This is a genomic window from Pseudomonas sp. Bc-h, assembly GCF_002080045.1.
Lineage (GTDB): Bacteria > Pseudomonadota > Gammaproteobacteria > Pseudomonadales > Pseudomonadaceae > Aquipseudomonas.
Genome location: NZ_MUIN01000005.1, coordinates 172223 through 229893, shown reverse-complemented (window position 1 = coordinate 229893; position 57671 = coordinate 172223). Strand labels below are relative to the sequence as shown.

General features: G+C 58.6%; 49 protein-coding genes and 1 pseudogene (2 of these 50 running past the window's edge). 24 read left to right on the top strand and 26 right to left on the bottom strand.

Features of this window, described 5'->3' with window-relative positions; translation table 11 throughout:
- Positions 1–1143 carry the 3' portion of a TonB-dependent receptor gene (locus BWR59_RS09845; protein WP_081565589.1) on the top strand. Its footprint begins 1200 nt before the window's first position, so 1143 of the gene's 2343 nt are visible here — the last part of the coding sequence; its start codon lies beyond the left edge, outside the window; its stop codon occupies positions 1141–1143.
- A 132-nt stretch (positions 1144–1275) separates the two neighbouring features.
- Here the strand turns inward: BWR59_RS09845 and BWR59_RS09840 are convergent, their stop codons facing one another.
- Entirely contained in the window at positions 1276–2148 is an 873-nt protein-coding gene (locus BWR59_RS09840; RefSeq protein WP_081565448.1) for an AraC family transcriptional regulator, read from the bottom strand.
- Between the two features lie 244 nt (positions 2149–2392).
- On the opposite strand from BWR59_RS09840, the gene BWR59_RS09835 reads away from it, so the two are divergent.
- Complete coding sequence (locus BWR59_RS09835; RefSeq protein WP_081565447.1) at positions 2393–3292, top strand: DMT family transporter; 900 nt, start codon at positions 2393–2395, stop codon at positions 3290–3292.
- A 204-nt stretch (positions 3293–3496) separates the two neighbouring features.
- Here the strand turns inward: BWR59_RS09835 and BWR59_RS09830 are convergent, their stop codons facing one another.
- A complete protein-coding gene (locus BWR59_RS09830) occupies positions 3497–4471 on the bottom strand; it encodes a D-glycerate dehydrogenase (protein WP_081565446.1) in 975 nt (324 codons plus the stop codon).
- A 184-nt stretch (positions 4472–4655) separates the two neighbouring features.
- Positions 4656–5603, bottom strand: coding sequence for a LysR family transcriptional regulator (locus tag BWR59_RS09825; RefSeq protein WP_074753667.1), 948 nt, complete (start codon positions 5601–5603; stop codon positions 4656–4658).
- Between the two features lie 181 nt (positions 5604–5784).
- Here BWR59_RS09825 and BWR59_RS09820 point away from each other — a divergent pair, with 181 nt between their 5' ends.
- Genes BWR59_RS09820 through BWR59_RS09805 form a run of 4 tightly spaced genes read left to right on the top strand, consistent with a single transcriptional unit; the run spans position 5785 to position 10578 of the window.
- Positions 5785–7299 (top strand): efflux transporter outer membrane subunit, encoded by a 1515-nt coding sequence (locus BWR59_RS09820; protein ID WP_081565445.1) that lies wholly within the window; start codon positions 5785–5787, stop codon positions 7297–7299.
- Positions 7296–9494 (top strand): FUSC family protein, encoded by a 2199-nt coding sequence (locus tag BWR59_RS09815; protein WP_081565444.1) that lies wholly within the window; start codon positions 7296–7298, stop codon positions 9492–9494. Before BWR59_RS09820 ends, BWR59_RS09815 begins: the two co-directional genes overlap by 4 nt.
- Positions 9484–9684 (top strand): DUF1656 domain-containing protein, encoded by a 201-nt coding sequence (locus tag BWR59_RS09810; protein ID WP_081565443.1) that lies wholly within the window; start codon positions 9484–9486, stop codon positions 9682–9684. The genes BWR59_RS09815 and BWR59_RS09810 overlap by 11 nt, the downstream gene beginning before the upstream one ends.
- A 39-nt stretch (positions 9685–9723) precedes the next feature.
- Positions 9724–10578: an HlyD family secretion protein gene (locus BWR59_RS09805; RefSeq protein WP_081565442.1), complete on the top strand. Its 855-nt coding sequence runs from the start codon at positions 9724–9726 to the stop codon at positions 10576–10578.
- Positions 10579–10650: 72 nt separating this feature from the next.
- Here the strand turns inward: BWR59_RS09805 and BWR59_RS09800 are convergent, their stop codons facing one another.
- The 3 genes from BWR59_RS09800 to BWR59_RS09790 all read right to left on the bottom strand — a co-directional run bounded on the left by BWR59_RS09800 (position 10651) and on the right by BWR59_RS09790 (position 13603).
- Positions 10651–12090 carry a hypothetical protein gene (locus BWR59_RS09800; protein WP_081565441.1) on the bottom strand — a complete coding sequence of 480 codons (1440 nt, stop codon included), beginning with the start codon at positions 12088–12090 and terminating at the stop codon, positions 10651–10653.
- 192 nt (positions 12091–12282) lie between these two features.
- Entirely contained in the window at positions 12283–13107 is an 825-nt protein-coding gene (locus tag BWR59_RS09795; protein ID WP_081565440.1) for an SDR family oxidoreductase, read from the bottom strand.
- Between the two features lie 31 nt (positions 13108–13138).
- Entirely contained in the window at positions 13139–13603 is a 465-nt protein-coding gene (locus BWR59_RS09790; RefSeq protein WP_081565439.1) for a multidrug transporter, read from the bottom strand.
- Positions 13604–13764: 161 nt separating this feature from the next.
- Here BWR59_RS09790 and BWR59_RS09785 point away from each other — a divergent pair, with 161 nt between their 5' ends.
- Positions 13765–16509, top strand: coding sequence for an RHS repeat-associated core domain-containing protein (locus BWR59_RS09785; protein WP_081565438.1), 2745 nt, complete (start codon positions 13765–13767; stop codon positions 16507–16509).
- An 89-nt stretch (positions 16510–16598) separates the two neighbouring features.
- Here BWR59_RS09785 and BWR59_RS09780 read toward each other — a convergent pair whose 3' ends face one another.
- From BWR59_RS09780 to yaaA, 13 genes are all read right to left on the bottom strand, one after another.
- Complete coding sequence (locus BWR59_RS09780) at positions 16599–18053, bottom strand: mannose-1-phosphate guanylyltransferase/mannose-6-phosphate isomerase (protein WP_081565437.1); 1455 nt, start codon at positions 18051–18053, stop codon at positions 16599–16601.
- 143 nt (positions 18054–18196) lie between these two features.
- Complete coding sequence (locus tag BWR59_RS09775) at positions 18197–18853, bottom strand: alginate O-acetyltransferase AlgF (RefSeq protein ID WP_081565588.1); 657 nt, start codon at positions 18851–18853, stop codon at positions 18197–18199.
- A gap of 37 nt (positions 18854–18890) precedes the next feature.
- Positions 18891–20072 (bottom strand): alginate O-acetyltransferase, encoded by a 1182-nt coding sequence (locus BWR59_RS09770; RefSeq protein WP_081565436.1) that lies wholly within the window; start codon positions 20070–20072, stop codon positions 18891–18893.
- A 10-nt stretch (positions 20073–20082) separates the two neighbouring features.
- Positions 20083–21651 (bottom strand): MBOAT family protein, encoded by a 1569-nt coding sequence (locus BWR59_RS09765; RefSeq protein WP_081565435.1) that lies wholly within the window; start codon positions 21649–21651, stop codon positions 20083–20085.
- Positions 21652–21792: 141 nt separating this feature from the next.
- Positions 21793–22929: a mannuronate-specific alginate lyase gene (locus tag BWR59_RS09760; protein ID WP_081565587.1), complete on the bottom strand. Its 1137-nt coding sequence runs from the start codon at positions 22927–22929 to the stop codon at positions 21793–21795.
- A gap of 7 nt (positions 22930–22936) precedes the next feature.
- The gene (locus BWR59_RS09755; protein ID WP_081565434.1) at positions 22937–24376 is read right to left on the bottom strand and encodes an alginate O-acetyltransferase; all 1440 of its coding nucleotides are present in this window, start codon (positions 24374–24376) and stop codon (positions 22937–22939) included.
- 13 nt (positions 24377–24389) lie between these two features.
- Positions 24390–26033, bottom strand: a complete 1644-nt coding sequence (algG, locus tag BWR59_RS09750; protein WP_081565433.1) for a mannuronan 5-epimerase AlgG — start codon at positions 26031–26033, stop codon at positions 24390–24392.
- Positions 26034–26060: 27 nt separating this feature from the next.
- Positions 26061–27566, bottom strand: a complete 1506-nt coding sequence (locus tag BWR59_RS09745; protein WP_081565432.1) for an alginate export family protein — start codon at positions 27564–27566, stop codon at positions 26061–26063.
- Positions 27563–28975: an alginate biosynthesis TPR repeat lipoprotein AlgK gene (gene algK / locus BWR59_RS09740; protein WP_081565431.1), complete on the bottom strand. Its 1413-nt coding sequence runs from the start codon at positions 28973–28975 to the stop codon at positions 27563–27565. The genes BWR59_RS09745 and algK overlap by 4 nt, the downstream gene beginning before the upstream one ends.
- Positions 28976–28977: 2 nt before the next feature.
- Complete coding sequence (locus BWR59_RS09735) at positions 28978–30150, bottom strand: PilZ domain-containing protein (RefSeq protein WP_081565430.1); 1173 nt, start codon at positions 30148–30150, stop codon at positions 28978–28980.
- Between the two features lie 52 nt (positions 30151–30202).
- Positions 30203–31687 carry a mannuronan synthase gene (alg8, locus tag BWR59_RS09725; protein WP_178111223.1) on the bottom strand — a complete coding sequence of 495 codons (1485 nt, stop codon included), beginning with the start codon at positions 31685–31687 and terminating at the stop codon, positions 30203–30205.
- A gap of 128 nt (positions 31688–31815) precedes the next feature.
- On the bottom strand, positions 31816–33132 hold the full coding sequence (locus BWR59_RS09720; protein ID WP_081565428.1) for a nucleotide sugar dehydrogenase: 1317 nt from the start codon (positions 33130–33132) through the stop codon (positions 31816–31818).
- A 920-nt stretch (positions 33133–34052) separates the two neighbouring features.
- The gene (yaaA, locus tag BWR59_RS09715; protein ID WP_081565427.1) at positions 34053–34832 is read right to left on the bottom strand and encodes a peroxide stress protein YaaA; all 780 of its coding nucleotides are present in this window, start codon (positions 34830–34832) and stop codon (positions 34053–34055) included.
- Positions 34833–35004: 172 nt separating this feature from the next.
- Between yaaA and BWR59_RS09710 the strand changes: the two are divergent.
- The 5 genes and pseudogenes from BWR59_RS09710 to moaE all read left to right on the top strand — a co-directional run.
- Positions 35005–36105, top strand: a pseudogene (locus BWR59_RS09710) (polysaccharide deacetylase family protein); the annotation flags it as partial.
- 484 nt (positions 36106–36589) lie between these two features.
- Positions 36590–37984: a PhoH family protein gene (locus BWR59_RS09705; protein WP_081565425.1), complete on the top strand. Its 1395-nt coding sequence runs from the start codon at positions 36590–36592 to the stop codon at positions 37982–37984.
- Positions 37985–38186: 202 nt separating this feature from the next.
- Positions 38187–38672: a cyclic pyranopterin monophosphate synthase MoaC gene (gene moaC, locus BWR59_RS09700; RefSeq protein ID WP_081565424.1), complete on the top strand. Its 486-nt coding sequence runs from the start codon at positions 38187–38189 to the stop codon at positions 38670–38672.
- A gap of 2 nt (positions 38673–38674) precedes the next feature.
- Positions 38675–38920: a MoaD/ThiS family protein gene (locus tag BWR59_RS09695; RefSeq protein WP_143490809.1), complete on the top strand. Its 246-nt coding sequence runs from the start codon at positions 38675–38677 to the stop codon at positions 38918–38920.
- A gap of 2 nt (positions 38921–38922) precedes the next feature.
- Complete coding sequence (moaE, locus tag BWR59_RS09690) at positions 38923–39375, top strand: molybdopterin synthase catalytic subunit MoaE (protein ID WP_081565422.1); 453 nt, start codon at positions 38923–38925, stop codon at positions 39373–39375.
- A 66-nt stretch (positions 39376–39441) separates the two neighbouring features.
- Here moaE and rhlB read toward each other — a convergent pair whose 3' ends face one another.
- Both rhlB and BWR59_RS09680 read right to left on the bottom strand, forming a co-directional pair.
- Positions 39442–40905 (bottom strand): ATP-dependent RNA helicase RhlB, encoded by a 1464-nt coding sequence (gene rhlB / locus BWR59_RS09685; protein WP_081565421.1) that lies wholly within the window; start codon positions 40903–40905, stop codon positions 39442–39444.
- A 107-nt stretch (positions 40906–41012) separates the two neighbouring features.
- Complete coding sequence (locus tag BWR59_RS09680) at positions 41013–41669, bottom strand: alpha/beta fold hydrolase (RefSeq protein ID WP_081565420.1); 657 nt, start codon at positions 41667–41669, stop codon at positions 41013–41015.
- Positions 41670–42156: 487 nt separating this feature from the next.
- Between BWR59_RS09680 and BWR59_RS09675 the strand changes: the two genes are divergently transcribed.
- From BWR59_RS09675 to BWR59_RS09630, 10 genes are all read left to right on the top strand, one after another.
- A complete protein-coding gene (locus tag BWR59_RS09675; protein ID WP_081565419.1) occupies positions 42157–43188 on the top strand; it encodes an amino acid ABC transporter substrate-binding protein in 1032 nt (343 codons plus the stop codon).
- Positions 43189–43253: 65 nt separating this feature from the next.
- Positions 43254–44435 carry an amino acid ABC transporter permease gene (locus BWR59_RS09670; RefSeq protein ID WP_081565418.1) on the top strand — a complete coding sequence of 394 codons (1182 nt, stop codon included), beginning with the start codon at positions 43254–43256 and terminating at the stop codon, positions 44433–44435.
- A gap of 10 nt (positions 44436–44445) precedes the next feature.
- Positions 44446–45543 (top strand): amino acid ABC transporter permease, encoded by a 1098-nt coding sequence (locus BWR59_RS09665; protein ID WP_081565417.1) that lies wholly within the window; start codon positions 44446–44448, stop codon positions 45541–45543.
- Positions 45544–45553: 10 nt separating this feature from the next.
- Entirely contained in the window at positions 45554–46318 is a 765-nt protein-coding gene (locus tag BWR59_RS09660) for an amino acid ABC transporter ATP-binding protein (RefSeq protein ID WP_081565416.1), read from the top strand.
- 252 nt (positions 46319–46570) lie between these two features.
- Complete coding sequence (locus tag BWR59_RS09655) at positions 46571–47866, top strand: MFS transporter (protein ID WP_081565415.1); 1296 nt, start codon at positions 46571–46573, stop codon at positions 47864–47866.
- A gap of 87 nt (positions 47867–47953) precedes the next feature.
- Positions 47954–48439, top strand: a complete 486-nt coding sequence (locus tag BWR59_RS09650) for a nuclear transport factor 2 family protein (RefSeq protein ID WP_081565414.1) — start codon at positions 47954–47956, stop codon at positions 48437–48439.
- Between the two features lie 47 nt (positions 48440–48486).
- The gene (locus tag BWR59_RS09645; RefSeq protein ID WP_081565413.1) at positions 48487–48819 is read left to right on the top strand and encodes a GIY-YIG nuclease family protein; all 333 of its coding nucleotides are present in this window, start codon (positions 48487–48489) and stop codon (positions 48817–48819) included.
- Positions 48820–48949: 130 nt separating this feature from the next.
- A complete protein-coding gene (locus tag BWR59_RS09640) occupies positions 48950–49357 on the top strand; it encodes an antitoxin Xre-like helix-turn-helix domain-containing protein (protein ID WP_081565412.1) in 408 nt (135 codons plus the stop codon).
- The gene (locus BWR59_RS09635; protein ID WP_081565411.1) at positions 49357–50037 is read left to right on the top strand and encodes an RES family NAD+ phosphorylase; all 681 of its coding nucleotides are present in this window, start codon (positions 49357–49359) and stop codon (positions 50035–50037) included. Before BWR59_RS09640 ends, BWR59_RS09635 begins: the two co-directional genes overlap by 1 nt.
- A 156-nt stretch (positions 50038–50193) precedes the next feature.
- Positions 50194–51126 (top strand): glutathione S-transferase family protein, encoded by a 933-nt coding sequence (locus tag BWR59_RS09630; RefSeq protein WP_081565410.1) that lies wholly within the window; start codon positions 50194–50196, stop codon positions 51124–51126.
- Positions 51127–51260: 134 nt separating this feature from the next.
- Here BWR59_RS09630 and BWR59_RS09625 read toward each other — a convergent pair whose 3' ends face one another.
- Both BWR59_RS09625 and BWR59_RS09620 read right to left on the bottom strand, forming a co-directional pair.
- Positions 51261–52505 (bottom strand): DUF2599 domain-containing protein, encoded by a 1245-nt coding sequence (locus BWR59_RS09625; RefSeq protein ID WP_081565409.1) that lies wholly within the window; start codon positions 52503–52505, stop codon positions 51261–51263.
- 48 nt (positions 52506–52553) lie between these two features.
- On the bottom strand, positions 52554–53855 hold the full coding sequence (locus BWR59_RS09620; RefSeq protein ID WP_081565408.1) for a DUF2599 domain-containing protein: 1302 nt from the start codon (positions 53853–53855) through the stop codon (positions 52554–52556).
- 343 nt (positions 53856–54198) lie between these two features.
- Here BWR59_RS09620 and BWR59_RS09615 point away from each other — a divergent pair, with 343 nt between their 5' ends.
- A complete protein-coding gene (locus BWR59_RS09615; protein WP_168184471.1) occupies positions 54199–55416 on the top strand; it encodes a DUF2599 domain-containing protein in 1218 nt (405 codons plus the stop codon).
- A gap of 50 nt (positions 55417–55466) precedes the next feature.
- Here the strand turns inward: BWR59_RS09615 and BWR59_RS09610 are convergent, their stop codons facing one another.
- Positions 55467–55829, bottom strand: coding sequence for a glutaredoxin family protein (locus tag BWR59_RS09610; protein WP_081565406.1), 363 nt, complete (start codon positions 55827–55829; stop codon positions 55467–55469).
- A gap of 5 nt (positions 55830–55834) precedes the next feature.
- Entirely contained in the window at positions 55835–56836 is a 1002-nt protein-coding gene (yejK, locus tag BWR59_RS09605; protein ID WP_081565405.1) for a nucleoid-associated protein YejK, read from the bottom strand.
- A gap of 351 nt (positions 56837–57187) precedes the next feature.
- Here yejK and BWR59_RS09600 point away from each other — a divergent pair, with 351 nt between their 5' ends.
- Entirely contained in the window at positions 57188–57469 is a 282-nt protein-coding gene (locus BWR59_RS09600; RefSeq protein WP_003221909.1) for an HU family DNA-binding protein, read from the top strand.
- A gap of 105 nt (positions 57470–57574) precedes the next feature.
- Here BWR59_RS09600 and rlmF read toward each other — a convergent pair whose 3' ends face one another.
- Positions 57575–57671, bottom strand: partial view of a 23S rRNA (adenine(1618)-N(6))-methyltransferase RlmF gene (gene rlmF, locus BWR59_RS09595; RefSeq protein ID WP_081565404.1) — the final stretch only. 914 nt of this gene lie beyond the right edge of the window; the window shows 97 of its 1011 coding nt (coding positions 915–1011); the start codon falls outside the window, past its right edge; it ends in the stop codon at positions 57575–57577.

Below are 57671 nucleotides of genomic sequence, written 5' to 3'. Positions count from 1 at the left end.
CGCTCGATGGACGGCACCGGCAATTCGCTGAGTACCGATCGCTTCACCACCCTGACCCTCAATGGCAGCATCGACATGGCCGGGATGCAGCACGACGTGCTGTTCGGCTTCGATGACGAGTACCGCAAGATTTATCGCGGCGAGCTGATCCGGCAGAAAAGCCTGACGACGTTCAGCTACGTCGATCCGGTTTATGGTCAGGAAGCCGAGGGCACGCAGGTCAGTGCGCCGGACAGCAATCAGCAGGACATCCTGCGCACCGATTCGCTGTTCTTTCAGGATTCGATTCACCTGACCGAGCAATGGATTTTCGTCGCCGGCGCCCGGTATCAGTTGTTCGATCAACAGGCTGGCAAGGGCATTCCGTTTACCCGCAACACCGATCTCAACGGTCAGAAATGGATTCCCCGCGCCGGGTTGGTGTACCGCTACACCGATGAGTTGTCGTTCTATGGCAGCTATACCGAGGCATTCAAACCCAACTCCAGTATCGCCGCGCTGGCAGGGGGCACGGTGCTGGATTCGGCGACCCTGCCCGAGGAATCGAAAGCCTGGGAGCTGGGCGCCAAATGGAATGTGGATAAGCGCATCAGCGGCACCCTGGCGTTGTTCGACATCAAGAAACGCAACGTGCTGGTCGCCAACTTCGATTCGCTCACGGCCAACACGGTCTATACCACGGCTGGCGAAGTACGCTCCCGAGGTGTCGAGCTGGACCTGAGCGGGCAGCTGAACGAACGGTGGAGCCTGATCGGGGGCTACGCGTTTACCGATGCCTGGGTGGTGGAAGATCCGGCCTTGAAGGGCAATCGCCTGCAAAACGTGCCGCAACACAGCGGCTCGTTGTCGGCGGTGTATGACTTCGGCGCTGTATTGGGGGCGGACCGTTTGCGGGCGGGGGCGGGCGCGCACTATGTCGGCGAGCGCGCAGGAGATCCGGAGAACGACTTCGACCTGCCGGGCTACACCGTCGCCGATGCGTTCGCCACCTACGAAACGAAGCTGGACGGGCAAAAAGTGAAGTTTCAGCTCAACGTGAAGAACCTGTTCGATCGCACCTATTACAGCTCGGCGGTGAGCCGCTATTTCGTGTCGATGGGGGATTCGCGACAGGTGAGCGTGGCGACGACGCTGGAGTTTTGAGAGGCGAATGCTTACGCGAAATCTCTTGTGGGAAGGAGCTTGCTCGCGAAGAGGTTTGCACACCCAGCAAGATAGTTGCGGGTGTAACTCCGCCTTCGCGTGCAAGCTCCCTCTCACAGAGTTCTGCGTCGTTCAGGAAAACACCATCCGATATTCCCCAGCCGTCGCCCCCATTACCTGCTTGAAGCGATTGCTGAAATGGCTGGCGCTGGCGAATCCGCATTCCAGGGCAATCTCGCCGAATGGCATGCGGGTGCCGCGCAGCAACTCCCGCGCGCGATTCATGCGCCGGGCCAGCAGGTACTGGTGGGGCGGCAGCCCGAAGCTCTCGCGGAACATGCGCGCGAAGTGGTACTCCGACAACGCACACATCCCCGCCAATTGGCCCAGGCTCAGCGGCTCTGCCAGATTCTGCTCGATGAACTCGACCAGGTGCCGACGCAGGTGCGGCGCCAGCCCGCCCTTTAGACGCAGACCGTCGCGCAAACCCACCTGGCTCAGGATCATGTGATCGAGCAGTTCATGGGCCACGCTGCTGGTCAGCAAACGCTCGCCGGGCTCGTTCCAGTTCATGCCGATCAGCCGGTGGAAGCGTTCGGCTTGCAGCGGGTCCTCGATGAAGGTGTTTTCTCGCAGCATCATTTCCCGTGGCTCGCGGTCGAGCAGAGTGACGCAGTTGAGGGAAAACTGTTCCGGGCTGATGTAGAGGTGGGCCAGGCGTATGTCGCCGTTGACGACCCAGGATGACTGATGCCCGGCCGGCAGCACGCAGAGCTTGTCCGGCGCGCCTTTTTTGTCGGGCTGATCGCGACGATAGGTTTGGGTGCCGCCCGAGATGTAGCAGGACAGGGTGTGATGGCTTGGCCCGTGATACTCCTGAGCGTCGTGGCGGTTGTTCCACAACGCCGCGACCACACCGTCTCCCAGGGATGCACTCTGCTCCAGCTGCGCATGGGGCGAACTGTTCAGGGATTGGAAGACTTGAAGGGTGTCCAGTGACGACATTTCGGTTCTCGTGGAACAACGATCATTGGTTCTGTAGCAGCACGGCTTGCCGGCGGCAGCGGTCTTGCGGACGTCACCGCCGGCAAGCCGGACTGCGACAGGGGCTGTGCATGTTCGGGTTCTGAGCCTCGCATCCTACTCGGTAGACGCTGTGCTGCCATCGGGCCACCGATCAAATGCGCAAGTTTTTGCAAGTGACGACCACAGGTGACGCGCAGACTCAGGCCTCAATGAGGAGCCTGACATGAACATCTCGCTGTATCTGCTGACCGTCCTGATCTGGGGCACCACCTGGATCGCCCTGAAACTGCAACTGGGCGAGGTGGCGATTCCGGTGTCCATCGTTTACCGCTTTGGTCTCGCCGCGTTGATCCTGTTCGCCATGCTGCTGATCAGCGGCAAGCTGCAGAAGGTCAATCGTCGCGGGCAATTGATCTGTCTGGCGCAGGGCTTGTGCCTGTTCTGCGTCAACTTCATGTGCTTCCTGCACGCCAGCCAATGGATTCCCAGCGGCCTGGTCGCCGTGGTGTTTTCGACCTCGACCTTGTGGAACGCGCTGAATGCCAGAGTGTTCTTCAAACAGAAGATCGCCCGCAATGTGCTGATGGGTGGCGCGCTGGGGCTCGCAGGGCTGGGCTGCCTGTTCTGGCCGGAGCTGTCCGGGCACAGCGCAAGTCATGAAACCCTGATCGGTCTCGGCCTGGCGCTGCTCGGCACGCTGTGCTTTTCGGCGGGCAACATGCTGTCCAGCCTGCAACAGAAAGCCGGCCTGCGCCCGTTAACCACCAACGCCTACGGCATGTTGTACGGCGCGGCGATGCTCAGCGTTTACTGCCTGGTCAGCGGTACGCCGTTCGGTTTTGAATGGAATACGCGTTACATCGGCTCGCTGCTGTACCTGGTGATTCCGGGCTCGGTGATCGGCTTCACCGCCTACCTGACGCTGGTCGGACGCATGGGACCGGAGCGCGCGGCGTATTGCACGGTGCTGTTCCCGGTGGTGGCATTGAATGTATCGGCGTTCGCCGAAGGCTACCAATGGACCGCACCCGCGTTGATGGGGCTGGTGCTGGTGATGGTGGGGAATGTGCTGGTGTTCAGAAAACCGAAGGTGGTGGTGCCGGTCGCGGTGAAGCTGGCTTGATCGCTTAGCCCCGGTGCCTGAGGAGCATGATGATCGTGCCCACGCTCTGCGTGGGCATGCATGCACTGACGCTCTGCGTCAGCCTGACCGCCGCTGGACGCAGAGCATCCCCGGCGGCATTCCCTCGGGGACCGTGGGAACGATCATCATCACCTGTAGCAGCACGGCTTGCCGGCGGTTCGGTTTGTCAGACGCTGAAAATCTTCAGCCCTTCCACACCTGCTGATTCACCAGATCCTGCGGCTTCTCACCCAGCAGTGCGGCACGTAGGTTGTCGAAGGCACGGTCTGCCATGGCCTGACGGGTTTCGTGGGTGGCAGAACCGATGTGCGGCAGGGTCACGGCATTGCTGAGCTTGAACAGCGGCGACTCAGGCAGCGGCTCTTTCTCGTAAACGTCCAGACCTGCGCCGCGAATGGTGCCGCTCTGCAGCGCTTCGATCAGGGCCGGTTCGTCGACGATCGGGCCGCGAGCGATGTTCACCAGAATCGCGCTCTTCTTCATCAGCCCCAGTTCGCGGGTGCTGATCAGGTGCTTGGTCTTTTCGCTGAGTGGCACCACCAGGCAGACGAAATCAGCCTCGGCCAGCAGTTGATCCAGCGTGCGGAATTGCGCGCCCAATTCCTGCTCGATGGCGGTCTTGCGGCTGTTGCCGCTGTACAGGATCGGCATGTTGAAACCCAGACGGCCACGACGCGCAACCGCCGCGCCGATATTGCCCATGCCGACGATGCCCAGCGTCTTACCGTACACGTCAGTGCCGAAATGCGGCGCTTCGATGCTGCGCTTCCAGTTTCCGGCCTTGGTGTAGGCGTCCAGCTCGGCAACGCGACGGGCGCTGCTCATGATCAGCGAGAAACCCAGGTCGGCAGTGCTTTCGGTCAGCACGTCCGGGGTGTTGGTCAGCATGATGCCGCGCTCGGACAAGTAACCCACATCGTAGTTGTCGTAACCGACCGAGATGCTCGATACCACTTCCAGCTGTTTCGCGCTTTCCAACTGCTCGCGGCCCAGCTTGCGACCGGCGCCGATCATGCCGTGAGTGTGGGGCAGGGCTTCGTTGAACTGCTCGTTCAGATCACCCTTTTTCGGGTCCGGGATGATCACGTTGAAGTCTTGCTGCAGGCGCTCGGCCATTTCCGGGGACACGCGGCTGAAGGCAAGGACGGTCTTTTTCATCGGATAGCTTCTCTCGGGCGGTTCAGATGGGAAGTGCATAGCACGCTAACATTCTTGTTGTTTGATTGGCGAGGGAACAGCGCAAACCGATCACTTGTAGCCGCCAGGCTTGCCGGCGGTGGCGTCCATGAAACCGCCGCTACCACCGGCAAGCCGTGCTGCTACAAAACGCGGTGCGGGGCGATCACACCGTTTCCGGCAATACATGAGTCTGCAAATCCGCCTCATGCGCCGCCATGATCTCCGGCAAGGAGCCGCGCAGATACTCGACCCAGGTCTTGATTTTGGCATCCAGATACTGCCGCGACGGGTAGATCGCGTACAGGTTCAGCTCGTGGGAACGGTATTGCGGCAGCACGCGGACCAGCGAGCCGTTACGCAGGCCTTCGATCGCCGAATAGATCGGCAGAATCCCGATGCCCATGCCGCTGCTGATCGCCGCTTTCATGGCGTCGGCCGAGTTCACCAGAAATGGCGAGCTGGCGATGGTCACGGTTTCCTGGCCTTCAGGGCCGTCGAACGCCCATTTCTCCAGCGGGAACACCGGGCTGACCAGGCGAAGACACGCGTGATTCAGCAAGTCCGCCGGTTTGTATGCCATGCCGAACGCCTTGATGTAGGCAGGTGACGCACAGACGATGCTGTAGGTAATGCCCAGACGCTGGGAGACGAATCCCGAGTCCGGCAACTCGCTGGCCAGCACGATCGATACGTCGTAACCCTCTTCAAGCAGATCGGGCACGCGGTTGGTCATGGTCAGGTCGAACGACACGTCCGGGTGATTGCGACGATAGCGGGCGATGGCATCGATCACGTAATGCTGGCCGACCCCTGTCATCGAATGCACTTTCAGCTGCCCGGCCGGACGCGCATGGGCGTCGCTGGCTTCCGCTTCGGCTTCTTCGACATACCCCAGAATCTGCTCGCAACGCAGCAGATAACGCTTGCCGGCTTCGGTCAGCGCGATGCGGCGGGTCGTGCGGTTGAGGAGACGGGTTTGCAGATGCGCTTCCAGATTGGAAACAGCGCGCGAAACGTTGGCGGTGGTGGTGTCCAGCTGAGCCGCGGCAGCGGTGAAGCTGCCTGCCTGTGCGACGCAACTGAAGGCGCGCATGTTTTGCAGAGTGTCCATTGGCCGTTCTCTGGTGAGATGGCAAATTGTGACATGAAGTTGCTGACCCATGTCAGCCATACCAAAGGATTATCTTCCGTTCGGTAACAAAGATTCACAGAAGTCCCCGCTTATCGCCGTATCAGACGCATTCTAGAATCGCGGCTCGTTCCATTCCCTCCTCATTCAGGTAATTGCAGCTGTGCCGCGTCGCATCGTCAGGGGGCTCAAACCCCTCAGTGTCTGGGCTTTAACGTTACTCATCAGCGGCTGCATCGGAACCGGCGGAATCGCCCCTCAAGGCACCTCGTTGTCCCCGGACAGCCTGGCGACCGACGACGCTATCAATGAAGCCGCAAAAGACGCCCACTGGCCGGACGGTCAGTGGTGGCGCGCTTATGGCGACGAGCAACTGAATCACTGGATCGAACTCGCGGCGCTCGGCAGTCCGAGCCTGGCGATTGCCGCCGCGCGGGTGCGACAAGCCAAGGCCATGGCGGGCATCGCAGAGTCCGCAGAGTCCCTGCACATCAATGGCGATAGCACGCTCAAGCGCCACAACTGGCCGACCGATCAGTTCTATGGCCCCGGCGAGCTGTCGAACACCAGCACCTGGGACAACAACGCGTCCATCGGCCTGAGCTATTCCCTCGATCTGTGGGGCAAGGAAAGCAACAACACCGAGCAGGCGCTGGACATGGCGCACATGAGCGCTGCCGAAGAGCGTCAGGCCCAGCTGGAATTGCAGGACAACATCGTCCGCGCGTACATCCAGTTGTCGCTGAACTACGCCCAGCGGGATATTGCCGAAGCGACTCTGGCTCAACAGCAGCAGATTCTTGACCTGGCGCAACGTCGCCTGAAAGGCGGGATCGGCACGCATTTCGAAGTCAGCCAGGCAGAAACACCCCTGCCTGAAACTCACCGCCAGATCGATGCGTTCGACGAAGCCATCGCCCTGAGCCGTAATCAGATTGCCGCGCTGGCGGGCAAGGGGCCGGGGGAGGGCGCGAGCTTGAAACGTCCGACCCTGTCACTCAGCAACGCGTTGAAGCTGCCGTCGGCATTACCTGCCCAGTTGCTCGGTCAACGTCCCGACGTGGTCGCCAGTCGTTGGCGCGTGGCCGCACAGGCCCGCGGCATCGATGTCGCGCATGCCGGTTTCTATCCCAACGTCGATTTGATGGGCAGCCTGGGTTACATGGCGACGGGTGGCGGCATGCTGGAATTCCTCACCGGCAAGAAATTCAATTACAGCGTCGGGCCGGCGATCAGTCTGCCGATATTTGATGGCGGTCGTCTGCGCTCAGAACTCGGTGTGGCTTCCGCGGGTTACGACGCCGCAGTCGCACAGTACAACCAGACGCTGGTAACGGCGCTCAAGAGCATTTCCGATCAACTGATTCGTCGAGAGTCGATGAACAAGCAGCAAGTGTTTGCCGATCAATCGGTGGCCGCTGCACAAAAAACCTATGACATTGCGTTGATCGCCTTTCAGCGCGGACTGACCGACTACCTCAACGTGCTGAACGCACAGACGCTGTTGTTCCATCAAGAGCAGGTCCAGCAGCAGGTTCAGGCCTCGCGTCTGACCGTACATGCCGAATTGGTAGTGGCATTGGGCGGCGGTTTGATGGCGGGCAACGACTCGCCTGCGGCCGACAAGACCGCCGCGCCGAAGACCCCGGCGTCGCTGGCAGTGTTCGACAGCCAATGAACACAGCCCTGCACTGGTTCAGATCGCTGGAATGGCGCCGCGAGTTCAATGGCTGGGCGCGCAGCGATGGAGTGACCTGGATCTACATTTTCAAGGTGCTGATCGCGGCATTTCTGACCTATTGGGTGGCGATGCGTCTTGAGTTGCCGCAACCGCGCACGGCGATGATTACGGTATTCATCGTCATGCAGCCGCAGAGCGGGCACGTGTTCGCCAAGAGCTTCTATCGTTTGCTCGGCACCCTCGCGGGCTCGGTGGTGATGGTGACGCTGATGGCTCTGTTCGCTCAGAACAGCGAACTGTTTCTTGGCAGCCTGGCGATCTGGGTCGGTTTTTGCTGTGCCGGTGCTGCGCGCTATCGCAATTTCCGCGCTTACGGTTTCGTGCTCGCCGGTTACACCGCCGCCATGACCGGCCTGCCAGCGCTGGCGCATCCGGACACCTCGTTCATGGCGGCAGTCTGGCGGGTGCTGGAAATCTCGCTGGGTATCATCTGCTCCACGCTGGTGACGGCGGCGATCCTGCCACAGAGCTCGGGCGCCGCCATGCGCAATGCCCTGTATCAGCGCTTTGGCGTGTTCGCTCAGTTCGTCAGCAATGGCCTGCGCGGTGACAGCGATCCGGCTGCGTTCGAAGCCAGCAACGTGCGCTTCATCGCCGATGCCGTGGGGTTGGAAGGCTTGCGCGCCGTGACGGTATTCGAAGACCCGCACATGCGTCGTCGTAACGGCCGCCTCAATCGCCTGAACAGCGAATTCATGACCATCACCACCCGCTTCAACGCCTTGCATCAACTGCTGGAGCGCCTGCGCAGTCGCGGTGTGACGCCTGCCGTTCAGGCCATCGAGCCCGGTCTCCAGGCCTTGGCCGAATTACTCGATCAATTCGCCGGGCGTGCGCTGACCAATGCCGATGCCGCGCTATTGGCGAGTCGCCTGAGCGAGTACAAGGCCGGTCTGCCGGAACACGTTCGCAGCCTGCGCGCTGAGTTCGTTCAGACCGGCCCAAGCGACGACGATCTGCTGGATTTTCACACGGCCTACGAACTGCTTTATCGATTCGTCGATGACCTGCACGACTACGCACAGACCCACGCCTCTCTCGCTGATCACAGCCACGAGCGGGAGAAGTGGGTGGAGCCGTTCGTCAATACCACCAACTGGATGTTGTCGCTGGCGTCGGGGCTGCGCGCCACAGTGATTCTCGGTGTGATGTCGGCGTATTGGGTCGCCACGGCCTGGCCCAGCGGCGCGACCATGACACTGGTGTCTGCCGCGACCGTCGCGCTGTCGGCCACCACGCCGAACCCGCGTCGCATGTCGTTTCAAATGGCCTGCGGCACTGCGTTGGGTGCGGTATCCGGCTTCTTCGTCACCTTCTTCGTGTTTCCACAGATCGACGGCTTTCCCCTGCTGTGCATGGTCCTGGCGCCGGTCTTCGCTTTCGGTGCATTTCTGACCACCCGGCCGCAGTGGGCGGGCTATGGCCTGGGGCTGCTGATCTTCTTCTGCATCGGTTCGGCGCCGGACAACCTCACGGTCTACAACCCGTACACCTTCATCAACGACTACATCGCCATGGTCCTCGGTATGCTGCTGTGCGCAGCGGCGGGGGCGATCATCATGCCGCCCAACAGTCGCTGGCTGTGGCAGCGTCTTGAGGGCGACTTGCGCCAGCAGGTGGGCTTTGCGATCAGTGCGCCGCTCAAAGGCATTCGTTCCAACTTTGAAAGCCGCACGCGCGACCTGATGCATCAGGCTTACGGGCTGGCGGCCGGGCAACCGGTGGTGCAGCGCAACCTGCTGCGCTGGATGTTCGTGGTGCTGGAAATCGGCCATGCCATCATCGAACTGCGCCGCGAGCAAGCCATCTTGCCGGTTCACCCCAGCTACGCCGAGTCGCAGCCCTGGCGTCAGGCGATCCGCGCCATGGGCCGCTCGCTGGTGCGCCTGTTCATTCAGCCGGATCGGCACAACCTTGCGCGCAGTCTGTACGCGGTAGACCACGCGATCATCTGTGTGCAGAACACCGACGAGCCGTTCGCGCCGCACTTCGATACCTCGGCACTGCGTCGGGTTAAGAGCTACCTGCACTTCATCCGTACCTGTCTGCTTGATCCGCAATCGCCGTTGGCGACCTACGCCCCGTCGCAAGCTTCGGCGCAACTGCCACAAGGACTTTCCCATGCCTCGTGAAATCGCCTTCCACGGCGTTTACATGCCGACCGTGACCGTGATGTTTCTGATCGCCATGGTCCTCGCCTGGGCGCTGGACCGCTTCATGTCCGGCTTCGATTTGTACCGCTTTTTCTGGCATCCGGCGCTTTTGCGTCTGAGCCTGTTCAGCTGCATTTTTGGCGCGATGGCGCTCACTGTTTACCGTTGAGGCACCCGCTATGAAACATGGCTTCGAGAAGAGTCCGAGATGAAAAAACTGATCAGTCTGATCGCCACCCTGTTGATTCTCGCGCTGGCCATCTGGATCGGCCGGCTGCTGTGGATTCACTACATGGACACCCCGTGGACCCGCGACGGACGCGTGCGCGCCGATGTGATCAACGTCGCCGCCGATGTCACCGGCGTAGTTGTCGATGTGCCGGTCAAGGACAACCAGCCGGTGAAAAAGGGTGACCTGCTGATGCAGATCGACCCCGAGCATTATCAGTTGGCCGTCAAACAGGCCGAGGCGATGGTGGCCTCGCGCAAAGCGACCTGGGAAATGCGCAAGGTCAACGCCAGTCGGCGCAAAGACATGGACGCGTTGGTGATTTCCGCAGAAAACCGCGAAGACGCCTCCAACGTCGCCAATTCCGCGCAGGCCGATTACCAATTGGCCTTGGCGCAGCTGGAAGCGGCGCAACTCAACCTGCAACGCACCAAAGTGCTGGCTGCCGTCGATGGCTACGTGACCAACCTCAATGTGCATCGCGGCGACTACGCCCGCATCGGCGAAGCCAAGATGGCGGTCGTCGACAAGAACTCGTTCTGGGTCTACGGCTTCTTCGAAGAAACCAAACTGCCCCACGTCAAAATCGGCGACCCGGCCGACATGCAGCTGATGAGCGGCGAAGTGATGAAGGGCCACGTCGAAAGCATCGCCCGCGCCATCTACGACCGCGACAACCCAGAAAGCCGCGAACTGATCGCCGACGTCAACCCGACCTTCAACTGGGTCCGCCTTGCCCAACGCGTTCCGGTACGTATCCACCTGGATAACGTGCCGGACGGCGTGGTATTGGCAGCGGGCATCACATGTACGGTCATAGTGAACCCTGAGTGATCAGGGCCAGCTGCAGACATTTTGAAGGATGCATCTGGCCGCATCATCGATCGTCATGCGGTCGAAGCCCTCCTAATCTTCCAGTGCAGTGACGTGCTCGAAGAGTTCGCCGGCAATCGCGGTCGTGGCCTCATTGTCAAACGCCGAGTCGAGCGACTCTCCCAGAACGGTTCCGACTACGAGTTGGGCATACCCCCATAAAGCCGCTTTGAAATGGGCTTCGGCGTCTGCGGGATTATCCGCAATCGCGCCTTGTGCTGCTTCGAGCACAATCGCCGCGAAGCCCGTTAGAAAACCTAGGAGCAGCGCAGCCGTTGCGCTTACGGGGGCAGCGGGCACTGCTGCAGCTTTGGCAATGAGTTCAAGCGCTTTCGCGGCTGCTTTCATGTGCCTCGCAGTCAGGCGTTCCTCGTCTGTGGATACCAAAAAGTCGATGTCCGAATTCAATCGTTTGATCTTCAGGTCATTCAACCTATCGAATGCGTCATCCACTTTGTGAAACTGTAGAGGCGACACGACTCTCGGGCCTCCTACTGGAAAACTCGTGTAATAGGCGAGCTTCTCGTTGCCCGTTCTGAGCTGGTTATGCAAGGACAAACGACTCAGGATCAAAGCGTGCAGCGGGCCAGGCGACTGTATGAACTGTTGGCGGTCTTTGTTGGGTAACTCCATGATCGAATTCTCGACGGCCTCGCCCACAAAAATCAGCAATCCCCCCTCAGCCTTCAGCGCGTTCGATGGATACGCCAGAAACAGCGCTTGCGAAACATACGTTCGGCTGACACGGCTTGCGAATTCCACGAGCTGGAGCGCCACCTTTTTCTTGAAATAGTCGGCAACCAGTTTTTTGTAGAATTCGGATACGTGTGGGCGTTTGACGAACTCTCGAAGATGGGTGTGCACCTCGCTACGCAACTGCAGTTTCGCCACGAATGCGGCCTCAGGCGTGTTCAAGTGCCGATTGATCTCTGCCTGATAGCTGGCTTGCAAGTTCGCGGATTCGAGAGCGTGCACGAGGTCCTCAGGAAAGTCGGAAGGCCACTTGACCGTGTGCCAGATACCTGACTTACGTCGGTAGGTATCCGTGACAATTTCATCGAGAGGGCAATGGCGTGTTTCTTCTCCCCACGGAGCGTTTATCCAAAGCCACACTGCCGGTGAATAGCGCTCTAACCATTTCAGTTTGCTGCGCCTTTGTATGTAGGTCTCTCGGCTGATCACACTGTCGACCGCGATGAGTGTCTTACCGTTAATACGTTCTTTTAGTTCTTGTGAAGCACTTGAGTGATCGATGATCTTGCGTATCGACGCCTCAATGTAGGAGGACGGATTTACCAAGTGCACGCTAAAGGCTCGGTCATACAGTGCAATAGCATCTTTGGTCAGGCGTTTTTTGCCCTCCGGGGTTAGCGTGAACACCGGTGTGTTTTCGGGCCCGACGTGGGTAAATTCCCAATCGTCGATGTCGAAATATTCATTTATAGCAAGGGGATCCTGGAGCAGTGGATTCATGGTTGTCTTCCTTGACAAAGGACAGCCCTCTTCGAGGACCTGCCTGATTTGACCCTGAAAGCTCAGGGCAACTGGAAGAACTCTAACGCGATACTCTGCCCCGTTCTGTAGTACCACTCCTTCAGCAGCAAGCGACGCAGGTTTTTTATTGGTAGCTTTTCTTACCTTTTTTAAAGGGAGGTCATCGGCAGATTACAGCGAGGAATTTAATCTGAACCGAGTGCGCAGAATTTTTTCCAGCAGTGCCTTGGGCAGCAGGCGCTCCATCAATGGGAGGGCAAGGCTCCCATTGCCTGAGCGCAGGAGTCTTCGCGGTCTGGGTTGTTGCACTGCATTGAGCACATCCTGGGCGAATTTGCGTGCAGGGGTCGGATGGTTCTGTGACGCATTGGCCCGAGCCCGGATGCCTTCGCGTAATGGCCACCACGCTGAACCCTCATGAATGATTTGCTCGGCTTCGTGGCTAGCGTTCTTGGCGAAGTGCGTATCAATGGCTCCGGGCTGTACTTCCATGACATGCACGCCAAATGGCGCCAGCTCCATGCGCAGGGCGTCGCTCATTGCATGCACGGCGGCTTTAGATGCGCAGTAAGCGCCAGCGAATGGAGTGACCAGCACGCCGGAAACGCTGCCGATATTCACCACCATGCCCTTGTTCTGGCGCAGTAAAGGAAACAGCGCACGGGTGACCCCTACAATGGAGAAGACGTTGGTCTCGAATTGCCTGCGCATGGCTTCCACGCCGCCATCGAGCAACGGACCGATGCCGCCATAGCCGGCGTTGTTGATCAGCACGTCCAGACCTTTGCCATGTCGTTCAAGTTCGGTGGCGAGCCGTTCCAGCGCAGCGCCGTCGTTGACGTCCAGCTCCACTGCTCGAAATCCTGCGGCTGCCAGTGCATCGACATCCGCTGGCTTGCGTGCACATGCCCACACCTCATGGCCTGCCACTTTAAAAGCATCCGCCATGGCGCGGCCGATACCGCTGGAACAACCGGTGATCAGTACGACAGACATGTGATTCGTTCCTTGAGGAAATTGTTATGAGTCAGTCGGAGAAGGTGCCTTGCAGGCGTTCGGCGCGAAACTGCAGCGTCTGCGCCCGGTATCCGTTGCGTAGTGGCGGAAGGGGCAGGCAATCCTGCCATTGACTGCCGGGCAACAGCTCGCCCGGGCCGCGATAACGCGGGGCGGTGTAGGTGTCATCGGCGAGGTTGACCGTATCCCCCGGCGCGTAGGCGCCGACTTTCCAGCGCAGTTCCTGCAACGGCACGTCGTTGCCGTTATCGATCAGCACCAACAACGGCTTGCCGATCGGGCATTGTTGCGGAGCGTAGTCCAGACGCAGCTGCAGCCTTTGGAGGCGTTGCGCGTCACGCTTGTCCTCCCAGACCACAAAGCCCGCCACGATCGCCAGCCCGACGGCAGCCGCCAGCGAAACCGGCAGCGCCTTGGCGGGGTAGCGCAGCAGAAGAACCAGCCAGGTGAGGATCAGTACGGCGCCGATGATCATGTGTTCGGTCTCACGTATGCAGAGGGGGCATCCTACCGAATGGGAGGGATTAGACCAATTGACGTTTTGCGCGTGGCTGATGATCTGCCGGACTAACGGTCATTCACAAGTTCGGCAGGAAGCTAGCCTTAAACGACTCACTGCAATGGATTGCATTGGCCATGTCTGATTCCTCCGCCTTGCACACTCATACTCCGACCCTGACGGCGATCGACCCTCGGGGGCTGCAGGTTCGCTCCGTGGCGTTGCATCGGCGAAAAGCGGGCGATGCCATCTCCGAGCGCGTTGACCGCAGTGCTTTCGATTCAGCAGGTCGGCTGGTCCAGCGTTGGGATCCGAGGTTGTGGGCTGCCGCGAATCAGGCTTCTGAGACTTCTGCCAATTTGAAAACTGTTCATTCGTTGAGTGCGCAGGTGTTGCTCAGTGACAGCGTCGATGCCGGTTGGAGTGTCGAGCTGTTGAGCGAGGCGGCGCAGCGCCAATGCCGGTGGGATGCGCGGGGCCATGTAAAGCGTGTCGAGTACGATTCGATGCTGCGCCCGGTGGCTGTTTTCGAAGGTTGTGGCGCCCATGAAGTCTGCACCGAACGTCTGACCTACGGCACGACAAGCGATTCTTTTGCCAATCAGTGCGGTCAGTTGATCCGGCATGACGACCCTGCGGGATCGTTGGGTAATCTTTCCTTCAACCTGACGGGCGAAGTCATCAAGCAGACGCGTCGGTTTTTGATTGATCTCGACTTGCCCGACTGGCCTCTTCTGATAGAAGAGCGCGACGACTTGCTTGAGCTTGCGGAGGCTGAATCCACTTGGCGCTTTGGCCCGTTGGGTGATGTGCTTGAACAAACCGATGCCAAGGGCAACATGCAGTCGCTCGCGCAGACGATTGCGGGGCAGCTCAAGGTTGCAAATTTGCAGTTGTTGGGGCAAGCGGTGCGCACGTTGGTTAGTGAAATTCAATACGACGCGCAAGGCCGTATCAGCTCTGAAAGTGCAGGCAACGGTGTTGTGACGGCGCTGGATTATGGCCCGGTCGATGGCCGTCTGATCAGACTGCGCACCGGTGAGGGTCGCCTTCAGGACCTGAACTACGTCTACGACCCGGTCGGCAATGTGGTGAGCATCGAAGACCGTGCCCAACCGACTCGGCATTTCGCCAATCAGCAGATCGAGCGACTGCGCACGTTTACTTACGACACGCTGTATCAACTGATCGAAGCGAATGGCTATGAAGCCGCTGCGATCAATCGCGGCCCTGGCGACGACAGGTTTCGGGTTTTTCCTACGGCGAACGAACTGAGTAACTACACCCAGCGATATGAATATGACGCGGGAGGAAATCTACAGACGCTCGTTCATGTTGGGGCTCAAAACCACACGCGTAGTTTTGCCACTTCTCGGCTGAGTAATCGCAGCTTGTTGCAGACCGGGGATCAGCCGCCCAGCGAAGAACAGATAGCAGCCGGTTTTGATGCTGTCGGCAATTTGCGTGAGCTGCAATTGGGTCAGGCTTTGACATGGGATTTGCGCAATCAACTTAGTCAGATCACACCGGTTGAGCGCGAATCCGCTGCTAACGACAGTGAAATGTATCGCTACGACGCAGCGGGAATGCGTGTGCGCAAAGTGCGTACCACCCAGGCCAGGACCGTTACCAATCTCGAAGAAGTGAGGTATTTGCCGGGACTGGAAATCCGCAGCAACACGGCAACCGGCGAAGAGTTGCACGTCGTCACCATGACGGCGGGGCATAGCAGTGTTCGGGTCTTGCATTGGCAATCGGCGCCGCCTGCGACTGTGGAGAATGACCAGATTCGGTATGCCCTCACCGATCATCTGGGGTCGAGCACATTGGAGCTCGACGCCGATGCGCAGTTGATCAGCCAAGAGATTTACTACCCCTACGGAGAAACGGCCTGGTTCGCCGGAGGCAATGAGGTGGAGGCGAAGTACAAAACGGTGCGGTACTCCGGCAAAGAGCGGGATGCGTCAGGGTTGTATTACTACGGGTTAAGGTATTACGCGCCGTGGTTGATGCGGTGGATCAACCCGGATCCCATAAGAGAGGCGGGTGGTTTGAACATGTACGCGTTCGTTGGCAACCATCCTGTTAATTTCAACGATGTGTCAGGACTTGTCAGATGGCCGTGGCAATCTGATGCATCACCTGATGTTGCTGAGTTCATCGAGTTGTTCGCGCGGGAAAATAATGGAAATTACCGTGCCTTTAGAGGGGATGAGCAGCAACTTCAGGTTGATAAATTGCTGGCGGTCTCGTCGCAAATGAAGGAGCTCCCCATCATTTCTGAATTTTCGGAAGGGGGAAACGATTTTTACAGGGAAGTCAATGATCATCTCCGCAGAATAAAGAGGGATAGTATTAAGCTTTCTGCTGGCATAAACGCGATGGGTGAGGAGTTCAATATATTAAATGCGTACTCTGGCGCGGCTTACAGGGCAGTCAAAACTGATGAAGGGATATATGGTACCAAGATAAGAAAAGGGGATGTGGTGATGGATGCCGGATACATGTCCGCCAGTGCAATTCCTCGGCATGGTATTCGGTGGTTGGAAGGATGGACCGATCAACTGACCAACAATGCAGAGCCTGTCATGTTTGTTTTGGACAAAGATATACCCAAAAAAGTGGCCGGTGATGGTTTCCTCGCCGATCATCTTCTTGTAGGTCCCGGAGAGCTAGCTAAGGTCAGCGAGATTCATTACCTGCCCGCTACTTCATCTAGAAAGAAGTTGACGGTGGTGGGATTAAAACCGGTTGGTCACGTTGAGAGGCACGACGTAAGGGATATCCAAACCGGGAAAAAATTGGTGGCTGCCGATGTAAATTTCGCACAGCGACTTATTCACCGTGCTCAGCGCTGGGCAACCCGCTCGCAGCAGGCATAAAAACCCCCCACCCACCCTCTGCGGATGGGGATACGCAGAAAGCGGGCGGGGGCACTGCAACGGTTTACTTAAGCCGTATTACCGAACCATCAACGCGCGATGGTCTGGGTTCTCACACCGGCTTCGATACCAGGGGTCGACCGACCGTAGACGTCTTCGAAACGCTCGATGTCGTCTTCACCCAGATAGCTGCCCGATTGCACTTCAATGATTTCCAGCGGGATCTTGCCTGGGTTGCGCAGGCGGTGGACCGAGGCGATCGGGATGTAGGTGGACTGGTTTTCGGTGAGCAGGAACACGTTCTCGTCACAGGTGACTTGAGCGGTGCCCGATACGACGATCCAGTGTTCGGCGCGATGATGGTGCATCTGCAGCGAGAGGCTGGCACCCGGCTTGACGGAGATGCGCTTGACCTGGAAGCGGCCGCCCATGTCCACCGAGTCGTAGGAACCCCACGGACGATAGACTTCGAGGTGGTTCTGGGTTTCGCTGCGACCTTGCTCGTTGAGCGTGGCGACCATCTGCTTGACGCCCTGAACCTTGTCCTTGTGGGCGATCATCATGGCGTCCTTGGTTTCGACGACCACGATGTTGTCCAGACCGATCACCGACACCAGTTTGCCGTTGCCATGAATCATGCAGTTGCGGCTGTCCTGAATCACTACATCGCCCTTTGCAACGTTGCCGTGTTCGTCTTTGGCGTGCACGTCCCACAACGACGACCAGCAACCGACATCGCTCCAGCCGGCTTCGAGCGGCACGACGCAGGCGCGTTGGGTTTTTTCCATGACCGAATAGTCGATGGAGTTGTCCGGGCAGCAGGCGAAGCTGGCCTGGTCCAGTTCGATGTTGTCGCCGTCGTGCTTGCTGCGCTCAAGGGTCAGCAGGCAGTTGTCGTAGATGTCCGGATCGTGCTTTTTCAGCTCTTCCAGATAACGGCTGGCGCGGAACAGGAACATGCCGCTGTTCCAGTAGTAGCCGCCGGCTTCGACGAATTCGTTGGCGCGTTTCTCGTCAGGTTTTTCGACGAACTGCGCGACGCGGTTGACGCCTTCGGGGAGCAGGGCGTCTGCGGTGGACTTGATGTAGCCGTAGCCGGTTTCAGGCTTGGTCGCCGGTACGCCGAACAGCACCATTTCGCCACGTTCGGCGGCAACGGTGGCCAGGGCCAAGGCGCGTTGCAGGGCCTTCTGGTCGTCGATCACGTGGTCGGCCGGCAGCACCAGCATCAACTCGTCGCGACCTTCGTTGGCCAGCATCATCGCAGTAATGGCAACCGCGGGTGCAGTGTTACGACCGAACGGCTCCATGATGATGGCTTGCGTATCCAGGCCGAGCCCCGCCAGCTGTTCGCCGACGATGAAGCGGTGGTCCTTGTTGCACACCACGATCGGGTGCTGCATGCCGTCGAACACCAGGCGCTCGAGGGTCTGCTGGAAGAGGGTGTGTTCGCCGGTCAGTGCCAGGAACTGTTTTGGAAACTGTTTACGCGAAAGAGGCCAGAGTCGGGAACCGCTGCCACCTGACAAGATCACTGGAATCATTTTGTTTCTCCAAAATTTCGATAGCGTTTGTTTGGGCTATACGTCGGTTGTTCTGTCGTTTCGTCTGTCTTGTTCTTGTACCGCTACGGTCGGCGCCCTCATGACGCGCAGCTACGCGACGCCTGGCGCCGACCGTTTATTCGTTATTGAGTCGAAGTCGGGCGCTTGACCCATACTGGCGACAGGTTGCTGCCGTTGCCGGTGATGTAGAGCACCGCAGCTTCGCCACGCTCCAGCGCGACAGGCTTCAGATCGCTGACTTTCTTGTCGCCGTCGAACAGCGCGAAGCTGACCTTGACCGGGTTGATTTCACGCTCGCCGGTACCCTTGGCGGACACGGCTTTCACCACGTCGGTCTTGCCGTCGGCGGTCTTCAGGGTCAGCGGCTTGTCGCTCAGGTTCTGCACGCGAACCAGGGATTTTTGCTTGTTCTTGAACGGCGGCTCTTCAACCAGTTGCGGTGCGCCAGATGTGTTGTTGACGATGGTGTAGTAGTGATCGCTCGCCAGCTTCACCGGCAGGGTGTTGCTGCCGATCTTGGCGCTGTAATCACCTTGCGGCATGAAGCTGAAATCACTGCTGGCCAGCGGGCCGACTTCGTTGAGGCTGGTGTTGCCGACGCTGGCGCTGATCTCCGCGTTGCTGGCGTTGTAGACACGTACGAAGGTCGAGCCTTTTGGTGCGGTCGGACCGTACAGGGCGGCGTCGCCACCGGCGAAAGCCGACAGGGATACGAAGCCCAGGCTTGCGGCCAGGACGCAGGTTTTCAGCAGGTTGCTCTTGGTCGAACGAGTTGGCATGCGAGTTGGGTTCTGCAAGGTCATTTGAGTAGTCCTCTCAGTTTTGCGCCCGGCTGGGCGACTCGGAGTTGGAATCGTTGGCGTTCTGAGCCACGTTTTGTTGAGGGTCACGAGCCTTTTTGAGTTCGGCGATCCACTGCGGGTCGAACTCGGTCAGGTCGTTGTGAGCGGGCAGATAGCGTTCCGGGAATTCCCAGATCAGCACCTGCGGCGGGCTGCTCTTGAAGGCGTCGGTCTGCAGATACTTGAGCATCGGCAGGATCGGGCCATGGCCGTCTTCGGCGTAATTCACGACATCGCTGTGCAGTGCCTGTTTAAGCGCACCGGCAAAGTTCCAGTTCGGGTTGGCGCTATAGCTGGTGCCCACCAGGCCGACTGCTACCGAGTTGTCGGCGAACAGTGCATCACCGCTCTCACCCTCGGCCTGCGCCGGGTTGGTGCTGCGCTGCTGTAGGTCATCCGGCTTTGGCAGCAGGTTGCTGAACAACGGGTCCAGTGGCAGGAAGTTGGTCAGATCACCCTTGTACGGCGCGCTGGACTTGGCTTCAGTGACGAAGGCCTGTGGATCGCCGCTCAGCGGTGTTTTTGTCGAAATGGCCTCACCCAGTTGCTGCGCAACCACTTCAGCACCCATCGGCGTCCAGTGTGTGTCGGTGCGCAGGAACACCTGGCCCTTGTCCTTGGCGCTTTGCAGCGGCGCCAGCAGATCAGGAGCGAAGATGCCGGCCTGACTCACCTGGGCATGGAACTGCTGATACAGGTCGGTGTGCAGCGCGGCAGGCTTGTTGTCGCCAACGTGTTCCGGGTACAGACGGGTCTTGGCCGGAACGATGGCCAGCACCAGTTGCGTGCCCTGTTTTTTCAGGGTCTCTTGCACGCCCTTGATGATCGCCAGGTTATCGGCTTCGTTCTGCTCACCGTTGGCTACCGCGTCGAATTCTTCGTCGGTGTACAGCCATTGGTCCTTGCCCAGAATCACCCCCGGACGGCCTTCGTTGAACACCTTGTAATCCAGCGCGGCCCAGAGGTTGGTGCCCAGACGCTTGATCGGAAACTCTTCGTCGTAACGGGTTTCCACAGCCTTGGTCCAGTGACCGTTGAGCACTGTGGTTTCCTTCGACGTCGAGAAACCGATGAAGCTGCGCAGCGACCACAGGCCCAGCACCAGCAGGATGGCCAGGAACAGGAAGATGTAGAGGAAACGCAATGAACGGGTCATGTCAGGCTCCTCAGAACTGGAAGTAAAGGAACGGCGAGAAACTGGCCGCCGAGAGTTTGAGAATCGAAGCCACGAACATCAGCAGGATCAGGGCACGCATGACGTAGCGCGACCAGTCGGCGGTCCAGTAGGCAGGCTGAACCTGCGCTTCGGTACCGACGATGTAACCCGGTTGATGAATGCTGCCCGGCTTGTCGCCCGGCACTGCCTTGATCAGGCCTGGCTGCGCGGTGGCAGGGCCATCCGCTTGCACAGGTTTTTCATTGCTGGTCGGTTTGGCAGGCGTGCGGTTCTGGTAAAAGTCGCGCAGGCCGAAGAACGCCAGAGTGATGTAAGCAACGATCAGGGTCGCGACCTGCAGGCCGGTGAGGCTTGCGCGGTTCAGGTCCGACAGCTGCCATTCGCTGAAGCTGAACATCGCGCCGTACATACGAGCGGCGACGTGCAGGTTTTCTGCGCGGAAGATCACCCAGCCCATCACCACCAGCAGGAAGGTAAACGCCCAGCGCACGACGTTGAATGTGCGTGGCGTGGTGTTGATGCCCAGGGCTTTTTCGATCGCCAGCCAGACACCGTGCCAGGCACCCCAGACGATGTAGGTGATGTTGGCGCCGTGCCACAGACCGCCCAGCAGCATGGTCAGGAACAGGTTGCGGTAGGTCGCGACCTTGCCGCCACGGTTGCCGCCCAGCGTGATGTACAGGTAGTCGCGCAGCCAGGTGGACAGGCTGATGTGCCAGCGACGCCAGAACTCGGTGATCGACTGACTGACGTAAGGCTGTTTGAAGTTTTCCATGAAGCGGAAACCCATCATCAGACCCAGGCCGATGGCCATGTCGCTGTAACCGGAGAAGTCGAAGTACAGCTGCGCGGTGTAAGCCAGCGCGCCAAGCCAGGCATCGCCCGTGGTCGGGTTCTGCAGGGCGAAACAGTGGTCGGCAACAACAGCCAGTGTGTCGGCGATAAAGACCTTCTTGATGAAGCCCTGCATGAACCGCGTACAGCCTTCGGAGAACTTGTCCAGCGTGTGGGTGCGGTTGTTGAACTGGTCGACCAGATCGCGGAAACGCAGCACGGGACCGGCAATCAGGTGCGGGAAGATCGCCACGAACGCCGCGAAATCGATCAGGTTGCGGGTCGCCGGGGTATCACCACGGTAGACATCGATGATGTAGCTGATGGACTCGAAGATGTAGAAGGAGATCCCGATCGGCAACAGCACGTGGGTCAGGATGAACGGCTGAAGACCGACCGAGGTCATCATCGCGTTGATGCTGTCCACGCCGAAGTTGGCGTATTTGAAGTAGCCCAGAATGCACAGGTCGACCGCCACACCCAGCAGTAACCAGCGCTGAGCAGGCTTGGTTCTGACCCCGGCTGCACCCACGCGCAGGCCGATCCAGTAGTTCCACAGCGTCACACCTGCGAACAGTGCCAGGAAGTCCACTCGCCACCACGCGTAAAACACGTAGCTGGCGATCAGCAGCAGCAGGTTGCGATAGCGTTGCCCGCTCAGGTAGTACAAGCCGAGAAACACCGGCAAGAACAGGAACAGGAACACGTTGGATGAGAAAACCATCCTTATCTCTCCATTTGTCCAACATCAAGGGCCGAAGCCCCCCCAAACCCCCCATGAAAAACTGGAGGGGTAAAGCATGAATCTCACTGCTTGCGCTCTGATCGTGCCCACGCTCTGCGTGGGTACGATCAAGTCTTCAAATCAAGAACCACCTTTCTCGCCCTTCTCATGACTCGGGTCATAAGTGCGGGTCATGTCGCCGCCGAGGCGGAAGTTCTTGAACGGCTGCATCTTGTGCTTCTTGTCCAGGGTGTCCGGCGCGCAGTCATAGAGCGAGCAGTACGGTTCGAGCCAGGCAAATTTCATGTCGGTTTTCAGGTCCGTCATGTCCTGCTTCTGGCCGTCTTTGGCTTCGAATTCGTCACCCGAATCCTTGACGCCTGCCAGCACCCGATCACCCAGACGCTTCAGCGCGCCGTTGTTTTCAGGACGCAGATCGACACCGTTGGCCTGGGCGAAGCTGGCGATCATGGCCAGCGGCGGCAGGGCGTAGTTGTGGTACGCCAGCGCGCGCTGCTTGCGCTTGAGTTCGTTAGGCAAGAAGCCTTGCGGGTCGACTTGATTGGCGGCGACCTTGAATTCCTTCACCGACCAGTCGAACAAGTCCTTGCGGTTGGTCGCCACGGCGGTCGACATCACCGACCAGGCAGCCCAGTACGAGTGGTTGTTGGTCTTGTCCAACGGCAGGTTGTTCCAGTCGCTGACCACCTGATCCGCCAGCTTGCTGAACCAGGCCTCGATCACCTGCGCATCCTGCTGACGAGTCGCCAGTGGGTGCGATTCGGAGAACTTCAGGCGCAAGTAGGACGAGGACATGCTGCCCAATGCCCATTTGCGCATCGACTTGCCGGTGTGGTTGAAGTCCTTGGACTCCAGCGCATCGGCCTTGGCCCACGTTGTGAGCATGTTCAGCGCGCAGTCGAGTTGTTCCGGGCGCCCATCGCGCATGTACTGCATCACCACTTTGCTGGTGTTGCGTTCCATGGTCGTGATGTCCTTGGTGGCATCACGGAAGGCTTGTTCCGAATCCTTGTTCAGCGTGGCGCGGGCCTTGTCAGAGCCTTCGTACTTGCTGCGAAACTGCAGCGCGCCGGTGTAAGGCTGCGGTGTTGAATCGCAGCTGAACTTGCTTTCGCCACTTTTGAATTTTTCGACACCCTCGTAGTAGCCCTGCGGCGGCACGAGTGTCGACGCAGCGCTGGCGCTGGTGGCGAAGACTGTCGACGACAGCACGGCCAGCGAGAGAAGGGTTGGGAGCATCAGTTTTGGAGTGTGCATAAGAGCCTCATAACCCGGCTTGCGCGGTTTGATGCGCGACATTCGGGAACACGTTGCGTTTGCATACTTTCGCTTCGACCTGCTGTGGCGCAGCGCCCGCTTCCGGACCCTGCACTTCCAGTGCGAGCAATTGCTGGTCAGCCCAGTCTTTGTCATCGCGCAGTTCGAAGGAGAAGCGCCCGTCGGTTTCAGCTGTTTCAGGTTTCTCGATCTTCAGGTCTTCGTGGCGGCCGTTCATGTACCAGAGGCGCGCCTGAAGGGTTTTCACCGAGGTGTCGGCGAACTTGATGTCGATCTGATTACTGCCGTTGCGCACATCCTTGATGCCGTTTTTGCCGTTGACCAACAGTTCGTTGGTACCTGGCTTGAGCGTGGTGCTGGTGGTCATCAGCGCCGGTTTGCCTTCACAGCCGTTGTCCAGCAGCGACATCATCTGGCGATAGATGGTCTCCTGGTCCAGGCGGTACAGAGGCGAGAATTCCCAGATGAGAATTTTCGGTGGGTGTTTCTGGAAGTCGTCGCTGCCCAGGTATTGGAGCATCGAACCTTCGAGGCCGCCGCCAGGGAAGGCGACGTTCAGCACGTCAGCACCAATGTATTCCTGCAGAAAGCCGGCGAAGTTGTAGTTCTTGCCGCTGTGACTGGTACCGACCAGGGTGATTTCCGGATTGCCGGAGTCACCGAACAGGTCGCCGTCGGCCGCTTCGCCTTTAGGTTCGGTCTCGAACTGATCCATGTACTGGATGGCGTAGCTGGTGCCGCACAATTGACCGGCCATGTTGTGCAGAGTGCCCTTCTTGCCCATGCGACCTGACAGGTGGGTCTCGAATTCGCGCTTCGGAATGCCTGCGTACTCCGGCATTTTCTTCACGGAGTCCGCGACGATTTTCGCCGTACGCTGAGCGCCATAAGGGGTCCAGTGCTGGTCACCGCGGAAGTAGAAGTCGTGGGCCTGCTGTTCGTTGGTCAGCGGCGACAGATCCGGCACGGTGTAGCCCATTTTCGCGAACCGACCGAGCATGGCCTGGTAGTTGCGCAGGGCGGTGTTGTAGTCGAACTTGTCGCGCTCGGCCGGGAACAGTTTGTTGCGATCGACCAGGCCGCGAGTTGGCTGATAGACCACCACCAGTTCAACGCCTTTGCTCTTGAAGGCATCGTGCAACTCTTGCATGCGACGGTAGCCTTCAGGCGTGGTGTCGAATTCGGTGCGCAGGTCTTCCTTGGTACGGAACAGCCAGTCGCCCTGGGCCTGCACCAGCGTGGTGAAGTTCTGCTGATAGCGGGTGACGTAGTTCTTCGCGTCGTGGGCTTCCGGGCACAGGCTGCAGCAAGGCTCGGCGGTGAACGTCGGTGCGGTTGCATCGTCGGCGTACGCGGCATTGCTTGCAGCGAAGAGTGCAGCGGTCAGGCCCGAGAGGCTGAGCAATTTGATCAAGTGTGCGTGCATAGAAATAGCTTCCTCAGTCCCGGAGTTGTTTCTGGCTTTCGACCGGGTCGATCAACACGGCTTTCTGTTGGCGGACCAGCAGATCAAGGATTTCGTCCTGGCGGTCGCCCAGTACGCCGTTGAAGCTGATCCCGCTGCTCTTGGTCGGTGCCAGCATCGACACCTTGTACAGCTCGACACTGAGCGGCGAGTCAATGGACAGCGGGCCGGAACCGTTGGAGGTCAGCTCGCCGCCGACCATGATCAACGACACTTCGGCGTCGAACGGGTCGAGCTTGATGTCGCGGTCGGTGTCGGAGAGGTCCTTGATGTGGCCGTAGACGCCCATCAGGCCGTTGCCGATGGCCAGGTTCTCGTACAGCTTGATGTTGGTGCTGTTTCGGACCCGGATGCCGTGGCGTTTGTTGGCGAACACGCGGTTGCCCCACAGCAGGTTGTCGGCACTTTCATACAGCGTGATGCCGTCGGTGTGGTTGCGGTAGATCTGGTTGTAGGCCACCAGATTGTTCACGCTGTTGCGGTCAAGAACGATGCCGGAGAGGTGATTCTCGTAGCTCTTGTTGTTGATGATGAAGCTGTCGTTCACCTCACGGGAAATGATGATCCCGTGCTTCTTCTTGGTCCCGTAGACCGTGTTCTCGGCAATGATCAGGCCGTGGGAACGGTCGTGGGGGTCGATGCCGTAAACGATGTTGTCGCGGTAGGTGTTGCCCTTGACCACGAAGTCACGAGTCTCATAGCAGTAGTAGCCGTACCACATGTCCGAGAACTCGGAATTGACGATCCAGCCGGTCGGGTCCGGACGGTTCATCTGCGCCTTCATGTTCGGCGTGTACTGGGAAATACTCAGGCCGTACGACTTGCTGTTGTTGTAACCCAGGCTCGCCACCTTGGTGTTGAACATGTAGGTCTGGGTGCCGCCCCAGGACAGCAGGAACGGGCGAAATTCCTTCGGCGACTTGAAGGTCGACGGACCGTTGGCCTTCTCGCTCCAGCCGGTCACCTTGGTGTCTGCGACGAACAACTGGTTGTCGTTGACCAGAAACGCACCGGCCTCCTGCGACAGACGCAGTTCGCTGGTTTTCTTGTCGATTTCGAAGATGCCTTTCTTGCCAACCACGATCGGCAGACGCGCCAGGAAGACGCCCGGCGAGGTCTCGCTCAGGTACTGTTTAGGCACCTTTTTCGCCAGATCCTGCAACGTCATGTAGCCGTCGTCGATGAAGATCGCCTGCGGGATGCCGTGCTGACGCGCCACCCATTCGGACATCTTGTTATCGCCGCCGATGAATTCCTTCAGCGAGTCTTCCTGCATCATCCGGCGCACGGAAACCTTGCCCGCTTTGCTGCGCACGATCTTCTTCTGCATGGCCTGTTGGGTGTAACCCGACAGGTCCGGCAGCTTGGGCTTGTCCATCATCAACGGGCCGGTGGGCGGGCTGGTGATGGTGTAGGTCTGCGCCTGATGCAGACCCTTGACCACGTCGTCGCTCGGTGCCGGTTGCGCCGCCGGTTGTGCCGCGGCAGCGTGGGGCGCCGGAGCAGTGCTGGCAATGGCAGCAGTGCTCGCCAGCAATAGGGCGCTGCTGAGCACTGCGCTTTCCAGCAAGGCATGAGGCCATGCCCGGTGACGCATACTGCTTGCTTGACTGTTCATCTCATTGCACTCCTATCGCGGCTTGCATCAGAAGCGCCAGATGACGTCGACGATGGCGCGGTGCATGTAATCGTCCACACCGCTGTGATACGCATCGCCTGGCTTGAACACGCCTGCGCGCAGACGAATCAGCGCCGACGGCTCATCGAACGACTGGCTCACCGAAGCGGGCAGCAGGCCTTGCTTGAAGTACTTGGTGACCACCAGATCCATTTCCTGACCCAGATCCTTGCGGCCGTCTTCCAGTGGCAGCGCGTCGAAGGTGCTGGCTCCATCGGAGTCGACGTTCTCGCGAGCCGGATTAATGCCTGCGCCGCCGATACCGGAATGGCCGTCCACGCGACGGAACTTGTGGTAGATCAGCGAGGCGTCGTAGTCCTCTTGCATCTGCCAGGAGGCGAACAGCGAGCCGGATTCCACGTTGGCCATTTCGCCCTGGAACGCCTCACCGAAACGGTGAACGCGCGAGCGGGTACCGGTCCAGTTCGAACGGTTGCTTTCCAGGCCGTTCTGCTCGTAGTTCTTGCTGGCCCGGGAGTAGGCGCCGCCGACCTGCCATTGCGGATCGAGACGGAAACGCAGACCCAGGTCGGTCGCCCAACCGTTCACATTGCTGCTGTCTTTCTGGCCGGCCAGATACTGGTCGGTGGTCGCGTCGAAGTTGGTGCCGATTTGATCGCGGTTACCGGTCAGCCAGGTCAGGCTGCCCCAGTAGTTGACGGTGTTCAGGTTGCGATAGTTGTAAGCGTCGCTGTTGGCCTGAATGCCGAGCCAGGTCAGGTCGCCGCGAGACGTCTTGTCCAGGTCGTCGATCGCTTCGCCCTGGTGTTTCAGGCTGCCGTCGTCGTGGCTGTAGTGAGCGCGAACCCCAGCCCATTGGCCTGGCGTCCACTGGTATTCGACATCGCCGAACAGGTGCTGGCGATCCTTGTCCTGCGCCGACAGTTCGGTCAGGTCGGTGCGGTATTCGCTGAAGCGCTGGGCGGCGCCGACTTCGGCCTTGAGCAGCGTGGTGTCGAAGGTCCAGTTCAGCGCTTCGATGTTGGTGTCGTGCCACTGGCCGTCGTCGTTGCGCAGACGCTGGCGACCGAACTTCAGGATCTCGCCAGGATAGGGCGTGAAACCGCTGTAGCCGATCCAGAATTCACGCAGGGCCGCATAGCTGTCGTCCACTTCGCGGCTGCTGGATGTCTTGCGCGCGCGCTGGCTGGTCTGGCCGTTGGAGTCGGTGGTCTGTTCGTCCAGCGGGTCGGTCTGAATGGTGTCGGTGGCGGTGACCACCTGACCCATCGCATAACCGCTCCAGTTGCCCCATTGGCCATACATCCATGGGCGCAGATCAAGACCGATCCCGTTGACGTCGCCACCGCCACGGGTGCCCAGGTCACGGTCGTCTTCCATCTGGCCGGTGGCTTTCACTTCGATGCCGAAGTTCTTGTCTTCGGTCAAGGCAGCCAATGTCGGCGTAGCCCAGATCAGGGTAAAACCCAGACCGAGCCCGGCCGCCATCAGGGGATTCAACTTAAGCTTCATAGAGGTGCGTCCTCGCCGTCTTTTTCTTCTTGCAGTGCCTGCATGGCCAGCGCGTTCTGCGCGGTGGTGCCACGGACCTGCTGTTCGCGTTGGAGAAGGCTCTGCGCTTGCGCGCGCTTCTCAGGCGGCAATTGATCGTTGAGTTGCTGGGCAAGATCCGTCGCCTGCGGCGTGTTCTGAGCCTGCGCGAGCTGGCCGAACACCCAGGCGTTCACTGGATCGGGTTTGATGCCCTTGCCTTGCGAAAACAACTGCGCGAGGGCGAAGTCAGCGCTGTTCTGGCCACCGCGAGCGGAGGTCAGCAGTTCGTTGACGGCTTTCTGGGCATCGGGATGGCCGAGGTAACCACGGCGATACAGCTGGCCCAGGTAGTAGTGCGCGGAGATCTGCGTTGGAGCTGCCTTAAGCAGGTGCTCTTCGGCTTTCTTCGCGTCGGGCAATACCAGCTTGCCTTCGTAATAGAGCTTGCCCAGCAGCAGTTCGGCGCGCGGTTGGTCTGCGGCACGACCGTTGTCCAGGTACTCCATCATCTTGTTGACGTCACCCAATTCGGGATAGTCGTAAAGCAGCTGCGCCAGGCTGACCCAGGACGCTGGATAGCCGGGAGCGACCTTCTCCAGCAACTGCTGGGCGGTCTTCTCGTCCGGCTTGCCAAGGGTCGAGTCGGCCAGCACCCGTGCAACAGTGTCGACGCGCATGGCCGGGACGCTGCCCATGGCATAACCGCTTTGCATCTGTTCCAGCAGGGCGGCCTGTTTGTCGGCTTCGCCACGCTTCTGGTAGACCGTCGCCAGTTCCATATAGCAAACGTCGTTGGTGCGCAGCGCCTGTTTGCAGATGCTTTCGACCTCGCCCAGGTGCTGGTCGTAGGTGCCTTGAGTGCGATACAGCAGCACCTGTGCCAGACCCGCTTCCGGATAACCCGAGGCACGCCATTCGTTGATCTTCTGCTGCGCGTTCACGTTGGGGAACGTGTGCGGGTATTGCAGATAGAGCATCGCCAGCGGAATCAGAGTGCCGGCTTCGCCATTGGCAAAGGCTTTTTTCAACAGGCCTTCGGCTTCGCGCTGCTCGGCTTCGGTGGAGTTGGGCTTGACGGCCAGCAACTTGCCCAGACGCGATTGCGCCCGAGGCGAGGTTTCGGCTGCCGCGCGATAAGTCGCTTCGGCCTGCTTGATCAGTTCCGGGTCGCGAGTGCCGACCTGGATGTCCGCAAGACCTACCTGTGCATCGCTATAACCCAGGTCCGCCAGTTGCCGATAGTTTTGTTCCGCCAGCGCGGTATCGCCGCGTTTCAGGGCTTCATTGGCCAGGCGCTGATCGGGCAGGCCGGCGCAGCCGCCCAGGCCAATGGCAATCGCCAGGCTCAACAACGTAGGGGCTGACAAGCTTCGTAGTGGGCTAGCCATGTTTAGAGACCTGCGGCCGTGGCTTTGTCGATCAGCCAGTTCAGCGAAGGGCCCCGGTCGCTGACCACTTCAACCGGACGACCGGCCAGGCTGCTGTTGATCGATTCGTCAGGCTTGATCTGTACGCGAAGGTCGGAAGAAAGATCGGCAGGGCTCAGGGCAGTGGAGCTGACCACCTTGCCACTGTGGGTGCCGTCTTCGCCGGCGATCTGGAAGTTCACGCGGGCGCCCGGCTGGACGTCGGCGAACTGGCGATAAGTGAAGCGGGCGTCGACGTTGGCGGCGACGTTGCGCGGCACCAACTGAAAGATCACCTGACCCTTGGCGGCGTACTGACCGTCTGCAACCAGTTGCTTGCCGACCACGCAATCGCACGGGCTGGTCATGGTGCCGGCCAACTGACGACCGAACAGCTCTTCAACCTTGGCCGGTTGCATTTCGTCCGGGTCCAGGTTGCCTTTGAGCATTTCCAGCATGCTGGTGTTGAAGGTGGCCAGCGGTGCACCTTTGGCGACAACACCGTCGGCGCCGACGAGGCTGGTCACGGTGCCTTCGCGGGGCATGGTCACGTCCATGCTCGGTACGCTGACCAGGCCCGACGTCGAGTGGCTGACGAAGTACATGCCGTAGACGGATTTTGCGACGAAACCGAACGCCGCCAGGCCGACGATGAAGATACCGGCACTGAAGGTAACGGCACGCAGGCGACCGAACGCGCTCATGCCGCTGCCGCTGTCCTTGACCTTGCGCGCCTTGGTGAAGTTGTCGCGCTGCAGGGTGGCGAGCACTTCACCCATGCTGACGATGTCGCCGGACAGGTGCGAGGTGATCAGGTGACGCAGGGTCGCGATGTCCTGGGCTTCCAGGTGCTGGAACTGGCAGCCGACGCGGCCGGTGGCCGAATCCACGGCGCGAACCTGCAATTCGACGTCCATGGCCAGGCCCAGGTTGTCGATCAGAAACTGCATACGACCCTTGATGACCTGGCCTGCCGTCAGTTTCAGACCGCTAGGCGCGATGAAGCTCAGGCCGCCGGCGGAAAGATCTTCGACACGCACCAACGGGGCGTTCGGCTGGCCATTGAGCAGGCGCAGTTTGGCTGGGATCTTGACCCGGGCATGCTGGCGCTGGGCTTCGGATTCATGGACGACGTTCACATTCACGGCTGTATTCATGGCGGTAATTCCTGATTAATCGAGTTGATCCATTGATGCGGTCAGAGACCCGTCAGACCATTGTCAGCAGCACGGCAACGAAGATGCTGCCAGCCGAGAAAGTCATGGTTCGAGACGACCAGGTGTTGAACCAACCCTGGAAGCTGGCCATGTCGCGGCTCAGTTTGGTGTCCTGGCGTGTCCAGGACTGGCGGTCGAGGCGGAAGAAGACGTAGATCTTCATCAGCGCGCCGACGATCTGGTTGTAATAGAGAATCAAGGGATAGGCCGGGCCGATGGCGTGCCCCGAGCAAGACAGCAGCAGTGTCAGGATCAGGCGCGTGATGCCGATCCAGAGCAGGTAGGCCAACAGAACACCCATGCCGAACTTGAAAGCGGCCAGCACTGCGACCGTCAGGCCCAGAATCGAGGTCCACATCGACACACGCTGGTCGAACAGCACGATGCTGGTGAACACGCCGAGGCGACGAACGCCCAAGCCGAGCGCACGAGAGTTCTGACGCAGGTTGTTGCCGTACCAGCGATACATCAGCTTGCGACTGGCCTTGAGAAAGCTCTTCTCCGGCGGGTGCTCTACCGTGTTGATGGCGGCGTCCGGCACGTAGAAAGTGTCGTAACCCAGGCGCATCAGGCTGAACCAGCTGGACTTGTCGTCGCCGGTCAAAAACTTGAAGCGGCCCAGGCGCCAGTGCTGCAGCGAGTCGCTTTCGACGTCGGCGATGAAGTCCGGGTCGGTGACAACCGTGGCACGGAACACCGACATACGACCGGTCATGGTCAATACGCGCTTGGACAGGGCCATGGAGCACATGTTGATGTGGCGCTGGGCGAATCGCAGCTTGTGCCATTCGCTCATGATGTAGCCGCCGCGCACTTCGCAGAATTCGTTGGTGGTCAGGCCGCCGACGTTGCCGAACAGCTGGAACCAGGGAACGGTTTTCTGCACCACGCCTTCAGCCAGAACAGTGTCGCCGTCGATCACGGCCACGACTGCACGGTCATCCGGCATGTGGCGGGAGATCGCGCGGAAACCAAAGGCCAGGCCGTCACGCTTGCCGGTACCTGCGATGCGCACGAAGTCCAGTTTCACGTGTGCCGGTGGGTTGTGTTTGGCCCACAGCGCCTTGACCAGCAACTCATCCGACATCTCGACCAGCGAGCAGACGACGGTGGTCGGGAAGCCGCAGGCGATCGCTTCGCGAATCACCGAGCTGTACACCTGTGCGGTGGTCAGCGCGTCGATACGAAAGCTGGTGACCATCAGAAACACGTGGGATGGATCGGCCGCCTTGCCGAGCTTGCGCACTTTGCGGCGCAGGTGCGGATAGACGATGTAGAGAAAAATCATGCCGCGCACGAAGTGCGTTGCGCCCATCGAATAACGCCAGATGCCGACGATACCGACCAGGAAAATAAAGTCTTTCGACTGCGAGTCGAAAAGCGTCACAGGCAACGCCATGGCAATGGCGGCCAGCAAACTTAAATAAAACAGCCAACCTGCGGCCTGGAGCAAGCCGTGTTTTAGCCTGAGCATAATCTGGGTCCCTAAGTCAGTTGCGACTTCAAGCCACAAGCTTCAAGCCGCAGGCTGCCAGCGCGGAAGCGCTCGAAGCCTGGGGCATGAAGGTTGGAACTTGCAGCTTGTGGCTTGCAGCTAACCGCTGCTTACCAGCAGATACCTTCGGTCTGACCGTTTTCGGTGGTGGTGCCGGTCATGAAGCCAACGAGGTCGATAACCTTCTTGCCAGCCGGGGCGTTGTTGGCCAGAGCGCGGAAGCGCTCGTCGCGGTTACCCAGGATGATCACGTCGGAGTTGTCGATCACAGCGTCGAAGTCCGAGTTGAGCAGGGACGAAACGTGCGGGATCTTCGACTCGATGTAGTCTTTGTTCGCACCGTGGACACGGGCGTATTCGACGTTGCTGTCGAAGATGCTCAGGTCGAAACCTTTACCGATCAGCATCTCTGCCAGCTCGACCAGCGGGCTTTCGCGAAGGTCGTCGGTGCCGGCCTTGAAGCTCAGACCCAGCAGGGCGACTTTGCGAGTGTCGGTGGCGGCGACGATGTCGAACGCGTTCTGCACTTGCGACACGTTGCTGCGCATCAGGGAGTTGAGCAGAGGTGCTTCGACGTCCAGGGTGCTTGCGCGGTAGGTCAGGGCACGAACGTCCTTCGGCAGGCACGAGCCACCGAAAGCGAAGCCTGGGCGCATGTAGTACTGCGACAGGTTCAGGGCCTTGTCCTGGCAGACCACTTCCATCACTTCACGACCGTCGACGCCGACCGCCTTGGCGATGTTGCCGATTTCGTTGGCGAAGGTGACCTTGGTCGCGTGCCAGACGTTGCAGGTGTACTTGATCATTTCGGCAACGGCGATGTCCTTGCGGATGATCGGTGCGTCGAGCTCTTCGTACAGCGATTGCAGAACGTCACCGGACGCCTTGTCGAATTCGCCGATCACGGTCATCGGAGGATGATCGTAGTCTGCGATCGCGGTGCTTTCGCGCAGGAACTCAGGGTTCACTGCAACGCCGAAGTCGACACCGGCTTTCTTGCCCGAGCAGTCTTCCAGAATCGGGATGACCACGTTGGCGACGGTACCCGGCAGAACGGTGCTGCGCACGACGATGGTGTGGCGAGAGGTCTTGTCACGCAGCACGAAACCGATCTCGCGGCAGACGGACTCGATGAAGTCCAGTTCCAGATCGCCGTTTTTCTTGCTTGGCGTGCCGACGCAGATCATCGACAGATCGGTTGCGCGGATGGCTTCGGAAAAGTCCGTCGTGCCGCGCAGTTTGCCGGTCTTGATACCGGTCTCGAGAAGTTCGCCCAGACCCGGTTCCACGATCGGGGACTTGCCCTTGTTGATCAGGTCGATCTTGGCGCTGGAGATATCCACACCGACAACATCATGACCACGCGCCGAGAGGCAACCAGCACATACTGCACCGACATAGCCCAAACCAAAGATGCTGATATGCATCGTAATCTCCTCGATTTTTCACGCCATTAGTTGGCTGGATATAAGAACTGTCTTACAACTTTCGCGCACTCGTCCGCACGGCAAGTTAATGTCGTGACACAAGCACAGGCAGAATTTAAGTGTGGGCGCCCTCATTCCGTAGGTGGGCCCTGGTTTCACTATTTATATGCGTCGGGTAACCGATATATGCGTATAAGGGTTCCCGATCTGGGATATGGCATAACACTCCAACAGATGATTGCGAGTCGCTGCCGCGCCTCTGGCTCAAGGCTTTTAGCCATGATTCAGTAATGTCTTGCTCGTCAGTGGCTGCAGGCACCCGATTGGTGCTTGCTCGATTTACTTCAACTAGTTTGGTGCGTTCTCTCCTTGTACGTACCACATGGACGATGAAGTCCAACTACGTTGATAAGCAACTTCCAGATTCGTCTCACCGCGTTGTAAGAGATGTCTCACAAGGTGGACGAGAATTGTTACGGGATGTAGGAGCGTGGGCATTCGCCATAAGTTCCTGGCCGCTCGTCCTCTTTTTGAGATTTTTTGAAATATCTTGGATTTGACTAATGGTTGCACTCTGATAGCACTTTCCGTTTCACCCTTATTAATAAAGGGCTTGAAGGCAGGGCATGTAACTATGCCATTAGTGCAAAAATGCAAAGTGCCAGCACTCAAAAATGTTGTTAAATTTTTGAGAAAAAATGGAGGAACTTGCAGGTCGTCTTTTTATTGGCGCCAAATAGTCGGCTTATCCGCCGTTCGTCTGTCGAATTGCAGGAGCTGGAACTTTGCAGCGCATCCGATCGGGTGTTTTTTTAAACACTCCGCTGAATGTCTCGTGATGGTTCACTCCCCAAAGCAGCGCACCGTTCAAATTTTGCTCACAAAAAAGGGCCTCTCAAGGCCCCATTTTCATCGCTGCTTCAGACTGCGGACTCTGCCCTCAAGAAAACCAGCTTCTCCGGTTTCGATAGCTCATTGTCAAAACGATAGCCCTGCACATCGAACTGCTTCAGATGTTCCGGGTTGTCGATGCGTTCGGAGATCACGAACCGGCTCATCATCCCCCGCGCCTTTTTGGCGTAAAAGCTGATGATTTTGTACTGGCCGTTCTTCTGGTCGCGGAACTCGGTATCGATGACTCGGGCCTTGAGGGCAGAGCGCTTGACTGCCGAAAAGTACTCGTTCGATGCGAGGTTGAGCAGCACGTCGTCGCCTTGTTCAGCCAGCGCCTCGTTCAGCCACTCGCTGATCCGTTCGCCCCAGAACGCGTAGAGGTCCTTGCCGCGAGCGTTGGCCAGTTTGGTCCCCATTTCCAGGCGATAGGGCTGCATGAGGTCCAGCGGACGCAACAGACCGTAGAGACCGGAAAGCATGCGCAGGTGCTGTTGTGCATAGTCGAGGTCGGTTTCGCTCAGGGTTTCTGCGGCAAGACCGGTGTAGACGTCGCCCTTGAAAGCCAGCAATGCCTGCTTGGCGTTTTTCGCAGTGAACGCTGGGGTCCAGCTGCCGAAACGTGCGGCGTTGAGCCCGGCCAGTTTGTCCGAGAGGTGCATCAGCTCGCTGATTTGCGCTGGCGTCAGTTCGCGCAGCTGAAGGATCAACTCCTGCGAATGGTCCAGGTATTGCGGCTGGGTAAAGCGCTCGGTGGTCGGCGGGGTCTCGAAATCGAGGGTCTTCGCTGGGGATATCACCATCAGCATGCAGTCGTCTCCTTTAATCGTGGGGCGATTCTAGGGGTTGTGACGCAATGACTCCAGCTATGGTGATGATAGGTAGAGGCCGGAGCCCTACAGGCGGCGTGCGCAAATCCGCTATAGTGCCTCGCCGGTTTCGGCCTCTTTGTTCAAGGATTGGGAGCACGTCGTTTTGCGCATGCCGTTATTGATCGGTGCCTGTCTGCTGGCGTTCAACGCTCAGGCGGCGACCGGAGAGATCGCGACGATGGATCGCAGTGTCTGGCCCGAGGTTCTGGAAACCCCGCAACTGTTCGATGTGGCGTCCCGTGCGCAAATCATGAGCTTTGCCCATCAATTGCTGGAGAGTGAAAATCTCAGCGATGTGCAGCTCGCCGAACGCTTGGGGCTGCGTCAGATAAACGTGCAAACGGTCAATGTGATCCGCACACGTTTGTGGACGAGACTGTTCGAGAACTGGAAAGCCGCCGAGAAGTCCTGTGACGCCGACGCGTCATTTTGCGTGCTGGTCGACGACGTCCCCATGCTGCGTCAGCGTGCGGGGGAGTACAAGGTTGCCGACGATTCTTTCTACGCCCGCTGGGCTGCCCCTGCCGATGCGTTCAGTCAACGCTATTTGAACGAGCTGCTGCGCATGGCGGCGTTGTTCCCGCAGACCAGCAGTGAGGTCGAGCGTTACAACTCGGACGAGCTGAGCGGCGAAGAGATGCCGGATCGCACTTTCCTGCTCAATTTCGAGAGTGGTCCTACGGTCGCTGACGGCGCAACCGACTGGCTTGCCGACTTCATGCGACAGCAGAAGATCAACGCGACCTTCTTTGTCCTCGGCAAGAACCTGCAGGGCCGGCTGGACGCAAGCTCCCCGCAAGCGCTGCAGACGCTCTATCGCCAGCAGTGTGTCGGCTTGCAGGGCTGGGAATACCGCTCGCATGCGCACTGGAATGACTGGCAGGACTCGGTCGAGCGCAGCGCCGCGCTGGTGCAGCAGACTCTGCCCGACAACTTCGTTCCACTGTTCCGCCCCCCTTATGGCCATCGCCGTGCTGACAGCGCGCAGTTTTTCCGCGATCAGCAGTTGCAGGTGTCGCTGTGGAATATCGATTCTCAGGACGCCACCGGACGCATCACTGCCGAGCAGGCTGCGCACCGGGTGCTGACCCTCATGTTGCTATGGCGACGGGGCAACATCGTCTTCCATGACAGCACCGACAAGGCGCAGCAGGCGATTCCCTGGCTGATGGCCAACACCGCGCAGAGCGGTGTGATCTGGGAAGACTGTCATATTTATCCGCAGCAGCTATCGGACGAAGCCGATCAAATGCAGCCGGATGATGAAGACTCCGACGAGCCAACGGATGAGCAATCAGAGGAGCAACCACAGGATTCGCAGCAACAACCTGCCAATCAGGCTGAAGAGCCCGGAAATCAAGGGGAGTAGGAGAATAGTCAGGTAGGAACGGTCGGAATTTTTCGAGGATTTCTCGCCGACCGGACTTCCGACTGTAAACGCGTGGAAGGCATCCGCCAAGGGCTATTCGTCACGCTGTGAAATAAACTTCAAATTACGTTCAAAACGCTTTTTTATGTCATCGGTTTTGCGGTATTACGACAACAGACCGCCGAACCCTGCAACACAGGTGGCGTCACCCAGACCCCACTTTGCGCAATTCCCCCCTGCCATAAGGAGGGAGCCTCGGCGGCCTTTTCGTAGCGCGACATCGCTTGTGTGTTGCGTTGCCTGGCTTCTACAAAGGTGAGCGAGTATGGATGACCACGGACGCACCCCTTCCTCTAACCAGCCAATCCTCTATGTGCTCGATACCAACGTATTGATTCACGATCCAAACGCTCTGCTTAATTTCGAAGAACACCACGTCGCACTCCCCATGACAGTCCTCGAAGAACTGGACAAGCTCAAGGCGGGCAAGCACTCGGTCGCCGCTGAATGCCGTCAGGCCATCCGGTTGATCGACAAGACACTGGGCGAAGCGACCCCGGAGGAGGTCGAACGAGGCGTACCGATAGATCGCGGTACAGGCGTTTTCAAGGGTTACCTGTCCATCCTGATGAGCAAGCGCGAAGAGCCCAACAGCCTTCTGCCCGAGCACCTGAACGACAACATCATCATCAACCAGCTGATTGACCTGCATGCGCGTAAAAAGGACATGCGCATCGTGCTGGTCACCAAAGACATCAACATGCGCCTCAAGGCGCGTGCCTGCGGGATCGCGGCCGAGGATTACAGCACCGACCAGTTGGTCGACGATGTGTCGATGCTTTCCCGCGGTTATCACACCATGACCGGTTCCTTCTGGGACCGCGTGAGCAAGGTCGACACCCGTCAGGAACTGGGTCGCACCTGGCACAAAGTGCAGATGACCGAGCAGATCCCGGCGGTTCACATCAACGAGTTCATCATCGACGAACAGGGTTTTGTCGGCTGGATCAAAGGCGTCAAACCGGACGAGCTGCTGTTGCTGGACATGCACCAGGAGCCGCTGCTGCATCAGGAGGCGTGGGGCCTCAAGCCTCGCGACATCTATCAGGGGCTGGCGCTGTTTGCGCTGCTCGATCCCGATATTCATCTGGTCAACCTGTCGGGTGCCGCCGGCTCCGGCAAGACCATCCTGGCGCTGGCGGCTGCTATCGAGCAGACCATGGTCAGCAAACGTTATCGCCGCATCATCGCAACCCGTAGCGTTCAGGGGCTCGACCAGGAGATCGGCTTCCTGCCCGGTACCGAGGCCGAGAAGATGGAGCCTTGGCTGGGTGCCATCACCGACAACCTGGAAGCGCTGCACATGGATGATGAAAACACTCATGGCAGTGTCGACTACATCCTGAGCAAGGTGCCCCTGCAGTTCAAATCCCTCAACTACATCCGAGGCCGCAGTTTCCAGCAAAGCCTGATCCTGATTGACGAATGCCAGAACCTCACGCCGCACCAGATGAAAACCATCATCACCCGTGCCGGTGCCGGTTCCAAGGTGGTCTGCCTGGGTAACCTGGCGCAGATCGACACCCCATACCTGTCGGCCACCAGTTCCGGGCTGACTTACCTGACGGAGCGTTTCAAGGATTTCCCCAACGGCGTGCACATCACCCTGCAAGGGGTGCCACGCTCGATCCTGGCCGAGTATGCGGAGAGTCATTTGTAAGGTCCCCGGTTGAAACTGTGGGAGCCGGCTCGGCTCCCACGTCCTTTTCGCACCACACCTCCCCTGTAGCAGTCCGGCTTGCCGGCGGTGACGTCATTCAGGTCGCTGCCGCCGGCAAGCCGGACTGCTACAGATTCAAAAGCGGATCGCAGCGTCATCCGCACACGCGCTACAATCGCGGCTCCTGTCCAGGAGTCATCCCGTGCTTACTCATCTCGATTCCCAAGGTCGCGCCAACATGGTCGACGTCACCGAAAAGGCCGTGACGTCCCGTGAAGCCGTGGCCGAAGCGCGCGTGCGCATGCTGCCCGAAACCCTGCAAATGATCGTCGCTGGTGGCCACCCGAAAGGGGATGTTTTCGCCGTGGCGCGCATCGCCGGCATTCAGGCGGCGAAGAAAACCAGTGATCTGATCCCGCTCTGTCACCCGCTGATGCTGACCAGCGTCAAGGTCGAGCTCAACGCCGAAGGCACCAATACCGTACATATCGTCGCCCGCTGCAAATTGTCAGGCCAGACCGGTGTAGAAATGGAAGCGCTGACTGCGGCCAGCGTCGCGGCTTTGACGATCTACGACATGTGCAAAGCCGTCGACCGTGGCATGGTCATCGAACATGTTCGCTTGCTGGAAAAGCTGGGCGGCAAGAGCGGGCACTTCGTGGCCGATGACAAGGTGCAGGCACCATGAGTATTCACGTTCAGGTTCAATTCTTTGCCCGCTTCCGCGAAACCCTGGGTACCGAAAGCGAGCGCCTCGAAGGTTCTTTCGCCACTGTCGAGGCCGTGCGTCAGCATTTGCTGCAGCGCGGCGGTGTGTGGGATGTGCTGGCGGAGCAGAGCATTATGTGCGCCCGTAATCAGGAACTCTGCTCGTTGAACGAGCCGGTCGAGCAGGGCGATGAAGTGGCGTTCTTTCCGACCGTAACCGGAGGTTGAGCATGGGCGTTCGTGTGCAGGCCACGGCGTTCGATCCGGGTGCCGAAGTCAATGCGATGCACGATGCCAATGTCGGCGTCGGCGCGGTGGTGAGCTTTGTCGGTTACGTTCGGGATTTCAATGACGGCCGTGAAGTGGCGGGGATGTTTCTGGAGCACTACCCCGGCATGACCGAAAAGGCGCTGGGCAAGATCGCCGACGAGGCTCAGCAACGCTGGCCGCTGCTCAAGATCGAGGTGCTGCATCGCATCGGTGCGCTGGAGCCGGGAGAGCCCATCGTCTTCGTCGGCGTCGCCAGCGCTCACCGACAGGCCGCGTTCGAGGCCTGCGATTTCGTCATGGACTACCTGAAAACCCGCGCGCCGTTCTGGAAGAAGGAAAACACTTCAGAAGGTCCGCGCTGGGTCGAAGGACGGGACAGCGATCACGCGGCTGCGGATCGCTGGAAGAAGTAGGGACATCCCCACGACCTGTAGCAGCCCGGCCGTGCCGCTACAGGGGGCATTTACGCGCTGATCGTGTTACTCCGCCGCAGGTTCAACCCTTGGCTTGCGCACCACCGCTCTCAACAATTCGGTCGGCGGCATTTCGCAGCTGATCTTGCGACCCAGCTTTTCTTCGATGGATGGCAGCTGATACGAATCGTCTTCACCCGCGAAGCTGATCGACACGCCATCCGCACCCGCGCGACCGGTACGGCCGATGCGGTGTACGTAATCGTCCGGGACTTCCGGGAGAGTGAAGTTGATGACGTGGCTGATGCCGTCGATGTGAATCCCGCGTCCGGCGACGTCGGTGGCAACCAGTACGCGGATCTTGCCTTCGCGAAAACCTTCCAGGGTCTTGATGCGTTTGTGCTGCGGAACGTCACCGGACAATTGCGCAGCGTTGACGCCATCGCGCACCAGGCGTTCTTCGATGCGGCGCACCTCGTCCTTGCGGTTGGCGAAGACCATGACCCGCGACCAGCCGTTGTCGTTGATCAGATTGAAAAGCAGCTTGTACTTGTCCGCCGCAGCGACCGCATAAATGTGCTGCTCGACGTTGTCACTGGCAACGTTTTCCGACTCGATCTCGACGATCGCAGGGTCGGTGGTCCACTGCTTGGCAAGGTTCATCACGTCGTCGGTGAAGGTTGCCGAGAACAGCAGCGTCTGACGCTCGCCCTTGTGCGGAGTCTGGCGAATGATCGAGCGCACCTGCGGGATGAAACCCATGTCCAGCATGCGGTCGGCTTCGTCCAGCACCATCACTTCGACCATGTCCAGATGCACTTCACCGCGCTGGTTGAAGTCCAGCAAGCGGCCGGGTGTCGCGACCAGAATGTCGCAGTGGCGGGCTTCCAGCTGCTTGAGCTGTTTGTCGAAGTCCATGCCACCCACGAAAGTCATGACGTTGAGATCGGTGTACTTGGTCAGCGCCGCTGCGTCCTTGGCGATCTGCACCACCAGTTCGCGGGTTGGCGCGATGATCAGTGCGCGAGGCTCGCCCATGTAGCGTTCTTTCGGCGGCGGGGTCTGGGTCAGTTGGGTGATGATTGAGATCAGGAACGCGGCGGTCTTGCCGGTACCGGTCTGCGCGCGACCGATCGCATCCTTGCCCTTGAGGGTGAAGCCCAGAACGCCCGCCTGGATAGGGGTGCAGTACGGGAAGCCCAGATCCTGGATGGCATGCATCAGTTCTGGAGCGAGCGGGAAGTCGTGAAAGCGGGTCTTGCCTTCCACGGGTTCTACCACGAAATCTTCCAGTTTCCACGGTGCGACGACTGGCTTGGGTGCGCGTTCGCGACGTGGGCGCTCAGCCTTTGGGCGCGAAGCAGCCGGTGCGCTGGAGGCCTGTGGCTCGGCAGTTTGGGCTACTGGCGTAGCGGTTTCCCGGTATGAGCCTTCGGTCGGGCTTTTGGAAGCGGGGAGGGGAGCAGCGGGTGCGAGCTGCTCAGCCTCGCTTTTACCGAACATTTTTTTAAGTGCTTTGAGCACGGTCATCTCGTCGATTGATTAAGGAATGTACGCCCGGCAGTGTAAAGCAAGAACCCGGCCGGGCGTAGTGCCATACCAAATCCGCAAGACAAAAGAAAGGAACAAATAGTGCCTTAACGCAGCCGATCCGCGAGCCAGACCCCTACGTCGGCAATCTCCTGCGGTAACACTTCATGGCCCATTGGGTATTCCTGCCATGTCGCGGTGACGCCGTGAGACTTCAGCTGCTCGTAAGCGGTGCGGCCCATGGCGTTCTGGACCACTTCGTCATAAATGCCGTGCAGACAATACGCCGGAATGCGCTGTTGGCTGGCCGAAAGAACCATGTCGTCACTGAACGTCGGTGCATAGGTAGACAGCGCGAGAACGCCGCCCAGCGGGCCTTCCCAACGCAGGAATGCGGTATGCAGCACCACTGCGCCGCCTTGAGAGAAACCGGCGAGGAAGATCCGCGCCGGATCGATGCCGCCGTCTCTTTGTTGCTCGATCAGGGTGAGAATCCGCTGGGCCGAACCTTCCAGCTGGTCGCTGTCGATGGCACGGGCCGGGCTCATCGCCTTGATGTCGTACCAACTGGGCATCTCGTAACCGCCGTTGACGGTAACGGCGCGGGTCGGAGCCTGTGGCAGCACGAAGCGGGTGCTCAGCAGCGTTTGCTGCAAGGCTTCGGCAACCGGCAAGAAGTCGTAGCGGTCGGCACCCAGGCCGTGCAGCCAGATGACGCAGGCATCGGCAGTCTTTTCCGGCTCGATGATCAGAGGTTCGCTCATGCGTGCTCCATTTGTGTGCGATGGCTCTAGCGCGACGCATCAAGGCGGTGCGGGACGCTATGCAGATATGAAAGAAGATGTCGCAAGGTTACAAGTTTTGATCTTGACCTGTCGCTAATTCGAGTTTGCCACCATGGTGGTACGCGCTTTGCTACGAATCCCTCGGAGTGAAGGCGCTGACGTCGGCGGTAACACTAATGGGCTATTAATCATGCAGCCTGAGGTTACGCTGACGCAGCAGGGAATCCCCTGATCAGGATTCCGGCACGATTCGCTTTGGACCTCGTGGTTCAAGGACATCAGAGGGCTTCAGTCCATTTGACCAAATCGGGTCCGCATACAGGCCACGCCAACTGCCTGGCACCGGTGGCGGATTCGGGTCTTACGTCGCATGACCCAAAAACAAGCCAGCACGGGTCATTAATGCCTCACAAGGGTGCGACGGGGCTAAAGCTCCTACACAACAAAGAGCAAACTGGAGGTTTGAATGAAGATGTTGAAATCCACCCTGGCTGTAGTGGCCGCCGCAGCAGCACTCGGTATCACCGGTTTCGCTCAAGCGGGCGCAAAACTGGATGCCATTCAAAAGAAAGGCTTCATCCAGTGCGGCGTGAGCGACGGTCTGCCAGGTTTCTCGGTACCTGACAAAAGCGGCACCATCCAAGGTATCGACGCTGACTTCTGCCGCGCAGTCGCGGCTGCTGTTTTTGGCGACGCCAAGAAGGTCAAGTTCAGTCAGCTGAACGCCAAAGAGCGTTTCACCGCGCTGCAGTCCGGCGAAATCGACATCCTGTCGCGTAACACCACCTGGACCAGCTCCCGCGATGCGAGCATGGGTCTGGAATTCCCGGGCTTCGTGACTTACTACGACGGCGTTGGCTTCCTGGCCAACAGCAAGCTGGGCGTGAAAAGTGCCAAGGAACTGGACGGTGCGACCATCTGTATTCAAGCCGGTACCACTACCGAGCTGAACGTCTCCGACTACTTCCGCGCCAACAACCTCAAATACACCCCGATCACCTTCGACACCTCTGACGAAAGCGCCAAGTCGCTGGAATCCGGTCGTTGCGACGTGCTGACCTCCGACAAATCGCAGCTGTACGCACAGCGCTCCAAGCTGGCCTCGCCGAAGGACTACGTCGTTCTGCCTGAAACCATCTCCAAAGAGCCTCTGGCACCTGTTGTTGCCCGTGGTGACGACGAGTGGACTTCCATCGTTCGCTGGGTTGGCTATGCGCTGCTGAACACCGAAGAAGCTGGTATCACTTCGAAAAACGTCGAAGCCGAAGCCAAGTCCACCAAGAACCCGGATGTCGCTCGTCTGCTGGGTGCTGACGGTGACTACGGCCCGCAGCTGAAACTGAAGAAGGACTGGGTCGTTCAGATCGTTGCTCAAGTAGGTAACTACGGCGAAATCTTCGAGAAGAACCTGGGTAAATCCACTCCTCTGGAAATCGACCGTGGTCAGAACGCTCTGTGGACCAACGGCGGCATTCAATACGCACCACCAGTGCGTTGATTGACCTGTGCCCGGCTGCGTGATCCGCAGCCGGGTACTTCGTTGCATTTCATCCGGGGCACTCCATGCAAAATCAAATCAGCGCACCAAAGCAGAGGCTATCCCTCAGCGATCCCAAAGTGCGTGCGTGGCTATTTCAGATAATCACGGTTATCGCCGTAGTCGCGATGGGTTGGTATCTGTTCGATAACACCCAGACCAACCTGCAACACCGGGGCATCACCTCAGGTTTCGGTTTCCTTGAAAACAGTGCCGGATTCGGCATCGCACAGCATCTGATTCCTTTCACGGAGTCGGATACCTACGCGCGGGTTTTCCTCATCGGTTTGCTCAACACGCTGCTGGTGACGTTCATCGGCGTGATTCTCGCAACCCTGCTGGGCTTCATCGTCGGTGTGGCGCGGCTGTCCAACAACTGGATGATCAACAAACTGGCGACGGTTTACGTCGAGGTTTTCCGTAACATCCCGCCACTGCTGCAGATCCTGTTCTGGTATTTCGCGGTATTTCTGACCCTGCCCGGTCCACGCGCGGCGCATGGCTTCCTCGGTTCGTTCTTCGTGAGCAGCCGTGGCCTGAACATGCCGGCGGCGATCACCAACGACGCAACCTTGCCGTTCGTGATCAGCATCGTGCTGGCTATCGTCGCCATCGTTGTCATGGCCAAATGGGCGAACAAACGCTTCGAGGCCACGGGCGTACCGTTTCACAAGTTCTGGGCGGGCCTGGCTCTGCTCATCGTGATCCCGGCGCTGTGTGCGCTGATCTTCGGTGCGCCGGTTCACTGGGAAATGCCGGTACTCAAGGGCTTCAACTTCGTCGGCGGCTGGGTGCTGATCCCTGAACTGTTGGCGCTGACCCTTGCCCTGACCGTATACACCGCGGCGTTCATCGCCGAGATCGTGCGTTCGGGCATCAAGTCGGTCAGCCACGGCCAGACCGAAGCAGCGCGTTCGCTGGGCCTGCGGCCGGGGCCGACCCTGCGCAAAGTCATCATCCCGCAGGCGCTGCGGGTGATCATTCCGCCGTTGACCAGCCAATACCTGAACCTTGCGAAGAACTCTTCGCTCGCCGCCGGTATCGGTTACCCGGAAATGGTCTCGCTGTTCGCCGGTACCGTTCTGAACCAGACCGGTCAGGCCATCGAAGTCATTGCCATCACCATGAGCGTCTACCTGGCGATCAGCATCAGCATTTCCCTGCTGATGAACTGGTACAACAAGCGCATTGCGCTGATCGAGCGGTGAGGAAACGCGCATGACATCCCATACTTTCAAACCTGACATGCCGCCGCCGAGCAAAGTTTTCGGCCCGGTGGCATGGATGCGCCAGAACCTGTTCTCGAACTGGATCAACACCCTGTTGACCCTGTTCTCGATCTACCTGATCTGGCTGATCGTTCCGCCGCTGCTGAGCTGGGCCATCTTCGACGCCAACTGGGTCGGCACCACGCGCGCCGACTGCACCAAGGCGGGCGCCTGCTGGGTGTTCATCGAACAGCGCTTCGGCCAGTTCATGTACGGCTACTACCCGCAAGAGCTGCGTTGGAGGGTCGATCTGACTGTCTGGCTGGCGATCATCGGCGCTGCGCCGCTGTTCATCAAAGCCATGCCACGCAAGGCGGTTTACGGCCTGAGCTTCCTGGTGATCTACCCGATCGCCGCGTACTTCCTGCTGCACGGTGGCATCTTCGGCATGACCGAAGTGGCTACCAGCCAGTGGGGCGGCCTGATGTTGACGCTGGTCATCGCCACCGTCGGTATCGCCGGTGCATTGCCGTTGGGCGTGGTTCTGGCGCTCGGACGTCGTTCCGATATGCCGGCGATTCGTGTGATCTGCGTGACCTTCATCGAGTTCTGGCGCGGCGTTCCGCTGATCACCGTGCTGTTCATGTCCTCTGTGATGCTGCCGCTGTTCCTGCCCGAAGGCATGAACTTCGACAAGCTGCTGCGCGCCCTGATCGGCGTGATCATGTTCCAGTCGGCCTACGTGGCTGAAGTGGTGCGTGGCGGCATGCAGGCCATTCCAAAAGGTCAGTACGAAGCGGCTGCCGCGATGGGCCTGGGTTACTGGCGCCGGATGGGCCTGGTGATTCTGCCTCAGGCGCTGAAGCTGGTGATTCCGGGCTTGGTGAATACCGTGATCGCGTTGTTCAAGGACACCAGCCTTGTGATCATCATCGGCCTGTTCGACCTGCTCAACAGCGTCAAGCAAGCTGCCGCCGACCCGAACTGGCTCGGCATGGCGACCGAGGGTTACGTGTTCGCGGCCCTGGTGTTCTGGATCTTCTGTTTCGGTATGTCCCGCTACTCCATGCATTTGGAGCGTAAGTTGGACACAGGCCACAAGCGTTAGGAGTTATGTGATGAGTGAAGCTATCAGCAAGCCTCTGGGCGCCGAAGGCATGATCCGCATGGAAGGCGTACATAAATGGTACGGCCAGTTCCATGTATTGAAAGACATCAACCTGAACGTGCGTCAGGGCGAGCGTATCGTTTTGTGCGGCCCGTCGGGTTCGGGCAAGTCGACCACCATTCGCTGCCTGAACCGTCTGGAAGAACACCAGCAAGGTCGCATCGTCGTTGATGGCACCGAACTGACTTCGGACCTCAAGCAGATCGAAACCATCCGCCGCGAAGTCGGCATGGTGTTCCAGCACTTCAATCTGTTCCCGCACCTGACCATTCTGCAGAACTGCACCCTGGCGCCGATGTGGGTCCGCAAGATGCCGAAGAAAAAGGCTGAAGAAATCGCTATGCACTATCTGGAGCGCGTTCGCATTCCAGAACAGGCGCATAAATACCCGGGTCAGCTGTCCGGTGGTCAGCAACAACGTGTGGCCATCGCCCGTGCCCTGTGCATGAAGCCGAAAATCATGCTGTTCGACGAACCGACCTCGGCTCTGGACCCGGAAATGGTGAAAGAGGTTCTGGACACCATGGTCGGCCTGGCTGAAGAAGGCATGACCATGCTCTGCGTGACCCACGAAATGGGCTTCGCCCGCACCGTGGCCAACCGCGTGATCTTCATGGACAAAGGCGAAATCGTCGAACAGGCCGCGCCAAACGACTTCTTCGACAACCCGCAAAGCGACCGTACCAAGCTGTTCCTCAGTCAGATTCTGCACTGAGTCGATAGCTGATTTACCGAAGAACCCGGACCAAGTGTCCGGGTTTTTTGTTTGGATTTGAGCCGGTCAATCTCGATATCGTTGGCCACACGACCCTTGAAGCGGTCCGGCTCGCCGGCGGTAGCGCATTCGAAATCGGTAAGTCATTGAGTTGTACCCAATCCTCGCAAAACTTGTGTTCTTTGCCGTTCTCCAACAGGATTACGTCTTTGCGCTATGCGCTGTTACACATCCTGCCCCCACGAGAATCCCATGACGACCAAGGCGCCACCGGCGAGCGACACGCTATCCCCTGTAAAAAAACACCATGAAATCGACGAACTGCTGATCGACGCGGAGGCTGACGACGAGCAAGTCCAGCAACATCGCCCCGTGCTCAAGCGCCCGTGGTTTCTACTGTTGGGGCTGGTGTTGGTAGCGCTGAACCTGCGACCGGCATTGTCGAGCATGGCGCCCCTGCTTAGCGAAGTGTCGAAAAGCCTCGGGCTGTCTGCCTCGACAGCGGGGCTCCTGACGACGCTGCCGGTGTTGTGCCTGGGGCTGTTCGCGCCGATGGCGCCCATTCTGGCGCGGCGTTTCGGCAGCGAGCGCGTGGTGTTGGGCATTTTGCTGACACTGACCTGCGGCATCATTCTGCGCAGCTCGTTTGGTCCGGTCGGATTGTTCGCCGGCAGCATCATGGCGGGCGCAAGCATCGGCATCATCGGTGTGTTGCTGCCGGGCATCGTCAAGCGTGACTTCGCCAAACAGGCCGGGACCATGACCGGCGTGTACACCATGGCCTTGTGTCTTGGGGCTGCAGTGGCAGCCGGCTCCACGGTGCCACTGAGCCAGTTCTTCGATAATAGCTGGAACGTGGGCCTGGGCTTCTGGATCGTCCCGGCACTTCTGGCCGCGATTTTCTGGTGGCCGCAGACGCGCCAAAGTCATGGCCAGCATCAGGCGTCCTACCGGGTCCGGGGCCTTTTCCGCGATAAGCTGGCGCGGCAGGTCACCTTGTACATGGGCCTGCAATCGTCGCTCGCCTACATTGTGTTCGGCTGGCTGCCTTCGATTCTGATCGGCCGTGGTCTGACACCGACTGAGGCGGGCTTGCTGCTTTCGGGCTCGATCATGGTCCAGTTGATCAGTTCGCTCACCGCCCCCTGGTTGGCGACGCGCGGCAAGGACCAGCGCGTTGCGATTCTGCTGGTGATGCTGCTGACCCTCGCTGGCTTGTACGGCTGTTTATATGCGCCGCTCAACCAGCTGTGGATCTGGGCGGTGGTGCTGGGCTTGGGGCAGGGCGGTACGTTCAGTCTGGCGTTGACCCTGATTGTGCTGCGCTCCCGTGATTCACACGTTGCGGCCAACCTGTCGAGCATGGCTCAGGGCGTCGGCTACACGCTGGCTTCGCTGGGCCCGTTCGCGGTCGGCATCGTGCATGACTGGACCGGTAACTGGAACTCTGTGGGCTGGATCTTCGGGGTGATTGGCGTGCTTGGAATTGTCGCGGGCATGGGCGCCGGTCGAGCGCTGTATGTGGACGTGACCAGCAAGAAAGTCTGAGTTCCGGTATTTGCATCGCAAATGTCCATGGCAAAAACAGGTGTTGGCGCTTATCGTGCAGACACCTCTCCCATGGACATTCCCCGCATGAGCGATCCCCTTCCGAGCGAGCGACACAGCGCGCTGATCTACGACTTCTATGACGCTTTCAATCGCCTGGACGCTGAAGCCATGGCGGCTTGCTATACCGAAGACGTGCTGTTCAGCGATTCGGTGTTCGGCGAGCTGCGCGGGCGTGACGCGGCGGACATGTGGCGCATGCTGACGTCGCGAGCCCGGGACTTCTCTGTTCGCTTCGACAACGTGCGCGCCGATGAGCGCTCTGGCGGCGCCCATTGGGTGGCGACTTACCTGTTCAGCCAGACCGGGCGCACGGTGGTCAACGACATCCAGGCGCGCTTCGTGTTTCGCGATGGCAAGATCTGCGAGCATCACGACCACTTCGATCTCTGGCGTTGGTCGCGTCAAGCCCTCGGTATGAAAGGCGCCGTGCTGGGTTGGGCACCCTTCGTGCAAAACGCCATTCGTACCCAGGCACAGAAGGGGCTGAAGGCGTATCAGGCGGGGCGCTGAGGCTCTGTTAGAATCGCGGCTTCACTGTTCACACGTTTGTCTGCACGATGCCCGAAGTCGCCATATCCGTCACTCCCCCAGATGAAATCACGGTCAGCAAACCGTGGTTCGTCTACCTCGTTCGCGCTGCCAACGGGTCGTTGTACTGCGGCATCAGCGACGACCCTCATCGCCGTTTCCAGAAGCACCAGAGCGGTAAAGGCGCGCGCTTCTTCTTCTCCAGCCCGGCCGTCGCACTGGTTTATGTCGAGGCATGTTGCGACAAGGGTGAAGCGCTGCGCCAGGAGCGGCTGATAAAGAAGCTGCGCAAGAGTGCAAAGGAAGCGCTGGCCGCCAGTTTTATTCCCTCAATCCTTGGTGATCATCCCCCGCCGCCGTAGGGCTGCCTTCCAACCTCTATCGGCAACGTTGTGAGTGCATGTAGGGCCTTTCGCATATGAATTAATATCTTGATTTTGTTCGTATGTGGACTAGGCTGTTCATCAGCAACGATGAACAGGAGACCCGGTCATGCCAGCCCTGGCGATCAACCGCAACGACGGCCCCGGCGTCGACACCCCTGAAGCGGGGCGTGTGGCGCTGAAATTCTTCTTCAACCTCATGGCTCATTGGGGATGTTCGGTCGAGGAGCAGCGCACGCTTCTGGGATCGGTCAGCAACACGACCTTTTACAAGTACCGGCGCACGCCAGACATCCGATTACCTCATGACACGCTGGAGCGAATTTCCTATCTAATGGGGATTCACAAGGCGCTCAGCATCATCTTCAGCAATAACCTTGGACGCGCCTACGAGTGGGTCGGCAAGCCGAACACGGCTGCGCCCTTTAACGGCCAGTCCGCGCTGCGCTATATGCTCGCCGGCCGCGTGGTGGATATCGCCGATGTGCGTCGCTATCTGGATGGAGTCCGTGGCTGATGAAGCAGCCCAAGACTGTTATCCCGGCGTGGGATGCGGCGTTCAGGATGGTCAGTAGTGCTTTCCCGCCGATCACGCTTTTCGAGGATTTACTCGATCCAGGCGAACTTGAAATGGCCTATGCGCTGGAGGCGCTGACCAATGATCGGTTGCAGGAAGAGTGTGGTGTATTGAACCGTGTCCCGGTCGAAGATCGGGTTTCAGGACCGGGTTCGACGCCGGTCATGGCGGCGTTTACCCATATAGGTAAGGCCAGCCGCTTCACTGACGGCACTTACGGCATCTACTACGCCGCGAACAGCCAGGCAGCGGCTATCGCCGAAACAAGCTTTCATCAGCAGCGGTTTCTGGCCGCAACCAACGAGCAGGATATCGAGTTGACCCTGCGCACCTACGTCAATCAGATCGTTAAGCCGGTGCATGACGTACGCACCCGCTATCCCGAATTGCACCAGCCAGATCCTTCGTGTTACGGCGTGGCCCAAGTGTTCGCCAGGGCACTACGGGACGCCGGCTCCTGGGGGCTTCTCTATAACAGTGTGCGGCTGAGTGGACATGAATGCGTGGCAGCATTTCGCCCGCCAGCGGTGTCCATCCCCTTGCAGGGCAAACACGTGAGATATGTGTGGGACGCCAAGACCCAGAGAATTTCTCACGTCTTCGAAATCCATGAGATCTGACCTCATACCCGGTGGGGGAACGGGGATTGTACCTGCCTCCTGATCAATCGGGACTTTGGCCTGTTCGTCACTTGTAGTTGCTTGCCGCAGCGTACACCGTACTCAGCTATCCGCCCGTTAGTCGCGGGATACATGCGTTCGACACAGAGGTTGAAAATGAGTGAACTGATCCTGCATCACTACCCCACATCCCTGTTTGCCGAGAAAGCACGCTTGATGCTTGGTTTTAAAGGGCTGTCCTGGCGCTCGGTGATCATCCCGCCGATCCTGCCCAAACCGGACGTGACGTGCCTGACTGGCGGCTATCGCAAGACCCCGGTGTTGCAGGTGGGGGCAGACATTTACTGCGACACTGCGCTGATTGCCCGCCGTCTGGAACAGGAAAAAGCCTCCCCGACCTTCTATCCCGAGGGACAGGAGTTCACCTCTGCGAGCCTGGCGAGTTGGGCCGATTCAGTGCTGTTTCTCCACGCCGTCAGCCTGGTGTTTCAGCCGGAGTCGCTCGCGGTACGTTTCGCCAAAGTGCCACCGGAAGCGGTGAAGGCTTTCGTCGCCGATCGCGCAACGTTTTTCGAGGGTGGGATGGCGACGCGATTGCCCATCGAGTTGGTGCGGCATCAATGGCCGACCCTGATGAATCGTCTTGAAACCCAGCTGGAGCGCAGCGGTGACTTCCTGTTGGGTGCTCCGTCGATTGCCGACTTCTCGGTGGCCCATCCTCTGTGGTTTCTCAAGCAAACCCCGGTCACTGCTGCGGCAGTGGACGCCTATCCCGCGGTATCGGCCTGGTTTCAGCGGGTTGTCGGTTTCGGCCATGGCGCCAGCAGCGAGCTGAGCTCGGCGGACGCCGTCGAGATCGCGCGCCAAGCGACCCCTGCACCCGTTCCGACCGAGGTATTTACTGACCCGAACGGTTTCGAAGTGGGTCAGCAGGTCAGTGTTTCAGCCGTGGATTACGGCGTGAATGCGGTTCATGGCGAACTGGTGTTCAACGGCCGTGAAGAAATCATCGTGCGTCGCGATGATGAGCGCGCGGGCGTTGTGCATGTGCACTTCCCGCGCTTCGGGTTTCGGCTCGACGCGAAGTAAGCACTGGGTCTGATGACTGGCACTTGTTCGGCAGGCTCGGGAATGAGTTGATTCGCGGGGACGAGCGCCAGTCAATTGTGATGCTGGATGTGCTGGCGCACCGCGAAGAACTCTGCTTCCACAATCCTCACAGGTTATGGAACTGGGTTGCACCGCGCCGAAATCGCCTGCTCCTCAGAGACATACGGCCGGAAGGGCTCCAGATTCCACGTTTCGTTGCCGGGGTACTGCAGGCGAAGGCAGAGGAACTGGCGCCTCATAGAAGTATCGTCATACACAGCCCAATCGCTGTTATCCCGGTATTTATTCGCCAGTTCTGCAAAGGCTGCGTCGGTCTGTGCTCCTGAGAAGTTTCTCCCGCACGATTTCGTGGGGGTGACAACCAGTTGCGCGACGTCCTTGTTGACCTCTTTCACGAACGTCTTTTTCCATTCCGCTTTCTGAATGTAGGGGCCGCAGTTCGAACTCGGTTGTTCCTTGATGGCCTGGTCGCTTGCCTTGTAAGAAAAGGTCGCGTCGGCGGCAGGAGTGTCAGGAAGATTAAGGTAGATAACCGGTATCCACCTCTGAGTAGCCTTATACATGTCTTCCTGGTCCGCCTGAGCATCGGCGAGTCCTTCTCTGCGGGTATAGATGAACGCCAGGGCAGACAACTGCAGGGGGTTTCCTTGATCCCAGGTCTTTACGCGAATTTCATTCTGCCGACTGAAGCTGACATCGTTGAGCAAATCCATAGCTTTTATGCCTTCGTAGAAATTATTGGTCGCTTGAGTACCTCTTTCCTCACGCACATCGAATCCGCAGATACTGGGACGCTCCTTGCCGACGCTGTTGTAATTTTTGATCCACGCGCCAGCAGTGTTGACATTGATGGAGTCGCACATGGCCTCTGTAATATCTTTTGTGTCTGCGTTATCTCCGCAGCCGCCTTCAGTTCGACGATCGGTCCATGCGTCGAGAGGAAAAAAACAGTTAACGACCCGCTTCTGTTGTGGTTTCTTAACGTCGTCGTTGGGGGTTAAAACATAGCCATTATAGTTAAGCAGGCCGAGACGATCATATTTGGCATCGTCTCTGAGGTACGAAAATGAAACCCCCTCGTTTTTCACGGACGTTGGACTGGGGTTCCATACCTGATAATCTTTTGAGTGCTGGGTGCCACGCAACATGAGGCCGGAGCATAGATAGGCAGGCCTGGTAGACCCACAGTTTTTTACCGTCCGGTAATAATAATATTTCATGAGTTCGACTGCGTCCGTTCCTGCTCCCGCATACGCAATTGAACAGTCAAGCATCCCGAAAGCCGCGATCACGAGCAGAACTAAGCGGGCTCCGTTTTTGACAAATACCGGGCGAGCGATTGTACATGACGTATTCATGATGAAGGCCTGTCTGTGTGATGCGTGGTCGTTGTGTGAACGTGGGGGCTAAGGTTTGGGGAGAGGGTTGCAGTAGCTTTTAACAGCCGCCTCTTGGGTGACATCAGGCCGAATAGGCTCCATGTTCCATTCGTCTTTGTCTCGATAGTTAGTTAACAAGCAAACAAATTGTCGACGCATACCGCCGCCATTGATTTCAGTCCATTGAACGTCTTTGTCATGGGCGAACGCCAGTTCGGCATAGGCTACGTCGGTCTCTTCGGGCGCTATGTTGCGTCCGCAGTCGGTGGGCACGACAGAAAGGCTCCATATTTCCTTTTTGATGTCTTTGTCGAAATATGCTCTCCACGTGGCGGACTTTATGTAACTGTCACACGTCCCTTGATCGGTTGCGCTGTAGGTGAAGCGTTGAGCCGCAGGCGCCTTGAAGTTCAATCGGAGCACCGGGACGGTGTAGCCAGCCCGTTTTAACTGTGCCTGGAAGATCCGCGCAATTGTCGCACCACTTTGCTTGTCAGCATTGAGTTCAGTCATGTTATTCACGTCATAAAAGAACCCATCAATGTGAGGAATGAGCCTGCTGCCATCGGCTGTTTCCGAGGCGTTCTTGAGCAGCATTTCGGTCCACATCCCGTTGTTCCTGAAATCCGGCCCGGTGCGGATGCCGATCATAGAGTTCCAGTCGCGGGCTTTCTCGATGTTCCAGGAGCATTGATTCTCCGTGCGGTTTTTGTCATTTCGATAGCGATTAACCCACAGGGCGGCCTGATTTTTGGCCAGGTCGTCCGAACCCACACCGATCTCGCGGCAGGATCCGTAGGCGTCCTCGTTATTGTTATTGTCGACAAGCTGGGTGGATTTGTTTTCAGTGAAGTCACCTTCGAAGTCGCAGCCATTCCAGCCTCGAGGTTTGCCTGCATTGGGATAGAGAATCCCCCGGGTGGTATTGGCGTCAAAGGTATAGATACATTCCCAGCCTTTATCGAGCGCAGGCCGGTTGTGAATGAGTGCGTCTTCGGGGGTGCGTACAATCAAACCTGCCGGATGATAAAGTTTGTTTGTAAGAATATCGCTTCTCAGCCAGCTGAATGAAGTAGAGCCCAGTTTTATTGCCGAAGGGCTGTAGTCCCATGGCACGAATCGAGCAGTGTCAACGGTTCTTACAATGACGCCACTGCAGTAATAATGACCGCGGACGGCGTTTGTCTTTGTGTCTCTGCACTCGTAAAGACGCTCATTGTAATTGGTGTTCAGCATCGCCACTGTTTGCTCCGGTGATAACTCAACGTCTCCAGCGAATACAGGCGGAGTGAATAAAAGCAACAGTGACATCCCAGTCGAATATTTCATGGTTCTTCCCTTGAACAGCCGATGCTCAACAGCGCTCTGGTCCGGAAGCGGCGTTGTGAGTGGTAACGATTGGCGCTGATACAGGAGAGTTAATGTCGATTCAGGAGTGTCGTCAAATAAGTAAGTGGATCGATAGTAAATAATGGTATTTGTATTTATCGCGATTTCTTATAACAGCGTGCGAGGGTCGCAGGAGGGGCCAGACGGAAATAAGCGGATGGGCGGGTATCGCGAAAGAGTATGGATGGCTGTCATTTATGCCAGTTGTTCCGTTTTAACCAAGCGCTATGATTTTTTAGTGCATGGGTTGACATGCAGTTGGGACATTAAAAGGAGTCTGAACATGAAAGGGACGCTGCTGGCTGCGACATTCACGATTGCCTGTTCTTCATTTTTTTCCGTGGCGTATTCTGCGACGGGGCAGGACACAGCTAAGGATTTGATTGGCCGCTATTATTCAAGTCCCAACGATTGTGGTCGAAACACCCAGCCGGCCTTTTTATGCCAAGGGGTTATCTTTAGGGCGACGGTACCTTCACCCTTTTATGATTCATGGGCGCCTAGCCCCGCGGCGCAAAAAAGCGGCGGTACGTCATTCTCCTATTTGAGAGAAGACTCAAAATTCCAAAAGCTGGTCAGGGAGGAGAATAACGGCTATATCCTTTACCCCCTCCTGAAACTGCCCGCGGGAAAGAGCCGATATCAGGTGCTGTGTTCGTTTCCCATGGATGGGGGGACCGACGTAAGAGATGAAAAGGGCTGCGGCAAGAGCGACCAGCCTAACAGCCAGCCCTGCGACAAACAGGGTATTTATACGGGCACTGCATGGGCAGACCGCTATAAACAATTCAATGGGCAAAACAACAACACAAAAGAGTGCGGCTTCGACGTACGTGACGCGCTGGATCAACACGCTGTTAAAAACTTCAATGCTTCAGTGGACGCCATGGGAAAGGTCGGGCAAGCAGCATTCGAGAAGCAGAACGAGCTGCGGATCGAAACCTGGGACCCTTCCAGGCCTGCGGCAGAGGTACCGATCCAGGCGTTTTTCTACCTGCCGACCACGGGGGGGTTGGATGATGCTCGCTACGATCAACAGCGCTATTTTGAAAAGACTGCCGTAAGGGTTCCAATCGTCAAGATGACGCTGCCCGAAACTCGACGTCAGGACGCGACGTTCAGCTATAACGAGTGGGATCAAGCGATAAATGCCGTCGGTGAACCGGTCTATCGCTACATAAAGTCCACTGAGTGGGTCTCTCGCTTTGATCCCGGTACCAATCGGAAGGAATGGAGTCTGGCGGTGACGCTCACGGACGAGGGCAAAAAACAGAGCGATTCGCACGGCTCCGATAAGGTCTATGCGGAACTACTGCGCAAGGAGGGAAGGGACGCTCGCTGGACCAAGCCTGCAAATTATGAGGCTCAGCGCAATACCATGAGGCGTCAGTTGGTCTGCCACTTCCAGATCGCTGAAAATAAGGAGCCTTGGAATCTCGAGCCTTTCCGGCCTTATGTGACAGCACGCGAAGCGACGCAAGCAGGATGTAATCCGCTCTAACGAGAGTGCACGATTCAGTGTTGAGGACGGGGGAGCAGCGTCTGACTCGATCAGGTGCTGCTGTTACTCAAAGCCGCCAGAATCTCCTCCGGGCTAAACCCTCTGATCAATGTGCCGTTCACGTCGATCAGAGGAATCCCGCGGCCACCCAGCGCTTCGTAAGCCTTGCGCCCTTCAGCCGACTTCTCGATGTCGTACTCGGTGTAGGGAATGCCCTTGCTATCGAGAAAGCGTCGGGCCTGTTTGCAGTAGCCGCACCAGTCGGTGGCGTAGAGAGTCACTTTGGCCTGGGACTGAACCTGCGATGAAACAGCCTGCGCCGGATTGAAGAAGTGCTCGATTTTGCCCCAGTTCTGGTAGACCAACACGACCAGCAGGATCAGCACGAACTTCTTCAGGGTGCGCACGAGCATGGCGGTCAGCGCCTCTTCAACTGATCGGTGAGCTGGGTTGGCAGGCCCTTGATGATCAGGGTGCCTTTTTCTTCGTCGTATTCGATCTTGTCGCCCAGCAGGTGCGCTTCGAAACTGATCGACAAGCCTTCTGCCCGGCCGGTAAAGCGGCGAAACTGGTTGAGGGTGCGTTTGTCGGCCGGAATTTCCGGAGACAGGCCGTAATCCTTGTTGCGGATATGTTCGTAGAAGGCGCGGGGGCGGTCTTCGTCGATAAGGCCGGACAGCTCTTCCAGCGCGATAGGTTCGCCCATCTTGCTCTGGCTGCTGGCGTAATCGACCAGCGCCTTGGTCTTCTCGCGGGTCGACTCTTCCGGCAGGTCTTCGCTCTCGACGAAATCGCTGAAGGCCTTGAGCAGGGTACGGGTTTCACCGGGGCCGTCGACGCCTTCCTGGCAGCCGATGAAGTCGCGGAAGTATTCCGAGACCTTCTTGCCGTTCTTGCCTTTGATGAAGGAGATGTACTGTTTGGAGGCCTTGTTGTTCTGCCACTCGGAGATGTTGATCCGCGCCGCCAGATGCAATTGACCGAGGTCCAGATGCCGGGACGGAGTGACGTCCAGTTCTTCGTTCACGGCCACGCCTTCGCTGTGGTGCAGCAGGGCGATGGCCAGGTACTCGGTCATGCCCTGTTGGTAATGGGCGAACAACACGTGACCGCCCACCGACAGATTGGATTCCTCCATCAGCTTCTGCAGGTGTTCGACCGCCACGCGGCTGAACGCGGTGAAGTCCTTGCCATCGTCGAGGTATTCCTTGAGCCAGCCGCTGAACGGGTGCGCGCCGGACTCCGGATGGAACAGACCCCAGGCTTTGCCCTGTTTGGCGTTGTAGCTCTCGTTGAGGTCGGCCAGCATGTTCTCGATGGCCTGGGACTCCGCGAGTTCGGAATCTCGAGCATGGAGGACTGCGGGCGTACCGTCGGGTTTCTTGTCGATCAGGTGAACGATGGCATGACGGATCGGCATGGATTTCTCGGCTGCTGAAGTGGAACTGAACGGGGACGCAGGGCCCGTGCGAAAGGCGGCAAGTGTACCGCAGACAGGGCGCTGAGCGGGCCGGGAAGGCCGAAAACACGGCCGCAAACTCATTTATATGACTTTTTTACCCTTGAACCGCGATAAAGCTGACCAAATGGGTAGGTAGGGGCGGATATTTGCTTGGCTCTGTGCTAGTTTTGCCCGGTCTTGCGCACTGAAGCGCGCCAAGCATGCAGTTTGTGGGCGTTCGGCCGAACCAAAGGCCGATTTGAGTATCTACATTTCGCGTCTGTACACACTCTGCAAACCATATGAATTTGATAGGGAAGGAACACCACCATGGCTCTGACTAAAGACCAATTGATCGCCGATATCGCAGAAGCTATCGACGCGCCTAAAACCACCGCGCGCAATGCTCTGGACCAATTGGGCCAAATCGTCGCGGACCAGCTGGAAAACGGCGGCGAAATCACTCTGCCAGGCATCGGCAAGCTGAAAGTGACCGAGCGTCCTGCCCGTACCGGCCGTAACCCATCGACTGGCGCTGCCATCGAAATCCCGGCCAAGAAAGTGATCAAGCTGGTTGTGGCCAAAGGCCTGACTGACGCAGTCAACAAGTAAGCGAAAACGCCTCTTGTTGTAAGAGAAACCGTGTGACGGAGTGATCCGGACACGGTTTTTTTGTGCCCTGAGTTTGAGGCCGCTCAGAGATGGGGGCTGAGTCTGTCAGGTCCAGCGTTCTGCCCGCCAGGCCTCCTGTTGGGCCTTGTCATGAAAGGTCCAAGCGACGAAGCGGCTCTGTTTCTGCCCCTGAGACATCTCC

Coding starts and splice junctions, on each gene's coding strand:
- BWR59_RS09840 (WP_081565448.1), bottom strand. CDS start 2,148: ATGTCGTCACTGGACACCCTTCAAGTCTTCCAATCCCTGAACAGTTCG.
- BWR59_RS09835 (WP_081565447.1), top strand. CDS start 2,393: ATGAACATCTCGCTGTATCTGCTGACCGTCCTGATCTGGGGCACCACC.
- BWR59_RS09830 (WP_081565446.1), bottom strand. CDS start 4,471: ATGAAAAAGACCGTCCTTGCCTTCAGCCGCGTGTCCCCGGAAATGGCC.
- BWR59_RS09825 (WP_074753667.1), bottom strand. CDS start 5,603: ATGGACACTCTGCAAAACATGCGCGCCTTCAGTTGCGTCGCACAGGCA.
- BWR59_RS09815 (WP_081565444.1), top strand. CDS start 7,296: ATGAACACAGCCCTGCACTGGTTCAGATCGCTGGAATGGCGCCGCGAG.
- BWR59_RS09810 (WP_081565443.1), top strand. CDS start 9,484: ATGCCTCGTGAAATCGCCTTCCACGGCGTTTACATGCCGACCGTGACC.
- BWR59_RS09805 (WP_081565442.1), top strand. CDS start 9,724: ATGAAAAAACTGATCAGTCTGATCGCCACCCTGTTGATTCTCGCGCTG.
- BWR59_RS09800 (WP_081565441.1), bottom strand. CDS start 12,090: ATGAATCCACTGCTCCAGGATCCCCTTGCTATAAATGAATATTTCGAC.
- BWR59_RS09795 (WP_081565440.1), bottom strand. CDS start 13,107: ATGTCTGTCGTACTGATCACCGGTTGTTCCAGCGGTATCGGCCGCGCC.
- BWR59_RS09790 (WP_081565439.1), bottom strand. CDS start 13,603: ATGATCATCGGCGCCGTACTGATCCTCACCTGGCTGGTTCTTCTGCTG.
- BWR59_RS09785 (WP_081565438.1), top strand. CDS start 13,765: ATGTCTGATTCCTCCGCCTTGCACACTCATACTCCGACCCTGACGGCG.
- BWR59_RS09780 (WP_081565437.1), bottom strand. CDS start 18,053: ATGATTCCAGTGATCTTGTCAGGTGGCAGCGGTTCCCGACTCTGGCCT.
- BWR59_RS09775 (WP_081565588.1), bottom strand. CDS start 18,853: ATGCCAACTCGTTCGACCAAGAGCAACCTGCTGAAAACCTGCGTCCTG.
- BWR59_RS09770 (WP_081565436.1), bottom strand. CDS start 20,072: ATGACCCGTTCATTGCGTTTCCTCTACATCTTCCTGTTCCTGGCCATC.
- BWR59_RS09765 (WP_081565435.1), bottom strand. CDS start 21,651: ATGGTTTTCTCATCCAACGTGTTCCTGTTCCTGTTCTTGCCGGTGTTT.
- BWR59_RS09760 (WP_081565587.1), bottom strand. CDS start 22,929: ATGCACACTCCAAAACTGATGCTCCCAACCCTTCTCTCGCTGGCCGTG.
- BWR59_RS09755 (WP_081565434.1), bottom strand. CDS start 24,376: ATGCACGCACACTTGATCAAATTGCTCAGCCTCTCGGGCCTGACCGCT.
- algG (WP_081565433.1), bottom strand. CDS start 26,033: ATGAACAGTCAAGCAAGCAGTATGCGTCACCGGGCATGGCCTCATGCC.
- BWR59_RS09745 (WP_081565432.1), bottom strand. CDS start 27,566: ATGAAGCTTAAGTTGAATCCCCTGATGGCGGCCGGGCTCGGTCTGGGT.
- algK (WP_081565431.1), bottom strand. CDS start 28,975: ATGGCTAGCCCACTACGAAGCTTGTCAGCCCCTACGTTGTTGAGCCTG.
- BWR59_RS09735 (WP_081565430.1), bottom strand. CDS start 30,150: ATGAATACAGCCGTGAATGTGAACGTCGTCCATGAATCCGAAGCCCAG.
- BWR59_RS09720 (WP_081565428.1), bottom strand. CDS start 33,132: ATGCATATCAGCATCTTTGGTTTGGGCTATGTCGGTGCAGTATGTGCT.
- yaaA (WP_081565427.1), bottom strand. CDS start 34,832: ATGCTGATGGTGATATCCCCAGCGAAGACCCTCGATTTCGAGACCCCG.
- BWR59_RS09705 (WP_081565425.1), top strand. CDS start 36,590: ATGGATGACCACGGACGCACCCCTTCCTCTAACCAGCCAATCCTCTAT.
- moaE (WP_081565422.1), top strand. CDS start 38,923: ATGGGCGTTCGTGTGCAGGCCACGGCGTTCGATCCGGGTGCCGAAGTC.
- rhlB (WP_081565421.1), bottom strand. CDS start 40,905: ATGACCGTGCTCAAAGCACTTAAAAAAATGTTCGGTAAAAGCGAGGCT.
- BWR59_RS09680 (WP_081565420.1), bottom strand. CDS start 41,669: ATGAGCGAACCTCTGATCATCGAGCCGGAAAAGACTGCCGATGCCTGC.
- BWR59_RS09675 (WP_081565419.1), top strand. CDS start 42,157: ATGAAGATGTTGAAATCCACCCTGGCTGTAGTGGCCGCCGCAGCAGCA.
- BWR59_RS09670 (WP_081565418.1), top strand. CDS start 43,254: ATGCAAAATCAAATCAGCGCACCAAAGCAGAGGCTATCCCTCAGCGAT.
- BWR59_RS09665 (WP_081565417.1), top strand. CDS start 44,446: ATGACATCCCATACTTTCAAACCTGACATGCCGCCGCCGAGCAAAGTT.
- BWR59_RS09660 (WP_081565416.1), top strand. CDS start 45,554: ATGAGTGAAGCTATCAGCAAGCCTCTGGGCGCCGAAGGCATGATCCGC.
- BWR59_RS09655 (WP_081565415.1), top strand. CDS start 46,571: ATGACGACCAAGGCGCCACCGGCGAGCGACACGCTATCCCCTGTAAAA.
- BWR59_RS09650 (WP_081565414.1), top strand. CDS start 47,954: ATGAGCGATCCCCTTCCGAGCGAGCGACACAGCGCGCTGATCTACGAC.
- BWR59_RS09645 (WP_081565413.1), top strand. CDS start 48,487: ATGCCCGAAGTCGCCATATCCGTCACTCCCCCAGATGAAATCACGGTC.
- BWR59_RS09640 (WP_081565412.1), top strand. CDS start 48,950: ATGCCAGCCCTGGCGATCAACCGCAACGACGGCCCCGGCGTCGACACC.
- BWR59_RS09635 (WP_081565411.1), top strand. CDS start 49,357: ATGAAGCAGCCCAAGACTGTTATCCCGGCGTGGGATGCGGCGTTCAGG.
- BWR59_RS09630 (WP_081565410.1), top strand. CDS start 50,194: ATGAGTGAACTGATCCTGCATCACTACCCCACATCCCTGTTTGCCGAG.
- BWR59_RS09625 (WP_081565409.1), bottom strand. CDS start 52,505: ATGAATACGTCATGTACAATCGCTCGCCCGGTATTTGTCAAAAACGGA.
- BWR59_RS09620 (WP_081565408.1), bottom strand. CDS start 53,855: ATGAAATATTCGACTGGGATGTCACTGTTGCTTTTATTCACTCCGCCT.
- BWR59_RS09615 (WP_168184471.1), top strand. CDS start 54,199: ATGAAAGGGACGCTGCTGGCTGCGACATTCACGATTGCCTGTTCTTCA.
- BWR59_RS09610 (WP_081565406.1), bottom strand. CDS start 55,829: ATGCTCGTGCGCACCCTGAAGAAGTTCGTGCTGATCCTGCTGGTCGTG.
- yejK (WP_081565405.1), bottom strand. CDS start 56,836: ATGCCGATCCGTCATGCCATCGTTCACCTGATCGACAAGAAACCCGAC.
- BWR59_RS09600 (WP_003221909.1), top strand. CDS start 57,188: ATGGCTCTGACTAAAGACCAATTGATCGCCGATATCGCAGAAGCTATC.